A 57,671-nucleotide genomic window follows, 5' to 3' on the forward strand; every position below is an offset into this window, starting at 1 on the left:
CCGCCCTCGGCCTCGAATAACGCGCCTGGATAGACATCGGTCACTACGTGCTCTCTCAAGGCCTCGCCTTCCAGCCACTCCAAGGCTGTGTAGCCGTAGCGTTCAGCCATTCCGGCCTGGAAAGCCTTGAGCTCATGAACATGACGCGGTTTGACCGCGGCATGCAGATAGCCCCAGGCAAGATCACAGGGAATCGCGTGCCGTTCGACCAACGACGCAGTCAGACGCACTGACTCGCGACTCATCTCCCAAACCTCTCGCGCACGCTCCAGTCCGAGGGCTTTCTCGACCGTGGCGATGTCGGTGCCCAACCCGGGCAGGATCTGGCCGCCACTGCGCCCCGACGCCCCATGACCGATTTCCCCGGCCTCCAACAACATCACCGAGTAGCCGCGTTCGGCAAGATGCAATGCCGTGGAACAACCAGTAACCCCGCCACCTATCACACAGACATCGACACGCGCCTCTCCTTGAAGAGGCGGGCATTCGGAAAGCGTGACCGCAATGCTGTCACGGTAGTAGGAAACGGGTCTCTGAAGGGCAGAAGCAAGGGGCATGTGCGGTTTCCTTGCAATGGGCAGCACCGGTAGGAAAACACTGAATAATTGCCTGCACGGGTGAATCGCTGCGTTACGCGGTGCTCGGAAGCCTCACATATACCCCATATGCTCCGGTTCCTGCGCTCCGGGCGCCTTGCGCTTCACGCCGTTCGCCGATTTATTCAGCGCTTCCCTAGGTCCTGCCGCTTGTTGTTGTTGAATTCTTTCACCACGGCAGATGGCGAAAAGGCCATGACATCGACCTTTCTTGCCATTCAGTCTGCCACCACACCACCTCACCATGTCAAGTATTCAATAACGATTTTTTTATCAATGCCCATCACAACAGCGTCAGCGCGGAACTACTCATAGCACTTCAGAGCGGCTAGAAAAGCTTCCAGCACACGATGCGGGCGACGATCACGACGCGTAATGACCACGAAAGGCGTCAAATAATGACCATCATCGACAGGAAGTGTCCTGAGCCGACCAGCCGCCCCCCATGGCTCGGCGAGATGGTCAGGCAGATAGCCGATATAACGGCCGGCAAGAATCAGAAACGCAGCACCTTCGCGATCCGAGGCCGTCGCCGTGCCTGTGAGCCTGGCATGCGGCTCGCACGCGGCCTCGGATGGACTACCCTGCCTGTCAGCGAGCGCTGCAGACCGGGCAGGCCGGGTCGCGGGGCACCCGGAAATGGCGCCATTCGCCACGCAGGCCATCGAAAGTCGACAACCCGCGATGCACTTGGCCAGCCCCGCTGAGCAGCTTGACCGCCTCCAGTGCCTGAAAGCTGCCGATCAGTCCCACTAACGGCGCCACCACGCCATTCTCGGCACAACGCAGTTCGTCATCGTCTCTCCCGGATTCACCAGGGGGATAGAGACAGGCATAGCAGGGACTGTCAGGGTCACGGGGATCGAAGACCGCCAACTGCCCGGAAAAACGGATCGCTGCCCCGGAGACCAACGGTTTGCCGGCCTTGTGACAGGCACTGTTGATGGCATAGCGGCTGGAGAAGCGGTCGGTGCAGTCGAGAACCAGATCGCACTCCGCCACCACCGCGTCGAGTCGCGCGCCTTCCAGGTGATGCGTCAAGGCGCGGATCTCGCAGCCCGGGTTGAGCGCCCTGGCCGCTTCCTCAGCGGATTCGGCCTTGTTGCGGCCCAAGTCCGCTTGGGTGTGGGCAACTTGTCGCTGCAGGTTGGAGAGCTCAACGTCATCGGCATCGGCCAAGGTCAGACGCCCTACCCCAGCGGCCGCTAGATACAAGGCCACCGGTGAACCCAGCCCACCGGCACCGATCACCAGCGCATGGCTGCTCAATAGCCGTTCCTGGCCCTCGATATCGATGGCGTCGAGCATGATCTGGCGGCTATAACGCAACAGCGCTTCGTTATTCATTGCCACGCGACGGACTCCTGCTCATTTATCTATCGTCGAACTGGTCGATGTCGGGAATATGCAGGGCGAATTCCTCCTTGACCTCTTCCATGACCACATAGCTCTTGGACTCCTTGACCCCGGGCAGTGTCAGCACCACGTCGCCGAGAAGCTGACGATAGGCGGACATCTCAGGAATCCTGCACTTGAGGATGTAATCGAATTGCCCAGACACCAAGTGACATTCCTGAATCTGCGGCAGCTTGCTGACCGCCCGGCGGAACTCATCGAACACCGCCGGCGACTGGGTTTCCAGGCTGATCTCGACGAATACCAGAAGATTGGCCTTCAGGGCCTTGGGATCGAGTACGGCCTTGTAACCGCGAATGATACCGGCGCGCTCGAGTCGCTTGACCCGCTCCAGGCAAGGAGTGGTGGACAGACCAACCTGGGCGGCCAGGTCGACATAGGAAATGCGCGCGTTCTCCTGCAGACAACGCAGGATCTTCAGATCGATTCGGTCCAGCGAACGAGTCTTGGCTTTCATTGTAATGTGCAGTCCGAGCCAATGGCTGTTGAAGACGAGAGGCTGGCAATATCATCTGCTAAACATAGTCAATGTAGTTATATGTAGCGCCATGCAAGCATATGCCAGTCATAGATAACTGGTTTGCGTACCATCACCTTTAGTATTACCACATCGGGCAGGCCGGGCTCCAGCGCCTTCCTTTCCTTGGCTTCAACGCAGCGGCGCATGCCCCAGGCTGACTCGCTCTCGCCCCCCCAGGTCCTCGAGCGTGGCCACCTCACGATACCCCCGGCCATGCAAGGCACGGCGCACGTCTTCCCCCTGGGTCAAACCATGCTCGAGTAGCAACCAACCCGAAGGGGCCAGATATGATGCGGCCTTCCGCACCAAAGCGTGAAGGTCGGCCAACCCGGCCTCGCCGGCCACCAGCGCCGAGCGCGGCTCGAAGCGTACGTCCCCCTGCCCCAGGTGAGGGTCGTCGTCGGCAATATAAGGTGGATTGGAGACGATCAAGTCGAAGCGTTCTTCCACCAGCTCATTGAACCAGTCGCCGACGCGAAAGCGGGCATTGGCAATTCCGTGACGAGCGGCATTGTCCGTGGCAAGGGCGACCGCGGCCGGCTCCCGGTCGACGCCCAGCACCTCCCAGCCTGGACGTTCGATGGCAAAGGCCAGGGCGATGGCTCCGGTACCTGTACCGAGGTCGAGCAGCCGACCCGAGCCACTAGTCGCTTTTTCCAGAGCCGCTGCCACTAGGGTTTCGGTATCCGGACGTGGAATCAAGGTCGCCGGCGTGGTGGCCAAGCGCAATCCCCAGAACTCTCTCTCGCCCACCAGGTAAGCAACTGGCTGGCCCTCCGCCCGTGCCGCTACCAAAGCTTCGAATCGTGCCCAGGAGAAGCTCTCGGCATGGCGATCGCCCCACGTATAGAGCCAGCTTCTCTCGACGCCGAGCACATGACACAACAGCACCTCGGCGTCCAGTCGGGGACTCGGCGAGCCTGCCTGTTCGAGGCGCCCAGCAGCTCGCTTCAGCAAGGTATCGAGTCGCATCAGGTGCTTTGCAACGCGGCCAATTGCTCGGCCTGGTATTCGTGGATCAAGGGCTCGACCACTTCGTCGAGCTCGCCGGTCATGACCTCGCCGAGCTTGTAGAGAGTCAGATTGATCCGATGGTCGGTGATCCGCCCTTGGGGAAAGTTGTAGGTGCGGATACGTTCGCTGCGATCGCCGGAACCGACCAGCGAGCGCCGTGCGTCGGCCTGTTGCTGACGCTGGCTATCCACGGCACTCTGCTTGAGACGCGCGGCCAGCAGCGACATCGCCTTGGCACGGTTCTTGTGCTGACTGCGCTCTTCCTGGCACTCCACTACCACTCCGGTCGGCAAGTGGGTGATGCGAATTGCCGAGTCGGTAGTGTTGACGTGCTGCCCACCAGCACCGCTGGAACGGAAGGTATCCACCCGCAGGTCGTTGGAATTGATCTCGATGTCGCCGACCTCGTCGGCCTCGGGCATTACCGCCACGGTGCAAGCCGAGGTATGGATGCGCCCCTGGGACTCGGTAGCCGGCACCCTTTGCACGCGATGCGCTCCCGACTCGAACTTGAGACGCGCGTAGACACCTTCGCCCTTGACCCGCGAAATGATCTCCTTGTAGCCCCCCTGCTCACCATGGCTGGCGCTGATCACCTCGACCTTCCAGCCTTGCTTCTCGGCATAACGGGAATACATGCGGAACAGGTCACCAGCGAACAGCGCCGCCTCGTCACCGCCGGTGCCGGCGCGAATCTCGAGAAAGACATTGCGCCTATCGTCGGGATCCTTGGGCACCAACAGGCGCTTGAGCTCCTCTTCAAGCGCAGCAAGCCGTTCGCGCCCCTCGGCCAGTTCCATCTCGGCGAGTTCACGCATTTCGGCGTCGCTGTCGCCAGCAAGCTGCTCGGCCGTCTCGATATCGCCCTCTACCTCACGATAACGACGCCACGCGGCCACCAAGGCCTCGAGGTCGGCATATTCGCGGGAGTAGTCGCGAAACGTGACCTGATCGGCGATCACATCGGGCTCGGCGAGTAGTGCGGCAAGTTCTTCGAAACGTTCGTGGAAGGAGTCCAGACGCTGGCGCAATGTCGCTTTCATGAAGGGTCCTGTCGGTTGATGGCCGCGGTCACGGGTCCTGGGAAGGTGTCGCCGGATCGAGCAGCAAGGCCTCGGCCGCGGCGATGATGTCATGGCGCTCGGCCCCGGATGCTTCGCGCAGTCGCGTCGTCGGACCGTGCATCAGCTTGTTGGAGAGCTGGCGTGACAGGCGGCCCACGACCTTCTGCGGATCGTCGCCCTTGGCCAACTGCGCGAGGGCCTGGGCTTCGGCCGCGGCTCGCATTGTTTCGCCCTGCTCGCGGTAGCGCCGGATCAGATCGCCGGCACCTCGCACCCGTCGTTCATGCTGCCAGTTCCCCACCCCATGCTCGATCAGCACTTCGGCCTGGTCGGCGGCCACCTGGCGGTAACGTCGATTTTCTTCGATCACTTCCTGCAGGTCATCGACGGTATAAAGGAAGACATCGCTCAACTCTCCGACCTGGGGTTCGATATCCCGAGGCACGGCGATGTCGACCATGAAAACCGGTCGATGACGACGCTTCCTGATGGCCCGTTCGACCATGCCCTTGCCGAGGATCGGCAACGGCGCGGCAGTCGAGGAAATCACGATATCGGCGCGTTCCAGCGCATGCGGGATCTCGTTGAGCGTGATCGCCTGGCCGGCGAACTCGCCGGCCAGGCGCTCGGCCCGCTCGCGCGTCCGGTTGGCGACGATCAACTCACGGATGCCAGCCTCGCGAAGATGCCGCGCCACCAGTTCAATGGTCTCACCGGCCCCGATCAACAACGCCCGCTGGCACGAAAAATCATCGAAGATACGACTGGCCATGCTGACCGCGGCATAAGCCACCGACACGGGGTTCTCGCCAATCCCGGTTTCGGTACGTACCTGCTTGGCCACGGCGAAGGTATGCTGGAACAGCCGTTCGAGTTCGCCCCCCAGCCCCTGGTGCAGGCGAGCCGTCTGGTAGGCCTCCTTGAGCTGGCCGAGGATCTGCGGCTCACCAAGCACCATGGAATCGAGTCCTACCGCCACACGCATCAGATGCCGGGCGGCCTCATCATCCAGATAGTGATAGGCGCACTGCGCCAACTGCTCGACCCCCAGGTTGTGAAAGCGGCCCAGCCACTCGAGAATCGCTTGTTCGCCCTTCGCGGAGGTCACGCAATAGAGCTCGGTGCGATTGCAGGTCGACAGCACCGCCGCCTCTTGCACCTCAGGCAGTGCACGCAGCTCGGCAAGCGCCACCTCGAGCTGGGTCGGCGCAAAGGCAACCTGCTCGCGCACCTCGACGGCAGCGGTCTTATGATTGATTCCCAGAGCGAGAAGCGTCATTCGGTCAGAATCTTGGCATCAGGAGTATTCAAGCGAGTCACACGGTCGTATGTCTTGCGAGGCGTCACATTCTACCACAGCCTCGAATAAGGATGGCGCCTCCCAATGTCGTTGACCACCTCCGCCAAGCCGTTATGCTGAACGCTTGGCACAGTGAACGAGGCGAACATGCGCGCACGCTTGATCCAGGCAGCTCTAGCGGTACCGGTAGCGATCCTTCTGAATGGCTGCCAGGGCATGTCGCCCTCTCCTGTCGCCGAGCTCGACGACCCACTTGCCCATGCTCCCCCGGTCGCTTACGGTCTGGACGCGGAAGGGCTGCGGACGCTGCTGATGGCGGAGTTCGCAGGCCAGCGCGGTGATTATCGCGAAGCCAGCCGCGGCTATCTCGAAGCGGCCGAGCGCTATGAGTCGCTGCCCTTGGCCGAACGCGCAACCCTGGCTGCGCGCTTCGCCAACGACCCCGAATTGCTCGAGCAAAGTGCCAGACGCTGGCAAGCCCTGTCACCGGATGCTGAAGCACCGTCCCGCTTGCTGGCCAGCCTGGCCTTGCAGCGTGGCGACTGGCTGGCCAGCCTCGAACAGCGTCTGATGCTGAGCAAACGCGGCATTCACGGCGAACTGGCGACCTTTACCGAACAGGCCATCGACCGGGGAGCCGATATCCCGCCGCTGCTGGAACGGCTGCGCGAGCACCTGTCGCAGAACGGCTTGAGCGACCAACCGCACCACTACGATGCTATTCTCGCCACCGCTCTGCTGGAAGCCGCCAATGGCGAGTTCGAGCGCGCCGAATCGCGCCTGGATACCCTGAGCCGCAGCCATCCGGAATTGCCGGCACTATGGCTGACTCAGACCCATATCGCACTGGAACGCGGCAATATCGTTGCCGCCCGCGATGCCGCCCGCCGGGGTCTCGAGATCTCGCCCGACGATGGGCGCTTCATTCTGCTGGTGGCGCAAACCGAACTCCGCCTGGATAATGTCGAGGCCGCCGAGGCTCAGGTCGACACCCTGCTCGAACGCCATAGCGGCGAAGATGAGTTGCGCCTGGCACTGGCCCACCTGTATCTGGAAGAAGGCTATCCATCCCCCGCTCGACGTTTGCTACTGCCCTTGGTCAGCACTGACGACACGCCGCCCATGGCCTTTATTCTGCTCGGTAGCATTGCCGAGGAAGAAGGGGAGATCGACAATGCCTTGCTTTACTATCGCCAGGTGCCGCCAGGCGACAACTTTCTTCAAGCGCGCCAACTCGCCGCGCAGATGCTGATCGATGACGACAGGCTGATGGATGCCCGCAACTTCCTGCGCATCGAACGCCTGCGACACGAAGACCAGGCCAACGCATTGATCACACTCGAGGTGCAACTGCTCGACCAGCAAGGACTCGGCGACGATGCCAGCGCCCTGATCCAACGCCAACTCGCGCATGAACCCGACAACCATGAACTGCGCTACCTGCGTGCCATGCGCGCCTTCGGCAACGGTGACTTGGAGGCTATGGAGCGCGATCTACGATACATCATAGAGCAGGATCCAAACCATGCCATGGCACTCAATGCCTTGGGCTACACCTTGACCGACATGACCGGCCGTCACGAGGAGGCTCGCGAGCTGATCGAAAGGGCCTACCAGCTGGCACCGGATAACGCCGCCATCCTCGACAGCATGGGTTGGGTCCACTACAAACAAGGCGACTATGAAAGTGCTCTCACCTATCTGGAGCGTGCCTACGCCACCATGCCCGACCAGGAAATCGCTGCGCATATCGCCGAGGTACTGTGGGCACTGGGCCGTGAGGAAGAAGCCCGTGCCATGATTGCCGAGAGCCTCGAGCGTTACGAGGAGCGCCCCGTCGTCGACGAATTGCTGAAACGCATTCCCGAGTTGGCCCCCTGAACCGATCTTTCCCCGGAACCAGAGACAGGACCATGATACGCCCCCTGATCGTTGCCTTGCTGACCCTCGCCCTGCTGGCCGGTTGCGCAACCCGGCCACTGGACACGGAAGCCCCCCACGAACGAGTTCCCTGGCGGGATCAGGCACAACGCCTGGAGCGACTCGAGCACTGGACACTGGCTGGCAAGGTCGGTTTACGAACGCCCCAGGACTCGACCAGTGCCAACCTCGACTGGACCCAGTATCCCGGCTACTACCGTATGTTGATCAGCGGTCCCTTTGGCAGTGGACGCAATCTGCTTGAGGGACGTCAAGGGCGGGTATCACTCAGCACCAGCGAAGGGCGCTTCGAGGCGGACAGCCCCGAAGCACTGATGGAGCAGCAGCTCGGTTGGTCGCTGCCTATCTCGGCCCTCGATCACTGGGTACGCGGTCTGCCCGCCCCGGGCAGCCATTACGAACGCGAAGCGGATGAACTGGGTTATCCCAAGCAGTTGCAGCAAGCCGGTTGGGAGATCGATTACCGCGATTGGCGCCAGGCCGATGGCCTGTGGCTGCCCCAGCGCATGGTCATGACCTACGACGAGCTTCGCGCCACGCTGGTGATCAACGATTGGCAACCAGGTGAGCCGCGATGAACAGGCCGCGAGCCATGCTGACCCTGCCCGCCCCCGCCAAGCTCAACCGCATGCTGCACATCACCGGGCGACGCGACGACGGCTATCACACGCTACAGACGCTATTCCAATTCCTCGACGTCGGCGACACCCTGCACTTCTCGCTCCGCGACGACGGTGAAATACGTCTGACGCCCGCACTTCCGGGTGTTGCGACCGAAGCCAATCTGATCGTACGCGCGGCACGCATGCTCCAGGCGGAGAACAGCTGCCATCTGGGGGCGGACATTCGACTCGACAAACGCCTTCCCATGGGCGGCGGCCTGGGAGGTGGCAGTTCCAACGCCGCCACTACCCTGCTGGCTCTGAACAGACTATGGAAGCTGGCACTCAGCGAAGATCGGCTCGCCGCCCTGGGTCTGCAACTCGGCGCCGATGTGCCAGTCTTCGTGCGCGGTCACGCCGCCTGGGCCGAGGGCATCGGCGAGCGCCTCACGCCAGTGGAGCTCGACACCCCCTGGTTCGTGGTCCTGCATCCCGGCGTCACGGTGGCAACGGCCAGTGTATTCAATGCCCCGCAATTGACACGAGACACCCCCCCCATTACTATGGCGCGCGCACTGCAGGGGGGGGCTCCCGCATGGCGCAACGACTGCCAGACAACGGTATGCGAACGTTACCCGGAGGTCTCGAAGGCCTTCGACTGGCTATCCGGCTTTGCACCGACCATGCTTACAGGCACCGGTGCCTGCCTGTTTGCGCGTTTGACGGACGAGCGCCAGGCCGATAGCATTTTGCAGCGTGTCGGTTCCGGCTGGCATGCCTTTAAGGCGAAGGGCTGCAATCTTTCTCCCCTCCATGCGGCTCTGGGATGTCGCGCCGTGTCGGCCAAGGGCCGGGCTAAAGCGCTATGACAACTCCGTCGCAGCCCAGGAAGGCTGCGACTCGGGACCGAGATATCAGACTGGTGGGGTATAGCCAAGTGGTAAGGCAGCGGTTTCTGGTACCGCCATTCGCAGGTTCGAATCCTGCTACCCCAGCCATGCCCCGACACCGGTTGAGTTGTCACCATCCCTCACAGAGATCCCAACACTCCAAAGGTGGCTGCGCGTGTCTAAATTGATGGTTTTCGCCGGGAATGCCAATCCCGAACTCGCCCGTAAGATCGCCGAAGGGTTGGACAATCGGCTCGGCCATGCCACGGTCGGTCAGTTCAGCGATGGGGAAATCGCGGTCGAGATCAACGAGAACGTGCGCGGCAAGGACGTCTTCATTCTGCAGTCCACCTGTGCGCCGACCAACGACAATCTGATGGAACTGATCCTGATGACCGATGCCCTGCGCCGGGCATCCGCCGCCCGAATCACCGCCGTGGTGCCCTATTTCGGCTATGCCCGTCAGGACCGTCGCGTACGCTCGGCCCGTGTACCGATTTCCGCCAAGGTCGTGGCCGACATGATGGTCAAGGCCGGTGTCGACCGGGTCATGACCATGGACCTGCATGCCGACCAGATTCAGGGATTCTTCGACGTGCCGGTGGACAACGTCTATGGTTCTCCGATCCTGCTCGACGACATCGAGCGGCAGAATTATGACGATCTGGTAGTCGTTTCCCCGGACGTCGGCGGCGTGGTGCGCGCTCGGGCCATTGCCAAGCAGCTCAACGCCGACCTCGCCATCATCGACAAGCGTCGACCGCAGGCCAACCAGGCCCAGGTGATGCACATCATCGGCGAGATCGAGGGGCGCACCTGCGTCGTAGTCGACGATATGGTCGACACAGCCGGCACCTTGTGCAAGGCCGCCGAGGCGCTCAAGGATCATGGCGCCCGTCGCGTAGTGGCCTATGCCACCCATCCGATCCTGTCCGGGCCGGCTGTCGACAACATCACTGGTTCGGTGCTCGACGAACTGGTCGTGGCCGATACCATTCCGCTGTCCGAACCGGCACGCCGCAGCGGCAAGATCCGCCAACTTTCCGTGGCCGGGCTGATCGCCGAAGCGATCCGCCGGGTCAGCAACGAGGAGTCCGTCAGCGCGATGTTCCACTAAGGCCTTGCCGACAGAGAGACATCGTGCTTGGATACGCAGCCCATCAGGGCCCCGGAAACGCTATCGCTTGGTCGCGGGCGGTAGCGCTTTCCTTTATTGACCAATGAGGTTACCAATGTCCGATTACCAACTTACCGCCAACGTTCGCAAGGAGCTGGGGAAAGGTGCGAGCCGCCGCCTGCGCCGCGCGAACCAACAGGTCGCCGCCATCATCTACGGTGGCGAGAAGGCACCGCAGCCGATTACCATCGACAAGGCTGCCTTCTACAAGGCCATCGAGGACGAAGCTTTTTTCTCCTCGATCATCAATATCGATGTCGACGGCAGCAACGAACAAGTCATCGTTCGTGATCTGCAGCGTCACCCGTACAAGGCGCTGGTCACCCATGCCGACTTCATGCGGATTGACGCTACCCACGAAATGACCCTGCACGTACCGCTCCACGTCGTGGGCGAAGAACGCTGCAAAGGCATCAAGGAACAGGGCGGCGTATTGCACGTACTGGCCAACGATATCGAAGTCAGCTGCTTGCCCAAGGACCTTCCCGAGTACCTGGAAATCGACATCACCGACCTGGGGCTCGGCGGAACCCTGCACCTATCCGACCTCAAGCTACCGGAAGGCGTGACTTCTGTGGCGCTGTCGCATGGCGAGGAGTATGACACCGGTATCGTGAACATTACGCATCCGACTCGCGGCATCGCTGAAGAGGGTGAAGAAGAAGCCGAGGCGGAAGCCAAGCCTGAAGCCGCGCCCGAGAGCGAGGCCAAGGAGCAGGAAGACCAGGAAGCCGACCAGGGCGAAGGCGAAGACAAGGCCGAATAAGCCAGCCTTCTTCCCGTCACGACCACCAGGACGTCAGCATGAGCCACGTGAAAGCGATCATCGGTCTCGGCAACCCAGGACCGGAATACGACGACACTCGGCACAATGCTGGCGCCTGGCTGGTCGAGACCATCGCGCGCGACAGCCATGCCCCTCTACGGCCCGAACGCAAGTTCCTGGGGCATTATGCCAAGGTGAACTTCGCTGGCGAGGATCTGCATTTGCTGCTTCCGCAGACCTTCATGAACCGTAGTGGCGGCGCTGTCGCCGCGCTTTGTCAATTCTTCAAGCTAGCCCCCGGCGAACTGCTCGTCGCTCACGATGACCTCGATATTGCCCCAGGCACGGCTCGCTACAAGCAAGGCGGCGGTCACGGCGGTCACAATGGTCTGCGCGATATCATCCGCGCTCTCGGCAACGATAACTCCTTCCATCGCCTACGCATTGGCATCGGCCATCCTGGCGATTCCCGACAAGTCACCAATTACGTGCTTGGACGTCCTGGCAAAGCGGAACGCGCCGCCATCGATGCTGCCTTCGCTGAGATCGAAGCCACGCTGCAGGACGCCGTTCGTGGCGACTGGGCCAAGGCGATGAATCGGCTGCACAGCTTTTCAGCCGAAGGCTGAAAAGCACAGCTATAAGAGACGGAAGACGGAAGACGGAAGACGGAAGACGGAAGACGGAAGACGGAAGACGGAAGACGGAAGACGGAAGACGGAAGACGGAAGACGGAAGACGGAAGACGGAAGACGGAAGACAAGCAAAACTTCTTTTTCTTGCCCTTTCAAGATACGAAGTACCGATCTTCAACCTTCCTTCTTCAAGTCGCGAAGCGACGAACTTCTGGCTTATCGCTTTTTCCCGTAAAATACCGGCCAATCGCCAACTTCGAACACGCTTTCCAGGAAAGATCCCATGGGTTTCAACTGCGGTATCGTCGGCCTGCCCAATGTCGGCAAGTCCACCTTGTTCAATGCACTGACCAAGTCCGGCATCGACGCCGAGAACTTTCCGTTCTGCACCATCGAGCCCAATGTCGGCATCGTGCCGATGCCTGACCCCCGTCTCGACAAGCTGGCCGAGATCGTCAAGCCACAAAAGGTGATCCCGACGACCATGGAGTTCGTGGATATCGCCGGACTGGTGGCCGGCGCCTCCAAAGGCGAAGGGCTGGGCAACCAGTTTCTGGCCAATATCCGCGAGACCGATGCCATCGCCCATGTAGTGCGCTGCTTCGACAACGACAACGTCATTCATGTCGCTAACCAGATCGACCCAAGCATCGATATCGAAACCATCAACATGGAACTGGCCCTGGCCGATCTTGACACGGTCGAGCGTGCCATCCAGCGCCTGACCCGCGTGGTCAAGAGCGGCGACAAGGAGGCCATCGCCACCAAGGCGGTGCTCGACCGAATCCAGCCGCACCTGGCCGAGGGCCTTCCCCTGCGCAGCTTCGGCCTCTCAGACGACGAGAAGCGCCAGGTCAAGAGTTACGGCTTCCTGACCCTGAAGCCCACCATGTACATCGCCAACGTCAACGACGACGGCTTCAATGACAATCCTTATCTGGATACCGTACGCGAGATCGCCGAGCAGGAAGGCGCCGTGGTCGTCCCGGTTTGCAATCAGATCGAAGCCGAGATCGCCGAACTCGACGACGACGAGCGCGCCATGTTCCTCGAAGAACTGGGCATGGAGGAGCCGGGGCTCGATCGCGTGATCCGTGCCGGCTACAAGTTGCTTGGTTTGCAGACCTACTTCACCGCCGGGGTCAAGGAAGTGCGTGCCTGGACGGTCAAGGTAGGTGCCACGGCGCCGGAAGCCGCGGGCGTGATTCATACCGATTTCCAGAAGGGATTCATTCGCGCCGAGGTGATCGGCTATGAGGATTTCGTCACTCTGGGTGGCGAGCAGGGTGCCAAGGACGCCGGCAAGTGGCGCCTGGAAGGAAAGGACTACGTCGTCCAGGACGGCGACGTGATCCATTTCCGCTTCAATGTCTAAGCATCGCCACGCCAACATTGAGTTGACCTTTCATGCCCTTATGGGTATGATTTGCCCCCGTTGGACGGCTACGTAGCTCAGTTGGTTAGAGCACATCACTCATAATGATGGGGTCCCCTGTTCGAGTCAGGGCGTAGCCACCAGAGAATGCCGAACCCCGCAGGTCTGCCTGCGGGGTTTTTGCGTTTCGGGCTTCGGGCTTCGGGCTTCGGGCTTCGGGCTTCGGGCTTCGGGCTTCGGGCTTCGGGCTTCGGGCTTCGGGCTTCGGGCTTCGGGCAGGATTGCCGTTGGCCCCTAGCCATCTGCAACCGCTCGTCGCTCGAAGCCCGTAGCTCGCAGCTTCAAACCAACTCCGTCCGATTGACGAAAGCCGTCAACGCCCGCGTCAGATAGGCGACATCCTGGCTGCCGGCGGTCTCGCGGATCGAGTGCATGCCCCACTGGGCGATCCCCACGTCCAGTGTCGGCACCCCGAGCTCGGTGGCCGTGATCGGCCCGATGGTGCTGCCACAGGCCATATCGGCACGGGTGACGAAAGTCTGCACCGGCACACCCGCTTCGCGGCACACATCGCGGAACATTGCAGAGGTGGCGCTGTTGGTGGCATAGCGCTGATTGGCGTTGACCTTGATCACAGGTCCGCCATTGATCGCCGGGCCATGGCCAGCATCGTGCTTATCGGCAAAATTCGGGTGCAGGGCATGGGCGTTGTCGCAAGAGATCAGGCGCGAGGCCTGGATCAAACGGATGAAACTCTCCTCCCCTTCCCCACCGAGCAAAGCATTGACACGCCGCAGCACATCGCCCAGGAATGGTCCCTGGGCCCCACAAGCACTGGCACTGCCGACTTCTTCGTGATCGTTGGCCACTAGCACTGCCCCCTGACGACCGTCGCTCGCCAGCAGGGCTTCCAGACCAACGAAGCACGACAACAGGTTGTCCAGCCGCGCGCTGGCGATCAGTTCGCCCTCGACGCCGACTCGCGCCGGAGGCTGGGTGTCATAGAGGGCCAGCTCGAAGTCCAGAATGTCGGCCTTCTCGATATTGTGCTGCTCGTAGAGCCAGCGCTGCAGCAGTCGTTCGATATCGCCCTTTTCTCCACCCTGCAGCAGAACCGGTGCCATCTGGGTCTGGGGGTTGATGGCACGCCCATCATTGGCTTCGCGGTCGAGGTGAATGGCGAGGCTGGGCACGATGGCAACCGGGCGCGCGACATTGAGCAGCACACCTTGCAAGCGGCCATCCTCACGGCGCAGGTGAACGCGCCCGGCCATCCCCAGATCGCGGTCGAACCAAGGCGCCAACAGTGAGCCACCATAGACTTCAACTCCAAGCTGCAGCCAGCCGCTGTTCACTTGCGCGGCGTTGGGCTTGAGCCGCAGTCCAGGGCTGTCGGTATGCGCACCGATCATGCGCAGCGCCTGCAGTCGATCATCAGGCAATTGCACGGCGACCAGTGACGAATCATTACGGGTCACATAAACTCGCTCTCCCGGCGCAAGCTTCCAGGATTGGGTCTCGTCCAAGCGACGGAATCCGGCTTGCTCGAGACGCTTGCTCATATTGGCCACAGCATGCCAGGGAGTAGGCGAGTCATGTAAAAAGCTCAGTAATCGTTCCAAAGTAGGGTCGTGGGGCATGATGATCCTCATCGAAGGGTCTGTGTCTGGCGACACAGGCTGCTACAATGCCATCTCGGCAGACGCAACTCACTCGCCGAGCATGAGTCTCTAGGGAAGAAGTGTACATGAAACCGGGAGTGCTTCATTGATGAGCCTGATTGCCGCCCTTCGGCGTGTGAGTGCCATCGCGCTGATCGCATCTTTCAGTGCAATAGCTCTTGCGCAACCGCAACCCTCCGACGCTCACCGCCAAGCCGCGGCCGAAGTCGCCGAGTCGCTGCGTTATGGGCATTACGCGGACGTCAGCCTCGACGAAGAGTGGTCACGGCAGGCATTCGATCGTTATCTGAATGTCCTGGATTCCCAGCGCGCCTATCTGCTGCGTCGTGACGTGGACAGTTTCCGCGACTTGGAAACCACTATGGACGATGCTCTCCAGGATGGCGAACTGGAACGTGTCTATGCGCTGTATCAGCGCTATCACGAACGTCTCGAATCACGCCTCGAGTGGATTATCGACAAGATCGACAATGGGCTGAACTACCGCTTCGACACCGACGACCGACTCGAGATCGATCGCGAGGGGGCTCCTTGGGCCAATAGCGAGAGCGAGCTGGACGAGCTCTGGAACAAGCGGCTGAAGAATGCCGCCTTGACCATGTCGATCAGCGGTCAGGATGACGAACAAGTACGCGAAAACCTGGTCCAGCGTTATGAAGGCCAGCTTTCGCGCGTCCGCCAGACCAATGGCGAAGATGTCTTCGGCCTGTTCATGGCGGCGGTGACCGGTACCATCGACCCACACACCGAATACCTGTCTCCGCGACAGGGGGAATCCTTCGATATCCAGATGCGCTTGTCGCTGGAAGGTATCGGTGCCCTGCTGCAGACCGAAGGGGAATACGTCAAGGTTTCGAGCCTGGTACCCGGTGGCCCCGCTGACAAGGCCGGCGTCCTCCAACCCGCCGACCGGATCATCGCCGTGGGCCAGGAGGATGGTGAGATGGTCAACGTGGTCGGCATGCGCCTGGACGAAGTGGTCGACCTGATCCGTGGCCCCAAGGGTTCGGTGGTCAGATTGGACGTGGTCCCTGCCCAAGCCATCGACATGACCCGCTCGCGCACCGTCGAAATCACCCGCGATACCGTCACGCTCGAGGACCAAGCAGCCAGCGGCGAAGTCATCGAAATCAAGAGAGAGGACGGCACCCACCGTATCGGAGTGATCACGATTCCGACCTTCTATGTCGATTTCGATGCCTGGCAGGCCGGTGAGGACGAATATCGCAGTACCACGCGAGACGTAGCCCGTGAAATCGAGCGGCTCAAACAGGAAGACATCGAGGGGATCGTACTGGACCTGCGCAACAATGGCGGTGGCGCCTTGCAGGAAGCCAACTCCCTGATCGGCCTGTTCATCGACCGCGGTCCGACCGTTCAGGTACGCGATGCCCGCGGGCGCATCAGTCTGTATGGCGATACCGAAAGCGGTACTCTCTACGATGGCCCATTGGAGGTGCTGGTCAACCGGCTGTCGGCTTCGGCATCGGAAATCTTTGCCGGCGCCATCCAGGATTACGGGCGTGGCCTGGTCGTGGGCTCGCAGACCTTCGGCAAAGGCACCGTGCAAACGCTCAACGACCTGACCCATGGCCAGATCAAGCTGACCCGGGCCAAGTTCTACCGTATCTCCGGCGAAAGCACCCAACATAGGGGCGTGGAACCCGACATCCTCTTCCCAAGCCTAGTGGACCCGGAGCAGATCGGTGAAAGCAGCCTGGATAATGCCCTGCCCTGGGATACCGTGCGCGCTGTTCAATATCGGCTTTACGGCGAACCCTGGCGCTATATCGAGACGCTCACTTCGCGGCATCGCGAACGGGTCGCTGGCCACCCCAACTTCGTATACCTCGAGCGCCAGGCCGAGCTTGCACGCAAACTGCGTGAGCAGCACACCACCATCAGCCTGAATCGCGAGCAGCGCCAACGCGAGATGGAGGCTCAAGAAGCCGAGCAGCTCTCGCTGGAGAACCAACGGCGACGCGCCTTGGGGCTCGCCCCCCTGGAAGACTGGGTGGATGCTCGAGGTGAAGAGACCGAGGAAGAGGAGCTCCCCGCGGACAGGGCCCAAGTCATCGAAGGCGCGGAAATCCTGCTCGACTATGCCCAGTTGAGCCGTCAAGCCTAAGTGGCGACCACACCAACGCCCCACTCGCGGGGCGTTGGTGTAAAAGCATGGCCTTATGGAATGAGGCCATTATCAACGCAGGGAGGCAATATGCAACGTCATACCTTCGGGGTCCCCCGCCCCATTCTCTTCTCGTGTGTACTGCTTGCGCATCTGGGTTTGCCGCTAGCCCAGGCCGACGAATGCCCCGACTGGGCACCCGCGCAGGCTGATCGCGCCATGCAGACGCTGCAAGCCCGGATAGCCGAATGGAATGACGCCTATTACCGACGCGGCGAACGCCTGGTGGAAGACAGCGTCTACGACCAGGCTCGCGCCAGGCTGACCGCATGGCAGGACTGCGTCGAAGCATCGTCATCCTCTACCCTTCCCATCGTCGACAGCGGGCCGGTCCTTCACCCCGTCCCACACACCGGACTGGCCAAGCTCGACGATCGACAGGCCTTGACCACCTGGATCGAACGCCGGCGCCACGACGAGTTGTGGATCCAGCCCAAGGTCGACGGTGTGGCGGTAACATTGGTCTACGAAGATGGCCGACTCACAGCCGCCATCAGCCGTGGAGACGGCCGGGCCGGACAGAACTGGCTATCTCATGCCCAGCGGATCGCCGCCATTCCTCGAAAACTGCCCACGGAGTCACCGGAACGGGTCATCCTGCAAGGCGAGCTCTACCACCGTCGTCCCGGCCATATTCAGGCCGAGCATGGCAGCGACGGCGCACGTAACGCGATCATCGGCCTGATGGCACGACACGAACTCGACGCCGATGGTGCCGACGAAATCGGCCTATTCGTATGGGACTGGCCCAATGGGCCAGAGCCAATGCACGAGAGACTTGCCACCCTCGAAAGGTGGGGATTCACGACCACCGCCCGCCTTACTCGGCCGGTGGCCGACTTGGATGATGTCACCCGCTGGCGCCAGCGTTGGTATCGTCATGCCTTGCCATTCGCCACCGATGGCGTCGTGCTTCGCCAAAACACTCGCCCCGCTGCCCGCGACTGGCAACCCGAGCCGCCCGACTGGGCCGTGGCCTGGAAGCATCCCGCCCAGCGCAGCCTGGCCGTGGTGCGCGATGTCGACTTCCGTATTGGACGTACCGGCAATATCACCCCCGTACTGCAACTCTACCCGACCCAGCTCGACGACCGGACCGTTCGTCGCGTCAGCCTCGGGTCCTTGAGCCAATGGCAGGAATGGGACGTACGCCCTGGCGATCAGGTGATGATTCGCCTGGCGGGCCTGACGATCCCTCAGCTCGACGACGTACTGATACGTGCCGAGCCACGGCCGGAACTGGATGCGCCGCCTCCCGAGCGTTACCACCGGCTGAGCTGCCTGCACCTTAATGACGGCTGTGAAATGCAATTTCTCGCGCGCCTGGCATGGCTATCGGGCCCCCAGGGGCTGGATATCCCGGGAGTCGGTGAAGGTACTTGGCAACGCCTGATCGCCGGCGGTTTGGTCGAGGACTTGCTCGACTGGCAAAGGCTGACGCCGAAGCAACTCGAAGCATTGCCGGGGGTGGGTGAGGCACGTGCCGCCCAGTGGTACGCCAGCTTTCAGGCCAGCCGCCAACGGCCATGGGCACGCTGGTTCTCGGCCCTGGGCATGCCACCGGTCGACGAGCGCGCTCTGGCAGGTCCCGATGGACGGGTCGACCTCGCCGAGCTGCGCGCCCGGAGTCGACATGACTGGATGCAACATTCCGGTATCGGCACCACGACTGCCAATCACCTGGTAGCCTTCTTCGCCCATCCAGACATCGGTAGGCAGTTGGATCGCATCATGCTCCACATTGTCCCTCGGTAAATCGGCAATTCCGCATCGTCAGCTACAGTGGCGTTCCTTTATCCCTGGCCATGGCATAGTGTTGAAAGGCCTGCTTGATATCCAGACGAAGCTGCTCGTCATTCCAGGGCTTGGTGAGAAACTTGTAGATCGCTCCCTCGTTGATAGCCTCAGTCACGGATTGGAGGTCCGTATAACCGGACAGCACGATGCGGATGGTATCGGGATAAAGATCCTTGACCCGGCTGAAGAATGCGGTGCCATTCATTTCCGGCATCCGCTGATCGGAAAGTATGACCTGGACTTCATGCTTGGCCAGCAGCTCAAACGCATCATGAGCACGGCTGGCGGTAAGGATCCGATACCCTTCACGGCGTAACACGCGTGACAGTGCGCGAAGAATGTTCTCTTCGTCATCGAGCAGCAACAGAGTCTGGATGGACTCGTCACCGTCACGCCGCGGTAGCTTGACGCTCGGCGTTTCCTGATGCTGCTGGAGGTAATCCCTGAGCTTCTCCAAGGGTAATGGCTTGCTGAAGTAGTAGCCTTGATATGCATCGCACTGGCTTTTCCTTAGAAACGCAAACTGTGGCTCGGTCTCGACTCCCTCGGCAACGACTTGGAGCCCCAGATGGTGCACCATGGAAATGATGCCTTGAGTAATTGCCGCATCATGCTGATCACGAATGATTTCCTTGATAAAAGTACGGTCGATCTTGATTTTATCGATGGGCAGCCTTTTCAAATATCCGAGACTGGAAAAGCCTGTACCGAAGTCATCGATAGCCAGGCGGACACCAAGATTTTTCAACTCATGAAGCGTCTGTACGGCACGCTCTGCATTATCGAGAAGAATGGTTTCCGTAAGCTCTAACTCAAGGAATTTGGCTTCGAGCTGAGTTCTTTCAAGGACTTGACGTACCAGATCGACGAAGTGGTCCCTTTGGAATTGCAGTGGAGAAATGTTGACGGCAACAGGAATATCCACTAACCCTTGGTCGTAAAGTGACTTGATGTAGCGACAGGCAGTTTCCATCACCCAACGATTGAGCGAGAAAATCTGCCCAGTATCTTCTGCAATCGAGATGACACTGGCAGGTGAGATGAAACCAAGCTCGCTATGATGCCAGCGAAGTAGAGCTTCCATTCCTACCAAGTTCTGCCCATTAGCATCTACTTGAGGTTGAAAGTAAATTTCAAACCCACCGCATTCAATAGCTTTCTGCAACTCATTGCGAAGAGTGACTCGTTCACTGACTTGTTGGTTCAGGTCATTAGTGTACCATTGGAAGTTATTCCTCCCCCGCTTCTTGGCCTTATACATTGCCAAGTCGGCTTGTTGAACCAAACCCAAGGGATTTTTCTCCTCACCATCACTAACGACAATACCAGCACTCGCCGTGATTCGAAGCTCGGCATCACCGATCTGATAAGGGAGAGCGATATTCGAAAGCAACCTTTCAGTAACTTGCAGTGCATCCTCCTGGCGGAACAAATCAGGTAGTAAAACGACAAACTCATCTCCTCCTAGACGAGCCGCAGTATCACCAGGTCGAATCTGCTGTTTGAGCCGGTTAGCGACCTCGACGAGCACTTGATCTCCTGCCGCATGTCCCATGGAATCGTTGATGGGCTTGAATCCATCGAGATCCAACAAAATAACCGCCAGGCTTCGCTGATAGCGCTTCGCAAATTGACAACCCTGCACCAAACGGTCTTCAATGAGAGAGCGATTCGGAAGGCCCGTCAGAACATCATGACTGATATGGAAAGCAAGCTCCGCCTCAAAGCGTTTTTTCTCAGAGATATCGTTCAGCACACTAACATAATGAGAAACGACATCATCTTCGTCACGTACAGGCGTGATGTAAAGTTCATTCCAGAATGGAGATCCATCCTTGCGAAAATTTCGCAAGACCGTATAAATCTCTCTCTGCTCGTTCAGTCCCAGGCGGATCTGCTCTACACCAGGTTGGTGACGATCACCAGATTGAAGAAAGCGGCAGTTCAATCCAACCACGTCTTCCGCCACATAACCAGTAATCCGTTCAAATGCGGGATTGACATAGATGAGAGGTATATCAGGTGCCAACGCATCGGCGATTGCTATCCCGTTATAGCTGGACTCGATGCTTCGCTTCAATAGGTGAAGCTGCTTTTCCGCTTCCTTCCTTTGACGGATGTCACGCAGTGAGAAAAGGAACATGGTTTCCCCATCCCATTCGGTCTGCGAGCGTTGGACCTCAACGATGACATGCCCTTCACCCTCCACGAAAACAGTCCACTCAAAAAGACTATCATTGACTACAGGGAGCTCGAAGCACCTCTGCATCAACCTCTCTGTGGTAGACCAGAAGAGTGACACGGCTGCAGGGTTGGCATAACGTACCAAACCTTCCGAGTCGATCACTAACAATGCATCACGGCCGTCACTAAGCAACTGATGGAAAGCTCTTTCCCGGCGTTTAGCCTCATTACTGGCTTTGATTTGTTCGGTAATATCATTCGCAAGTATCAAGCGAGCCGGTTGCTCATTGAAAACATAATCATGAGCAGTAATTTCTGCACTGACTTCACTTCCATCTTTGCACTTGAGTACCCACACGCCCACTTTTGGCGTGGCGGAAGCACTGTCTATTTCTTGATAATGGACATGAAAACGCTGCTGCTCAGCAGGAGTGAGAAGGTCGGGAACCCGCATTCCCATGATCTCGTTGTAAGAATAACCCAGCAAGTTCAAGACGGCTCGATTTACCGCCAAGACAGCCAACGTCTCGCGGTGATGAATGTACATGGGCTCTGGATTGGCTTCAAACAACAAGCGGTAGCGCTTTTCACTCTCGGCCAACACTTCAATGGAATGAGATCGCTCGACTGCATAACGTATGCTACGGGCCAAAATCGAGTTGGTCATCTCTCTCTTGACCAAATAGTCTGCGGCACCGAGCTCGATGGCATTGATGTCGAGTTCATCTTCTTCCTGACCAGTCAGCAGAATCAAGGGAGTACGTATACCCGCCCTTGAGGCATAATGGACTAGCTCGAGCCCAGACTCTCCCCCAAGTCGATAGCCTATCAGTACCAGATCATATTTCTCGCTACCAATAGCGGCTTTACCTTCTTCGTACGTACCAAGCCAATCAAGCTGACAAGAAAGATGATTGGCCTCGCGAAGTAGGTTCCGAATAATCAGAAAATCGTCTTCGTCGTCTTCGATCAGCAGGATACGCAGCAAGTGGTTCTGTATACTCATCTATTTCCCGTTCCTGTTGGAAGCCCCACGATTTCCAACCATTGCCTTTACCACATCATCGAGCCTTACGGGCCTAATGAAAGAGTTCACGTCAATAACATGGTTCATGCATGATGGCCTCCTCAGAGAAAAGGCCAACATTCTTTCAATCCAGCCGAAAGCACAGGGTCACACATGTCCCCTGCCCAGGATGGCTTCTCAAAAGAACCGATCCGCGGTGGGCAGTCAGAATATCCCTTGCCACACTCAGCCCAAGACCTGTCCCAGCGCCGACGCTACGCGTTGTGAAGAAAGGTTCGAAAACACGTGCCATGACCTCTTCAGGCATTCCGCAGCCATTATCTTCGATATTGATCTCCCACACGCCATCACGAAAACGACTTTCGACATTAATGACGCCTTCTCCATCGATAGCTTTGGCGGCATTGTCGAGAACATTGTAAAAAGCTTGAGACAATTTCGCTGGATGACCTTCAAGCTCTGGCAGTTCACTTAGATGCGATTTGATGGATAGTGTCTGATGGTGCTCCGCCTGAAGGAGGTGGCAAGCAGTCGTTAGTAATGCATTCAGGTCGCATGAGGTAAATTCGGCCTGATCAATATTGGAAAAGGTTCTCAGGTCCAACACAATACCCGCGATTCGCTGCGCACCGCTTCTCGACTCCCCAAGCAACGCACGAAAATCTTCGAACACGATTGCCAAGTCGTCGTCAAGGGATAGTTTGGCTTCTATCTCATCGAGATAATCCCCTGCCACTGCAAGATTGCTGCCGATATAGCCAAGCGGTGTATTGACTTCATGAGCCACCCCTGCAGCCAATTGGCCGACAGCCCGCAACCTGGCACTCTCATAGAGTTGCTGCTGGGCTTTTTCGATCACCTTGACCTGCTCTTCGACCTGCTGCTGCAGTTGCTCGGATAATTTCTTGTAGCGTGCCTCCGAGGCCTGAAGCGCGGCATTCCGCTGTTGCAATTCAACGTAACTTGCTTCAGTAACATCAAGGTGCAAATTGGCCGCAAGGCGGTATTTCCCCGCATACAAGAGAAACAGCTCGAATAGCTGTATCGCTGCCCGATGCCGTTCTTTGGGAAGCGTCGTTTTCAACCATCCCAGAGTATCCAGGTTGAACTCAAGGGGTGAGACTGACTCGTCAGGATCCTCGACCAGCTCCACATCGGCCCCACTCAACGTACTAAGCAATTGTACGAGACGCGCCCTATGGCTCGGTGCCAGGAGGTCATCCAGACTCGGATCGTCTTCCAAATTACTCATCAGGAATTCCACTGTCAGCACTCAGTTGATGCACGAACTCTCGAGAATCGATGGCATGAGTAACTGCTAGGGAATATTCCTCATCCACAGCAGTGTAAAGACGCTCCAGCAATTGCCTAAAGCTCTCTACGATCCCTCTTCCATGAAGGGCGCTCGCCAGGATCAATGGCGCCCAAGGAGTTTCGGACCAACGTGCATGTAGCAAGGCTTCATCTATGACACCTTCATGATCGCGCTTGTTGTATTGTATGGTCATGGGGAATTTCTCGATATCCACCCCCTCTTTCGTCAAGTGGCTCGCTAGATTATCGAATGCAATGGCATTATTATCCTGTTGGCCGAGCTGGGAATCAGCAACGAAAATCACACCATCCGCTCGTGAAAGCAATGCCTTACGAGTACTATCATGCTGAACCTGACCGGGCACGGTATAAAGCTTCAGCCGCAAGTCAAGTCCAGTTGCACTGCGTAGACCGATAGGTAGCATATCGAAGAACAAGGTACGGTCGTCGCGTGTCTCCAACACCATGAGCTCCCCTTTTCGCTGGGGCCTAAGGAGCGTATGCAACTGTATCAAGTTGGTCGTCTTCCCGCTCATCGCGGGACCATAATAGACGATCTTGATGACCAGTTTGTTCTCGCTTTCAGTGTAGTTAGCCATGTTCGACACACCCTACTCATCGTTTCTGCGAGCGCTATCCAACTGCTCTCTTCTTACCTGCCAACTCTCTGGAATGAGAGAAGGAACTCTTCGTCTTCATGACCAACGATTGCATATCACCATATCCATTATTGTATTGTTTTTTCCTGAGACTTACGCACATAGAGGGTATAGCTTGCGTCTTCCGAGTCCTCGAACTTGATCAATCTCAGGATTAACCAATCATCCAACTCTTTTCCTTCGTTGAGCAGCAACGTACCATTCTCGGCGTACAGGTCCCGCACCAGGATCATACCGGGCTCCAAGCGACGCGTATCCAACTTCAGGATTGTGTCATCGGTCATGACGGTGTCGAGATCCAGCTCCTGACACAGGCTGACGAAGCGCTCGCACAATTGAGGGTCATACAGCCTTCCGGAATACTTCTGAAGCAACGACAGCGCTTCGTCTCGCTCCAATTTACGTTCCAGTACCATCCCTTGTTGAAGCTCAACAAAATCTACGGCCAGCCTTAACAGGCGGGCACCAAGAGGAATCTGGTTCTCCTTCAAGTGATCCGGAAATCCACTTCCATTCCATCGTTCCTGATGATGACGTATCAGCTTGGCAGCGTCCCGCAGAGGTTCCAGCGTCATCAACAAGCCTTCGCCAAGCTCGGGATAGCGGCGGTACTGTTCGAGTTCGTTCTTGTAAAGCAGATCCGACGGCTTATTGAACAAGCTATCTTCCCACGTCAGCTTGCCGAGGTTGTAAAGCGCGGCCGCCATGGAGAGATTACGACCAAGGGCCTCATCCAATTGATAATGCTGGGCATAGGCCTTGACCAACTCGACCACCCGACTATTGGTCTGGCGATCACGTGGTAAACGCAGATTGAGCAACGACGAGAACACCTCGGTAGCAGTGACATAGCTGTGCTTCAATTCTGCATAAGCAAGATCGAGCATATCAGCAACTTGTTGAATCTCCGCCGTTCTTGCTTTTACTCGATTTTCGAGATCGGCATTCAATTCTTGCAATTGCCGATTCTGCGACAAGGTGAGTTGCTCCAGGCGTTGACGCTCACGCTCGGTAAACTGATAGGCGAGCGCTTGCCGTATGATCAGTCGCAGCTCATCGTCATCCCATGGTTTACTGATATATCGATAAATATGACCTTCATTGATGGCACGCACGGTCGTGCTGATATCGGCATAGCCGGTGAGCAGGATACGCAGACAGTTCGGCCACTTCTGCTGGATATTGGCCAGTAGTGTGGCACCATCCATGCCGGGCATTCGAGCATCGGATATCACAAGATCAACATCCTTCTCCTCCATCAGCCCAAGTGCTTTTTCACCACTCGTGGCCATCAATAGAGTGTAAGGCTCGTTTCTCAGCACGCGCCTAAGGCTATTGAGCATATTCTCTTCATCATCCACCAACAACAGCGTTGCGGTGGCTGTTTCCGGGCATTGCTCACTCATTCATTCATCTCGTTATCTGTCATGGAATTCAACTTGACTGGTTGCCTTATCGGCAACCAGATACAAAATCTCGTGCCTTTTCCTACCTCGCTGAATACCTTGATCCTACCATGATGCTTTTGAACGATATTGTAGGAAAGCGCCAGACCAAGCCCTGTTCCCTTACCGACAGGTTTGGTGGTAAAGAAAGGTTCGTATATTCGATTGAGAAGCTTCGGATCTATTCCCTTTCCAGTATCCTCTATCTCGAACCATACCCATTCGCCCTCGTTTCCAGTCCGTAGGTTGATAGTGCCAAACTCCTCGATAGAATGCGCGGCATTTATCAGAAGATTCATGACCACTTGGTTGATTTGAGAGAGGATACACTCCACCTCTGGAAGCTCACCGTATTCCTTGACAATATCAGCCTTGTACTTGAGCTCGCTCTGTACCACATTAAGTGTGGTGTCGATGCCGTGATGAAGGTCGGCGAAGCGGAATTCTTCTTCATCGATATGTGAAAAATCCTTGAGTGCCGTGATGATCTTCTTCACACGTTCGAGTCCATCCTCGGACTCATTGATCAGCGATTTGATATCGCCACGAATGTAATCGTATTCCAAGGCACGTTTGAGCTGTTGCAACGCTTCGATGTCTGCCGCTTCGTCCACGGCATCGATGATACGCAAAAGGTCCTGCACATAGCCGGCCAGTGTCTTCAGGTTGGAAGACACGTAGCCTATGGGATTGTTGATTTCGTGAGCGACGCCAGCGGCGAGCTGCCCGATGGCCGCCAGCTTTTCCGACTGCGCGAGTTGATTGTTGGCCTTTTCCAGTTTTTCGATCAATCGATCCTGATCGACTAGTTCGTCCCTTTCGCCAGCGGACTGAATGTCCCAAACCATGTCGGTATCGTACCGGTTGCAGGCATCATCGAGCACGAGAGCGAAAAGCCCGAAATGGTCCGCGTGGAACACGGGGAATAACCGCCAGTTCAACGCTCGCACACCCTTCCCTTCCGCAGTGCCCAGAGGCATTTGGATCAGGTCGTGGGCATCGTCTTGTGCCCCAAACATGGTATTCCCTCCGAGGCAGGTCCGTTCGACCCTCTCACGCAGACCCACCACATCCGTATGGGGGAAAACATCGGCGAGAAATTGACCTTTGGCCTGCGACAAACACATGCCACTACATCGAGCGACGAAGCCATTCCAATACTCTATGCGTAACTCCTGATCGATCAGCAGCAAGCCGAGACCGACGCGGTCGGCCAACGCGGTCACGAGAGAAGGATGGAATCTATCCAAGGAACACCCCCCATGGAAATGCAACGAAGCGTGTGGATGTCAGTGACCTTGTGCTCATGTCTTGCTATCACTCGGGGCCGAATGGACGAAGACCGGCGGGGGCAGGCCGAGACTTGCGGCAAACCACTGGAGGCGTTCGGGTACGATCAAAGCGGTTGACTGTCACCCCCGGCGCATACGTTGGATACCTTATAGGGACTATCGGCCGCCCCCCTGGAACCTTGAGGGAAAAATCAGACTCGTCGGCCTGCGCACGCTTATTCGCCTGGGGGGCATCAATTCAGGTCTGGAACCAGCCACGCTCACAACCACTTACCAAGTACCATGATCCAGGCCAGCAAGGCGCCAAACGGTGATACGCATCCGGCATCAGGGGTCGCCTCCAGGAGAGACACAAGGCCCATGCAGTCGTCGAGGCAGCCTTCTTCCTTCTACGTTACCATTGGCTTCGAAACCAAGGGAGCCTTTATGCGTATCAAAGGATTTGTGGTAATGCTGCTTGCCTTCTCGGTAGCGAGTTGCAGTGATGGACAGCCCGACTGGATGAAGGCGGCACTGGATGACGATGTGGATCAGACGCGTTGGGAAGCGTCGTCACTGGAGGCGAAGGTGGCGACGGCAGGCCTATGGTTGCAGCGCTTGAACGATGACGGATACCTTTCACTTGATAAGCCGGAAGTCGAGATGGAGCCTGAGGCAAGCGCACTGACCGCCTGTATCGACTCGTCGCTAGAAGACGCAACTGCCGAATCGGCAACTGGCGTACGCCTGGCAGCGGCGGATTGTGTTCATGAATTGGGGTATGCGAAGCGAGCAGACGAGCTCGTGGATTGACACACTACGGCGTGTTTGATCATTTGCCAGGCAGTGGCAAGCCGCTGCAGTTGGATGATGACAGCATGGTTCCTGAGCAACTGCGGGCCGGTTACCGGCTGCTGAAAATTGCCGGCTATATGCCTCCGAAGTTAGAGTTGGTACACGAAATCCGCGAGGTGGAAAGTCTGATTGCTCGTCTGGATCAGGGCGAGGAGCGGGAACAGGCCTGCGCCCGTCTCAATCTGTTACGTGCCCGTTTACAGGCACAGGGGCATGACCTGAGCCTATCGCGGGAGCGAGGCGAATATCGAGCAAAGCTGATTCAACGACGGCCATCTACCACGATCTAGCCATTCTTGCGCTACGCACGATGACTATTTACTCGACCCATACGAACTTTCCAGCATCCAGTTCGGCCTCGCCATCCCAGCGGTAGGCACATAACTTACCATCGCTATCACCATGCGCATGTCCGGCAGCAATGCTGTAATCCAGGCACGCAATATGCGGCGTGAGAGGTTCCGGGATGCCGGTAAGCCAGTAGTGACCGACGAACAGCGGTTTGTCCCCCTCATAACCGGGCAGCACATCCTCGGGAATCGGCACGTGTGGGATCTCCTCGATGGCTTCCGCCGGTACCATTGCCAGGTCACGATAGGTGATACCTTCCAATTCCCACCAGCGAGTTCGGATAAGCCGGCGGGGGTTGCCGTCCTTGTCGTTGAACTCGATACCGGTAGGCAATGGGACTTCCAGCCCCTTGAGCAGGGTTTCCAACGCATCGTAGGCAGGGGTTCGCTCACGTGTCAGCGTCCGCCAGGCGACGGGCAGGATCCGCTGGCGGTCATCGAGGTAGTCGGCCAGCTGGTCGAGGGAAGGCCGATGCCAACAGGCATGCACCACGCGCAGACCCTCCAGGTCAAGATACAGCGGCAATGTCTTGAACCAGTCGATGTGGTCGCGATGCAACGCGCTGCCTTCCCCCACCTGCTCCAGGTAAAGCTGGTGCTGACGACGGTGCTTGTCATTGTGCCGACGCAGGTGCTCGCCAGGGATGTCAGGATCTTCGCTGGCCCAGGCCACAGCATTGAACTCATGGTTACCCATGACCGCCAAAGCCTGGCCATTTTCGACCATGGTCTGGGCAACATGCACGGTTTCCACTTGCTCGGGGCCGCGATCGACGAAATCGCCGAGGTATATCACCCGGCGTTCAGGGTGTGACCAAACGCCTTGCCGTTCCTGATAACCGAGCTTAACGAGAAGGCGCTTGAGAGGTGTGGCGTAACCGTGGATGTCGCCGATGAGATCGAACATACGGTCTCCTGTCCTTGTAAGAGGTGCGGCAGTCGGATGCGCCGGCGCGGGAGATTCTCCGCTCCTCGATTCCGTGGAAGGAAAACGAGTGTGCAGCTGGCATCCAGGCTTGGGCGGTCACGTCACAGAGAGGGTTGAGCTGGCGACCTACCGGCTGGCGCTACCGAGGCCAGAGGTGGCTCCCCGAGCAGGACTCGAACCTGCGACCCAGTGATTAACAGTCACTTGCTCTACCGACTGAGCTATCGGGGAATGACACAAAGGCTAGCAGCACAGGCGGCGAAGAGTGGCTCCCCGAGCAGGACTCGAACCTGCGACCCAATGATTAACAGTCATTTGCTCTACCAACTGAGCTATCGGGGAATCGCCTGTCACGGTGTTCGCGAGGCCGAATTCGGCGATGTCGTATTGGCTCCCCGAGCAGGACTCGAACCTGCGACCCAATGATTAACAGTCATTTGCTCTACCAACTGAGCTATCGGGGAACGACCCGGAACACGCGACGTAGTATACGGATCACCTCGTGAACGTCAAGCCGACATTGCGATTGACGACCACAAGTCATTATCCCAAGGGGAAAAAGCGCCTGTAAACGCAACGCGCCCGCCTAGTGAAACCAGGCGGGCGCGTCGGATTCGGCTGGTGGCTACGCCCTGATTCGAACAGGGGACCCCATCATTATGAGTGATGTGCTCTAACCGGCTGAGCTACGTAGCCAATCGGCGGCGGAAACTCTCCGGATGTCCGGGGAGGGCCGGCAACGGGTGCGCATTATGCACGCGGCCCTGCCCCATGGCAAGCCCGACTTATGCCCACTCAGCCCTCGATGTCCAGCGCTACCTTGACCGCCTCGAGGCCATTCTTGCCATCTACGGTGGCGACACCATCAAGCCACTCGGCAAGCACCTCGGGGTTGTCTTGCAGGTAGGCTCGCGCCGCATCACGCGGATCCTCGCCCTCGTCCATGATCGCGCTCATCAGCTGGTTTTCCATTTCCAGTGTGAACTCCAGATTCTCGAGCAGCGCCCCTACGTTGGCGCACTCGTCGACATAACCGGCACGCGTGTTGGTATAGACTGTCGCGCCCCCCAAGTCAGGCCCGAAGTAATCATCAGCGCCTTCCAGATAAGCCATGTCGAAGTTGGTGTTCATCGGATGAGGCTCCCAACCGAGAAACACCATCCACTCCTCGCTCTGCATCTTGGAGCGCAGTTCGGCCAGCATGCCAGCCTCGCTGGAATCGATCAGACGCCAGTCGCTGAGGCCAAAGGCATCGTCATCGATCATATCCTGGATGATCATGTTGCCGTCATTACCAGCCTCGATACCATATAGGCGGCGGTCGAAACGCTCGGCATGCTCAGCCAGGTCTTCCACCGAGGTCACGCCGGCGTCATACACGTACTGCGGCACGGCCAAAGTGTACTTGGCGCCATGCAGGTTGGCGGCAACCCGATCGACATCCCCCTGTTCGATATAGGGATCGCTGATCGATGCCATCGAAGGCATCCAATTACCCAGGAAGATATCAAAGTCCTGATTACGCAGTCCCGAATAGGCGATGGGCACAGAGACCGTATCGGTCCGGGTATCATAGCCAAGCGCCTCGAGCACTTCGCTGGTTAGCGCAGTGGTCGCCGTGATATCGGTCCAGCCCACTTCGGCGAAACGGACCGACTGACAACTCTCGGGCTCCTGCGCCATCAGCGGCGCCGCGCCAAGCGCCATGGCTCCCGCACCCAGCAGCGATATGGACATTTTCAGTGTCTTACTCATCGGTTCCTCTCTCTTGTTGAACATCCCTCGAGACAGGCCATCACACCTGACAGCAGCCTCACTGATAGCCCCAATTTATATATGATCCACCATCTCATAGGATGGCGTAGTGTTTTTATTGATTGAACGTTCAATAAAAAAGATCCATACTATTCACCATAGATGATCTCGTGGCGTCTGGCCAGGCTTGCACCATGACCAACGTACATGCCCACGGCCAAGCACGCCACTTGTAGAGGAGACAGGACCGGTGCCCAAGCTCGGAATGGAACCCATTCGCCGCCGCCAGTTGATCAAGGCGACCATGGAGGCCATCGACGACGTCGGCCTGGCCGATGCCACCGTGATTCGCATCGCTCGTCGCGCCGGCGTATCCGCAGGCATCATCAGCCATTACTTCGGGGGCAAGGATGGGCTGCTGGAAGCCACCATGCGCCAAATCCTCAGTGATCTCGGCCAAGCGGTGGCCCGCCGCCGTCAGGCGCTGCCGACCGATGAGCCACGCGAACATCTGCGAGCCATCATCGACGGCAACTTCGACCGCAGCCAGGTCAGCCAGTCGGTAATGAAGACCTGGCTGGCATTCTGGGCCAGCAGCATGCACAAGCTCAATCTCCAGCGCCTGCAGCACGTCAATGACAGAAGGCTGTACTCCAATCTATGCCATCAGTTCCGGCATTGCCTGCCCAAGGAAGAGGCACGGCGGGCGGCCCGCGGTCTGGCGGCCATGATCGACGGCCTTTGGTTGCGTGGTGCCCTGGCGCCGGAAGGCCTGGATGTCGACCGCGCGCGCCTGCTCGCCTACGACTACCTCGACGAACAACTGGCTCGCGCGAACTGAAGCGCGACTCCTTTCATCTTCTTCAACAACCGGCTACGCCCAGGAGGACGCTATGGCGACGCTCGAACTCCAGCAACTCTATATCGGTGGCCGTCGTGTGGATGCCACCTCCGGTGAAACCTTCCAGGTCATCAATCCCACCGACGGCACCCTACTGGCCGAGGTCCAGCAAGCCTCGCAAGCCGATGTCGACCGCGCCGTGGCCTCGGCTCGTGAAGGCCAGAAGGTTTGGGCCGCCATGACCGGCATGGAGCGCTCGCGCATTCTCAATCGCGCGGTGAGCCTGCTTCGCGAGCGCAATGACGAGCTGGCAGAACTGGAAACCCTGAATACCGGCAAGCCGATCAGTGAAACCGCAGCGGTGGACATCGTCACCGGTGCCGATGCCATCGAATATTTCGCTGGTCTGGCTCCAGCCATCGAGGGCACGCAAATTCCGCTACGCGAGTCCTCCTTCGTCTATACCCGTCGCGAGCCATTGGGCGTGGTCGGCTCCATCGGCGCCTGGAACTACCCGATCCAGATCGCCTGCTGGAAGTCCGCACCGGCACTGGCCGCGGGCAATGCCGTAGTCTTCAAGCCCAGCGAGGTCACCCCTCTGACCACCATGAAGCTGGCAGGGATCTTCACCGAGGCCGGTTTGCCCGACGGAGTGTTCAACGTGGTGCACGGCGAGGGTCGCGTCGGGCAGATGCTCACCGCCCATGAAGGCCTCGACAAGATTAGTTTCACCGGCGAGGTGGGCACCGGCAAGAAGGTGATGTCGGCTGCCGCAGGCTCGACGCTGAAGGATGTGACCATGGAGCTCGGTGGCAAGTCACCGCTGATCGTGTTCGACGACGCCGAACTGGATCGCGCCGCCGACGCCGCGATGATGGCCAACTTCTACTCCAGTGGCCAGGTCTGCACCAACGGTACCCGAGTGTTCGTGCATCGTTCGGTCAAGGATGCCTTCGAAGCCAGGATCCAGGAGCGCGTGGCACGCATCAAGGCCGGCAACCCCCTGGATCCCGAGGTCAATTTCGGCCCCCTGGTGAGCTTCGAACATCAGCGCAAGGTGCTGTCCTATATCGAGCTCGGCAAGCAGGAAGGCGCCCGGGTCCTGGCCGGCGGCGAGCCGATGGCCGAAGGTGACTTCGCTCATGGCGCCTGGGCAGCCCCGACGGTATTCACCGACTGCACCGACGATATGCGCATCGTGCGCGAAGAGATATTCGGCCCAGTGATGTCGGTGCTGGTCTTCGACGACGAGGATGAAGTGATCGCTCGCGCCAACGATACCTACTATGGTCTGGCCGCCGGCGTCTTCACCGAGAGCCTGGCCCGCGCACACCGCACCATCCATCGTCTGGAAGCCGGCATCTGCTGGATCAACACCTGGGGCGAGTCGCCGGCGGAGATGCCGGTGGGCGGCTACAAGCAGTCCGGTGTGGGCCGCGAGAACGGCATCTCGACGCTCGACCATTACACCCAGATCAAGTCGATCCAGGTGGAAATGGGACCGTTCCAAGCGGTGTTCTAACGAGTTGCTCCCAACATACCGGGAGGCATGACGCGAAGACGCTATGAACCCATCCCTGGGCGCTCGGCATTTTCTTCCCTGAAAATGACGCTTCGCTTTCATGCCTCCCGGTACGGATATCCCCTCTCCGGCAGATTTCTTCAGGAGGCATCATGTCTCAGACCCATGAATACGACTACATCATCATCGGCGCCGGCTCGGCCGGCAACGTGCTGGCCACGCGCCTCACCGAAGACGCCGATGTCAGCGTGCTGCTGCTCGAAGCCGGCGGCCCGGACCATCGTTTCGATTTCCGCACCCAGATGCCCGCCGCGCTGGCCTATCCCCTACAGGGCAAGCGCTACAACTGGGCGTTCGAGACCGACCCGGAACCCCATATGGACAACCGCCGCATGGAGTGCGGCCGCGGCAAAGGACTGGGCGGATCTTCGCTGATCAACGGCATGTGCTACATCCGCGGCAATGCCTTGGACTACGACAACTGGGCCAAGGCATCCGGTCTCGAGGACTGGACCTACGCCGACTGCCTGCCCTATTTCAAGAAGGCTGAAACGCGTGACATCGGCCCCAACGACTATCATGGCGGTGATGGGCCGGTCAGCGTGACCACTCCCAAGCCCGGCAACAACCCCCTCTACCATGCCTTCATCGAGGCTGGGGTACAGGCCGGTTACCCAAAGACCGAAGACGTCAACGGTTACCAGCAGGAAGGCTTCGGTCCCATGGACCGCTTCGTCACGCCCAACGGGCGTCGCGCTTCCACCGCCCGGGGCTATCTGGATCAAGCCAGGCAGCGGCCCAACCTGACCATCGTCACCCGTGCCACCACCGATCGCATCCTGTTCGAAAACAAGCGTGCCGTGGGGGTGAGCTATCTGCACAAGCGCCAGCCGGTGGAAGCCCGCGCTCGCCGCGAGGTGCTGCTGTGTAGCGGTGCCATCGCCTCTCCACAGATCCTGCTGCGTTCGGGCATCGGCAACCCCGAACATCTCAAGGAGTTCGGCATTCCGGTAGTGCATGACTTGAAAGGCGTCGGCGAAAATCTCCAGGACCACTTGGAGATGTACATCCAGTACGAATGCAAGCAGCCGATCTCGCTGTATCCGGCGCTGAAGTGGTACAACCAGCCAAAGATCGGTGCCGAGTGGCTGTTCCTCGGTACCGGCATCGGCGCCAGTAACCAATTCGAGGCGGCCGGATTCATCCGTACCCGCGACGAGGAGGAGTGGCCCAATCTGCAGTACCACTTCCTGCCTATCGCCATCAGCTACAATGGCAAGAGTGCGGTGCAGGCTCATGGTTTCCAGGCCCACGTCGGTTCGATGCGCTCCGAAAGCCGCGGACGTATCCGCCTCACCTCGCTCGACCCGCGCCAAGCCCCCAGCATCCTGTTCAACTACATGTCCAAGGACAAGGACTGGCAGGAATTCCGTGATGCCATTCGCCTGACCCGCGAGATCATGCAGCAGCCCGCCATGGCCCCCTACCGTGGCCGCGAGATCTCCCCCGGCCCTGACGTGCAGTCCGACGCCGAGCTGGACGCCTTCGTACGTGCTCATGCCGAAACCGCCTACCACCCCTGCGGTAGCTGCAAGATGGGCTACGACGACATGGCGGTGGTCGACGGCGAGGGGCGCGTGCACGGCATGCACGGCCTCCGGGTGGTGGATGCCTCGCTGTTCCCGGTCATCCCTACCGGCAACCTCAACGCCCCGACCATCATGCTGGCCGAAAAGATCGCCGACAGGATTCGCGGCCGCGAACCGTTGCCGCGCTCGCAGGCCCCCTACTACGTCGCCAACGGTGCCCCAGCCCGCACTGCCCCCCAGGTCGGGTCCCAAGCGGGATAGCGATATCCGTGTCAGTACATCTCATGGGTGCATACCCACTTCACCCCACCCCCGGTGGGGTGTTTTTTATCCCATGCTTGTAAGCTCACTGGCGATGGATTCGCCCCCAACTCGACTGCCGAAAATGGCCAGTAACGCGTTGGTGCTTCAATGTAATCTTGAGAGCACCCAATCAGGAAAGGGGCATTCCATGCCGCTGGATTCCACGCTTCGCCTGTTGCTGCTCTCTGCGCTGTGGGGCGCGAGTTTTCTGTTCATGCGCATCGTTGCGCCGGAGTTGGGCGCCTTTTCCACTGCTTTTCTCCGGGTATTGCTGGGCGCCCTGGGTTTGATCGTGATTCTTGCGACCATACGGGTGCGTTGGAATTTTCAAGGAAAGGGGCTGACCGCGCTGCTGATCGGCATGATCAATTCCGGCATTCCTTTCGCCATGTTCTGCATCGCAGCGCAGTATTTGCCTGCAGGTTATTCAGCCATATTCAACGCCACCACGCCGCTGCTGGGTGTGATGATTGGCGCCGGCTTCTTTCATGAAGCGATGACGCGGGATCGGTTGATTGGCGTGTCACTGGGATTGATCGGCGTTGCGGTACTGGTACAGACCGGACCGGTCGCCATGGATCACCAGTTGCTGATTGGCGCCCTGGCCTGCTTGATCGCTGCCGGTTGCTATGGACTCGCGGGCTTTCTGGTGCGACGCTGGGTCACCCAGCGAGGGGGACTGGACTCACGCCTTCTGGCGGTAGGTTCACAGATAGGGGCGACGCTGCTGCTGACACCACTGATGCTACTCGAAGCGGGGTCCAGGCCAACGCTGGCAGCGTGGTGGAATGCCGATATCTGGTGGGCCATGCTGGCCTTGGGGCTAGCCTGCACCTCGCTGGCCTACCTGCTGTATTTCCGCTTGCTGCAGGATCTCGGACCGGTGAAGCCCTTGACGGTCACCATGCTGGTACCGCCTTTCGGGGTACTGTGGGGTGCCCTGTTTCTTGGCGAACAGGTAACGTCGGCCCATGTAAGCGGCGGGCTACTGATCGCACTCGCACTATGGGTCATCCTGTTCAAGGCTCCCCACCCACTCTTACGTTGATCTGCCCAGACCCTTTGCCGAAGCGACGATAAACCGCCTCTGGCCACTATCGGTCAAATGGACTAGGCTTGAACAATTCAAACGCTTGTTAGAATATCGTAGCACCCCTGCTCACTGATGGAGGTCTCGCATGCTCCAACTCGCTCTCGTTGCCCTGGCCGTGGCCGGTTTATTGATCGTGATGCGCCGTGAGGCCGGCGCTCCGGCCGCGCTCGGTGTTCTGATCGTGCTTGGTATCGCCGGCATACTGTTCGGCGCCCCCCTGCTTGGCCTCGTGCTGTTGGTCGGAGCAGCCGTGATCGCCGCCTGTGGCCTGCCAACCCTACGTCGCCGCTGGCTGTCGCCGAAGATCTTCGCAATGTTCCAGAAGGTTGCGCCGAAGGTCTCAGACACCGAGCGAGTGGCCCTGGAAGCCGGCACCGTTGGCTGGGATGGCGAACTGTTCACCGGCCGACCGGCATGGGACAAGCTGCTCGCCTATCGCGATGATGGCCTGACCGAGGAGGAGCGTGCCTTCGTCGACAGGCAATGCACGGTGGCCGCCGGCATGTGCAACGCCTGGGAGATCACCCGCGAGCGCGCCGACCTGCCGGCGGAGTTGTGGGATTACCTGAAGAAGGAAGGCTTCTTCGGCATGATCATCCCCAAGGAATATGGCGGCTTGGGCTTCTCGGCCAAGGCCCAGTCGGCGGTACTGCAGAAGCTTGCTGTCAACGAGACGCTGATGGTCACCGTAGGCGTGCCCAATTCGCTGGGGCCGGGCGAACTGCTACTCAAGTACGGCACCCAGCAGCAGAAGGACTATTACCTGCCACGGCTTGCTGACGGCCGCGAAATCCCCTGCTTCGGCCTCACCGGCCCACGGGCCGGCAGCGACGCCACCTCGCTGCCCGACACCGGTGTGGTCTGCAAACAGGTCGTCGACGGCGAGGAAGTCCTCGGCCTGCGCCTGAATTTCGAGAAACGCTGGATCACCTTGGCCCCCATCGCTACCGTGATCGGCCTGGCCTTCCGCATGTTCGACCCGGATCACCTGCTAGGTAAGGAAGAGGATCTCGGCATCACCTGCGCGCTGATTCGCCGCAATACCGAGGGACTGGAGATTGGCCGTCGCCACCACCCGATCGGCAGTCCATTCATGAACGGGCCGATCAAGGGCAAGGACGTGTTCGTCCCCCTGGATACCATCATCGGCGGCCCCGAGATGGCCGGCCAGGGCTGGCGCATGCTCGTCGAGTGCCTATCGGTGGGTCGCTGCATCACCCTGCCCTCCGGCGCCACCGGCACTTCCCGCTATGCACTTGGCTGGACCGGTGGTTTCGCCCGCATTCGTCGCCAATTCAACCTGCCGGTGGCGGAAATGGAAGGCGTCCAGGAACCATTGGCACGAATGGCTTCGCTCACCTACATTTCTCAAGCTGCGGTGATGCAGACCGCCAATCTGATCGATCACGGCGAAAAACCCGCGGTACCCTCGGCGATCCTCAAGAGCCAGCTCACCGAATTCCAGCGTAACGTGCTGGCCGATGCCATGGACATTCACGGTGGCAAGGCCGTGACCTTGGGACCGCGCAATTACATCGGCATCGGCTACAGCGCCAACCCAGTGGCGATCACCGTGGAAGGTGCCAATATCATGACCCGCAACCTGATGATCTTCGGCCAGGGGGCGATCCGCTGCCATCCCTACGTGCTGGAAGAACTGGCCGCCCAGGAAGCCAATGACCCACAGGCGTTCGACAAAGCCTTCTTCGCTCATGCTGGCTTGATCTTCGGCAACGCCGCCCGTGCCTTCACCCAACGGCTGGGATTGGGCAAGGCCGCCACCCCCTTCGACGAGGTCGCCGCGCCTTACGCCCAGGATGTCGCGCGGCTTGCGGCTGGCTTCGGGCTATGCGCCGATGCCGCCATGGCCAGCCTTGGCGCGGACCTCAAATCGCGCGAGATGCTCTCGGCGCGTCTTGGCGACGTACTCTCCAACCTCTACCTGACGTCAATGGTGCTGAAACACTGGCATGAATCGGACAAGGTCGAAGGTGAAGCGACGCTACTTCACTATAGTTGCCAGACGCTGCTGTACCGTGCCGAGCAAGCGCTGGTCGAACTGTTCGATAACCTACCCAACCGGGCGCTGGGCAAGTTGCTCTCGGTCGTGGTGATGCCGCTGGGGCGCCGCTGGCATAAACCCAAGGACGACCTGACTCGCGAGATCGCCCAGAGCGTCTCCCACCATACCAGCCTGCGCAGCAAGTTGATCGACTACACCTGGGACCAGCAGGACGGTCAGCGGGAAAACCCCTTGGCTCGCTACAATGCCCTGCTTGCGGACTACCCCAAGGCCGAGCCCATCTACCGCAAGGTCAACAAGGCTTATGCCAAGGGCGAGCTGCCGGTGGAAGCCCTGCACCCGGAACAGCGTGTCGAAGCGGCGCTGGAAGCCGGTATCCTCAGCGAGGAAGAGGCACACTTCATGCGCGAGTTCGAGGCCGAGGTCCTGGATATGCTCAGTGTCGACGACTTCGCCTTCGACGCCTTCGCCCAGCAGCAGGATAAGGTGGTCTGGCACAACGCCGCTTAGGGAAGGCTGAAAACGTTCCAAGCAGTTTGTGGGAACGCAATTCATTGCGCGATCCGGCCGCTAGGCTGGCTGAGATGGCATAACCATCGCGCCCACGGGTGCTCCTACACAAGGTGCATAGCCCAGCGCTTGCCTTTGGCACTGGGCTCTTGTAGGAGCCGCCGTGGCGGCGATCCGGCCGCCAGGCCGGCTGAGGTGGCATAACCATCGCGCCCACGGGCGCTCCTACACAAGGTGCGTTGCCCAGCGCTTGCCTTTGGCACTGGGGCTCTTGTAGGAGCCGCCGTGGCGGCGATCCGGCCGCCAGGCCGGCTGAGGTGGCATAACCCATAACCATCGCGCCCACGGGCGCTCCTACAGAAGGTGCGTTGGCACAACGCCGATTAAGGTCGAAGCATTAGGGAAACCCTACAAAGGCCAGACCACCAATATCATCGGAATCGCCACCACCAACACCAACAACGACATCGGCAGGCCGAGCTTCCAGTAGTCACCGAAACGGTAGCCGGCCGGCCCCATTACCAGGGTGTTGGACTGATGGCCGATAGGCGTCAAGAAGGCGCATGAAGCGCTTACCGCCACCACCATCAGGAATGGATCCAGCGAGAGGTCGAAGCCCCGGGCCAGACTGGCGGCGATGGGCGCCATCAGCAGCGCCGCGGCAGCGTTGTTGATCACATTGGACAACAGCATCGAGATCACGAACAGGCCTACCAGTGTGGCCACGGGAGGCCATTGTCCGCCGAAAGCCAGCAAGGACTCGGCGATCAGCGCCGCGCCACCGCTGGTCTCCAGCGCCTGGCCCACGGGTATCATCGCCCCCAATAGCACGATCACCGGCCCATCGACGGCTTGGTAGGCATCGCGCAGCGGCAGAATCCCTGCCATTAGCGATATCGCCGCAGCCGACGACAGGGCCACCGCAGCCGGCAACAGGTCCAGCAGCATGGCGAGGATCGCCGCGACGAAGATGCCCACCGACAGCAGCAGCATGCGCGGTTGCCCCAGGGTCAGGTTGCGACTGGCCAGCGGCAGGCAACCCAACGTGGCCAGACTCTCGCCCAGCTCCCCCTCGTCGCCCTGCAACAGCAACACATCGCCGGGTTGGAAGCGGATGTCGCGCAGCCGTTGCTTAAGGCGCTCCCCATCACGGGCCACCGCTACCAGATGCAGCCCGTGCTGGTTGAGCAAACGCAACTGGCCCACGGTGCGATTGACCATCATCGAGTCGTTGCGCACCACGGCCTCGACCAACTGCAATGACTCGGTGTCGACCTGGCGCGCATTCTCGCTGTCCTCCCGCTCGTCGGACGCCACTGCCTCGGCCGTCTCATCGCCATCCTCATGACTGCCCAGCGTCAATCCGGCCTTGTTCTCGAGCAGCTTCATCTGCTCGGGATCGGCTTCCACCAGCAGCACATCACCTTCGCCCAACACCCCCATGAAGGCATGGCCGGCATGGCGTCGTTCCTCGCGCATCACCGCCAGCACCGGGATCATCTCGCCGCACGCCTGATGCAGCTCGCGCAAGGTCCAGCCACGCGCCTTGGAGTCCTCGGTCACGCGCAGTTCGCTGAGATAATGGGCGGTGTCGAAGAGCTCCTCGGCCGAGGACTGCCCCTCGCGTCGCGGGGTCAGGCGCCAGCCCAGCAGGACGATGAACAGCAACCCCGCCAGGGCGACCGCCGCTCCGACCGGCGTGAAGGAGAACATGCCGAAGTTGTCCCCGGTCTGAGCGCCTCGGTAGCTGGCGATGATGATATTGGGCGGCGTGCCGATCAGCGTCATCAAGCCACCCAGTAGGGAGCCAAAGGCCAGTGGCATCAGCAGCAATGACGGAGGACTATCGTGCTCGCGCGCCATGCGAATCGCCACCGGCAACATCAGCGCCAACGCGCCGACATTGTTCATCACCGCCGAGAGCACCAACACGGTACCGGTCAGCACCAGCAATTGCAGCAACAGGCGGTCGCCTACCTTCAGCGCCTGCTCGGCGATCACGTCGACCACGCCCGAGCGCTCGAAGCCCTTGCTCAGCACCAGCACCGCCGCGACGGTGATCACAGCGGGATGCCCAAAGCCCAGAAAGGCCTCGCTCGTTGGTACCAACCCCAGCACGACACTGGCCAGCAGCGCCGTCAGCGCCACCAGATCGTAGCGAATCCGTCCCCAGACGAACGCCGCCAGGATCGCCCCCAGCACGATGAACACCAGCGTGGTATCCGACATTCGCCATCACCTCCCTGTGCCTCTCCGCCCCGCAGTCCAGCATACCGTGCCGGACGCTACGATGCTCACCGTCGGTTCACAATAAAATGCCCCGGCTGTCTCCAGCCGGGGCACCGTATGCAAGACGACATCACGATGACTTGTTCATCCGCTCCAGCATCCGGTTCACCGCCTCGAGATGCTCTGGCTCGTTATGGCACAAGCCCTGGAAGCAGGCACATAGATCGAGGAAATCCTTGAGCTCAATGCGTTGGCCCATCTTCATCAGCCGCTTGGTCAGGCGCGTGGCCTTGGGCGGCTGCGCGGCGATATGCCGGGCGAGTTCATGAACTCGCGGCATGAGCTCGTCATGCTCAGTCACGTCGAGTACGATGCCCAGGTCCTTGGCTTCCCGGGCATCGATCACACGGCCGCTCAAGGTCAGCTCAAAGGCCCGCTGGTAGCCGATCAGGCGCTGCAGGAACCAGGCCCCGCCGTCACCGGGGATGATTCCCAGGTTGAGGAAGGTCTCGCCGAACTTGGCCTTTTCCGATGCAATACGGATATCGGCCATGTTGGCCAGATCGAAGCCCGCGCCAATGGCTGGGCCATTGACCGCGGCGATCACCGGCACTTCCACCTCCTGCAACGCCAATGGAATCCGCTGGATTCCGCGCCGATAGCGCGCAGCGACTTCGGCCACATCACCGGCAAAATCGCCGCCGCGCTCGGCCATGTCCTTGACATTGCCACCGGCGGAAAAGGCCGATCCCGCACCGGTGATCACTAGCACCGACACCTCCTCGCACTGGTTGACCCATTCCGCCGTGGTCACGATTGCCTCGGTCAGGGCAGTACCGGTCAAGGCATTGCGCACGTCATGGCGATCCAGAGTCAGGGTCGCGACGCGGTTCTCGACCTCCAGCCGCGCATCTTTCACCTCGGGTACGATAAACGTCACTGCTCGACCTCCACATCAGCCTTGCCGGAATTCACGATAACCCGCGCGTCCACCACCGCATAGCCGTCCGAGTAGGCGATCACCGGATTCAAGTCCAACTCCCCGAGCTCGGGGTAGGCCTCCACCAGGCTCGAGATCTTGAGCAGCAGATCGACGAGGGCATCCTGATCGATCGCGGCTTCGCCGCGGACCCCTGAGAGGATCTTCCTGGCCTTGATCTGGGCCACCATCGAGCGGGCGTCATGGCGACTCAACGGAATGGCACGGAAGGCCACATCCTCCAGTACCTCGACGAAAATCCCGCCCAGACCGAACATCAGCACCGGGCCGAAGATCGGATCGCGGCTGACACCTACGATCACCTCCACACCCTTCCTGGCCATGGGAGTGACCAGTACGCCCTCGATCTCGGCATCCGGCACATGGGTGCGGCATGACTCCATGATCGCCGTATAGGCCTCGATCAGGGCCGGCTCGCCGCGCAAGTTGAGCTTGACGCCACCGGCATCGGACTTGTGCAGGATGTCTTTCGAGACCACCTTCATGGCTAGTGCCTGGTCGCCGAACTTGGCGGCGATCCCGGCCAGGTCGGCGGGGCTTCGCACCAGCGTTTCGGCCGGTACCTGGATGCCGTGGGTACGCAGCAGCGCCTTGGCCTCAGGCTCCAGCAGGTCGCGCTGCTGTAAGCGTGCCTGCTCGAACACCGCCTGAATCCCGGTATCCGGCGTCACCGCCGGGGGGATCTCATGGTCGGCACAGGCGCTCAGGTAGTGCCCGCGCTCGCCCAGTGCCGCCAATACCCGCACCGCATGCTCGATGGAGTAGTAGACCGGCAGCCCAGCCTCGTGAAGACGGCGCAGTGCCGGCGGCTTGATGGGCGTGTACAGGCTGTAGATCACCAGCGGCTTATCGGTACGCCGGCTGAGTTCGATCATCGACTCGGCACCGCGCATTTCGTCGCCGAGCAGTTCTTCGGCGAAGCGGATGCTATAGCCACCGAACATGCCAACCAGGAACACGCTGTCGACATTGTCGTCTTCGGTGAGGATCGCCATGCACTCGGCCAGCAACGAGGGCTTGGTGTCGCTGCTGCCAGCCACATCCACCGGGTTGGCCAGCGAGGCTTGCGGCAACAGGATCTCGGCGAGTCTCTCCCGAGTCGTGTCACTCAACTCAGCTAGCTCCAAGCCGGCCTCGGCCAGTCGGTCGGAAGCGATGGTCGCCTGACCGCCGCCGTCGGCGAGCACCGCCACCCGCTTGCCGCGTGCCTGCTGTAGTAGCCCCAGGCCCTCGGCAACCGGCAGGATCTCGTCGGAATACTGCACCACACTGACTCCCGCCTGGCGCAGCAGATCGACAGTCATGGCATAGCTACCGGCAAGCGCCCCGGTGTGCGAGCTGGCCGCCTTCTGCCCCATCTCGGTAGCGCCAGACTTGTAAACCACCACCGGCTTGACCGCGGTCACGTCTCGCGCCACCTCGAGAAAGCGGCGACCGTCGCGAAAGCCCTCGACATACAGCGTGGCGACGCGGGTGTGTTCGTCCTCGCCCAAGTAGCGCAGGTAGTCGTCGAAACCGATATCGGTCTGGTTGCCCGGCCCGACATAGGTACTGAAGCCCACCTGGCCATTGTGCTGGGCCTCGAGTGCCAGCGACAGCAGCATGTTGCCGGACTGCGAGACGATACCGATGTCACCGGGCTTGACCTTGTCCAGTGCCAGCAGATTGACCTTCTTGTGCAGGTTGAACATCCCCGAGGTATTGGGCCCCACAACCCGTACCCCGGCTTCGCGTGCCGCCATCAGCAGTTCCTGCTCCAGCCGCGCTCCATCGGGGCCGGTTTCGCCGAAGCCGCTGGCTAGGATCACCGCCCCCTTGACGCCCGCCTTGCCGCACTCGCGCAGCAACTCGGGGACGCTGGGTGCCGGCGTACAGATCAGCGCCAGATCCACCGGACCGGGCAGTTCGGCAAGCGAGGCATAGGCCTTGACGCCGAGGATCTGATCAGCCTTGGGGTTGATGGGATAGATGGCGCCTTGATAGCCATCCTTGACCAGCCCCACCATGGCCTTGTAGCCACGCTTGGTCGGATCCTGGGAGGCACCGACCACGGCGATGGCGTCGGGCGCAAGAAAGTCGTGCAGCGCGCTGCGCGCCGCGGAAGAAGTGACAATGCCCATGATCAGCAACCCTTGAAGCTTGGTGTACGTTTCTCGGCGAAGGCATCGACGCCTTCCTGCCAGTCCTCGGTGGTGGAACAGGTGAATACCGCATCCAGCTCCTGCTGCAACTGGGCGTCGAAATCAGTGCTGCTACCCAGGTTGACCAGCCGCTTCAACATGGCGATGGATACCGGTGCCTGTCTGGCCAACTCATTCGCCAGGCGATGGGCCCCGGTCATCAGGCTGTCGGCTTTCCAGCTCGCCGTGGCCAGCCCGATGCGAGCGGCTTCCTCGCCATCGATGCGACGACCGGTGTAAAGCAGTTGCCGCGCCATATTGAGGCCTACCAGTTGCGGCAGGATCTTGGAAACACCACCACCGATGCAGGTGCCGATGCTGGTTTCGGGAAAACCGATCCGGGCATCGTCGGCCATCAACAGGAAGTCGCAAGCCACCGCCATCTCGGCGCCGGCACCTAGGGCATAGCCGTTGACCGCCGCGATCACCGGCTTCTTGAGTCGATAGATGGCTTCGCAGACATCGTTGCCTAGCTGCAGGTATTGGCGACGCTGATACAAGCTGCGCGTGGCACTACCATGTTCCTTCATGTCGGCACCCACGCAGAAGGCGCGACCTTCGCCGGTCAGCACCACGGCGCGCACCTCGGGATCGCTATCGGCGGCGGCCAGCGCCACAAGCAACTCGCGGTAAAGGGGCTCCACCACGGCGTTCAAGCGATGGGGACGGTTGAAACGAATCTCGACGACCGGACCTTGTGTCTCGATCAGCAGGGTTTCGTTGGGCGAAGGATTCATGCTGCTCCTTGGCGGTTCACGCCTGGATAGGAAGTCCGATGAAGCGACACATTAGTTTCCTTGTTACAGACGCAACGAAACGAATGTGTTATCGGCTATCCTAGAGAAGCGCTCGAACGCATGTCAATACGATCGTGTCAAAATATCTATCAAATTGATTCATGTGTTTCATGAAAAGTGCGAATCATCGCGTACAATGCCAACTTCATCCGTTTCAGGACGCTGGCTATCGAGGGCAATGACATGCAACACCAACACTTGCCGGAAGGCACCTCAGCAAGCCTGGATGCCGTCAACCAGGCACTTGCCGAGTGCTACCCCGACCTCAGTCGGCAGCTCAAGCTGGCGGCGCGCTATGTGCTGGACAACCCCATGGAGATCGCTTTCCAATCGATTCGCAAGTCCGCCCACGCTGCCAATGTCACACCCTCGACTCTGATGCGCCTGGCCAAGCGGCTGGGCTTCGACAGCTACGAGCAGTTTCGTGAGGTTTTCCAGTCGGCGGTTCAGGCCGGCCCCATCGAGTTGTCCGGGCGTGCCAACAACCTGAAGGCGATAGCCAGAACCACCGACGACCAGGTCTTCCTGGATGTCGGCGATGCCGCCTACGACAATATCGGCCGGCTGTTCACCGCCGACATGCAGCCACGCGTCCGCGATGCCGCCCTACGGTTGCTGCAAGCCGGCAAGGTCGCTGTGATCGGTTTCCGCGATACCTTCGCCTGCGCCTATCACTTCGCCTACGTGGGGCGCATCGCCATGCCCAACATTCAGCTCATTCGTGGCCAAGAGGGCGGCATGCTCACCGAGTTGGCTCCCTTCGGTGAAGGCGACGTGGTGGTAGCTTTCGGTTTCGATCCCTATTGCGCGGAGACGGTGCGCGCCCTGGAGATCGCCCGCGGCAACGGCGCCGACGCCATCGTGATCACCGATACCCTGCGTTCCCCGTTAGTGCCGGGGGCGGCGGTGACCTTCAATATCGCCACTTCCACCCCCCACTTTTTCCCCTCCATCCTCTCGGCGATTACCCTGATCGAGGTGATTCTGGCCGAGTGTGTGGCCTACGGCCCGGAGGAACTGGTCGACAACGTCACTCGCTTCGAGTCGCGGATGCGGGCGTTGGGGGCGTATGTCGATCTGGAATAGCGAGAGGCTGCGAGCCACGGGCTTCGAGCCGCGAGCAGATTGTAGCTCGTAGCTCGTAGCTCGTATCAGGGAATCAGGATGGTCGAACCGGTGGTCTTGCGGGCGGCCACGGCTTCCTGGGCCTTGGCGGCCTCCGCGAGTGAATAGCGATTGGCGATATCGACCTTGATCTTGCCGCTCTCCAGCATGCCGAACAGGTCGTTGCACATCGTTTCGAGACGTTCACGCGTATCGGCATAGCCATTGAGGCTCGGGCGCGTCACATAGAGCGAGCCCTTCTGGTTGAGGATGCCAATATTGACATTCTCCACGGCCCCGGAGGCGTTGCCGAAGCTGACCATCAAGCCGCGCTTTTTGAGACAGTCCAGCGAAGTCTCCCAGGTGTCCTTGCCCACCGAGTCGTAGACCACATCGCACATTTCGCCATTGGTCAGTTCTCGCACCCGCTCGACCACGTTCTCCTTGGTGTAGTCGATGGTCGCCCAGGCACCGTTCTTCTCGGCCAGCTCCGCCTTTTCCTTCGAACTCACCGTACCGATCAGCTTGACGCCCAGTTCGCGCGCCCACTGGCAGGCAATCGAGCCCACCCCCCCGGCGGCGGCATGGAAGAGGATCGTTTCGCCACCCTTGAGCGGGTAGGTCTGGCGCAGCAGGTACTGTACGGTCAACCCCTTGAGCATGCACCCCGCCGCGGTCTCGAACTCGATGCCATCCGGCAGCGTCACCACCTTGCCGGCCGGCAGCGTGTGGTATTCGGCATAGGCACCGAGCGGCCCTTGAGCATAGGCCACGCGATCGCCCTGTTTGAGGTGCGTCACACCCTCGCCCACGGCATCCACGAACCCCGCGCCTTCCGTGCCCAGACCGGAAGGCAAAGACGACACCGGGTACAAGCCGGTCCGGAAATAGATATCGATGAAATTCAGACCCACCGCTTGATTGCGAACTCGAACCTCGCCGGCGCCTGGCGCCTGGGACTCGACGTCGACATACTCGAGCACCTCAGGGCCGCCGGTACGGGAAAACTGGATACGCTTGGCCATCGGGATATTCCTTATTCAGCTAACGAACTCAGCTCACCATACAAGCGCTGCTGACAGGATAGGTCAAGCCAATTGTTTCTCCGAGCGAAGGCATTTCTGTTTCCCAAGTCCCGGAATCGGCCAATGGATCAATATCGTCCAAGACATAGCGACGCCATCGCCGACCGCTGGATCAGCGGTTTAGTTCCCGTTGCGGGAATGCCTGATCTACGCTTGGGCAGGTATCGCCACGAAAAATCCCGCACCAAGGAGCGTTGTATGAACTTATTTTCACTCGAAGGCCAAGTCGCCATGGTCACCGGGTGCAACAAGGGGCTCGGTCAGGCCCTGGCCGTGGCGCTGGCAGAGGCCGGCGCCGATATCGTCGGCGTCAGCCGCAGCTCAGCCGAAAAAACACGTGACCGCGTCGAAGCACTCGGTCGGAATTTCCATGGCGTCGAAGCCGAGCTGGGTCGAGATAAGGAAGACGCGATCGTCGAACGTGCCCTGGCCCAGGCGGGCAAGCTGGATATTCTGGTCAACAACGCCGGCACTATCCGTCGTGCGCCGGCACTGGAGTTCAGCGAGAACGACTGGGATGCGGTAATCGACGTTAACCTCAAGGCGGCATTCTTCCTGTCCCAGCAGGTCGCCCGTCATCTGGTCGAGCGCGGGGCGGGCGGCAAGATCGTCAACATCGCGTCGGTGCTCTCGTTCCAGGGAGGGGTCTGCGTGCCCTCCTACACCGCCAGCAAAAGCGGCATTCTTGGCCTGACCCGGCTACTGGCCAACGAGTGGGCGGCTTACGGCATCAACGTCAATGCCATTGCTCCTGGCTACATGGCCACCGACAACACCCAGGCCCTGCGCGAAGACGAGCAACGTAGTGCTGAAATCCTGGGGCGTATTCCCGCCGGGCGCTGGGGCAGTCCCGAAGACCTTGCCGGTGCGGTGGTCTTCCTGTGCTCGAACGCTGCGAATTATGTTCACGGCCATGCCCTGGCGGTGGATGGCGGCTGGCTGGCTCGTTGAGACAAGGGACGAAGACGCCATCGCAATTCCGGCAGGCTCGAGCAGTTGGTCAGACAGTAGTCCGCCCATGGAGAACGAGCCTCCCCGTCACCAGCAAGACTGCACATTCTTGCCGGCCAATGCGCCGGAAGCCAATCACGAGACGTCTTCGTGATTTTTTTCTTGTGCTGTCTGGTCCTCCATGATCGATGTGTCCTCCGCTGGCAGACTGCTAAGTGAGCTTTCACTGACTTCAGAAGAGCCAAACGCACCGGTCAATATCTGATTATCGGGATCCATATCGATACTGCCATGAAAGATGGCACCATCCTCCAGGACGAGACACGGTGAAATGATAGTGCCGGTGACCTGTGCACTGTGACGAATCGTGACCTTGTGGGCGGCGATCAAGCGACCTTCCACCTTCCCCGCGACGTAGAGAGTGTGGGCAAACACATCCCCCTGCACATCTCCTTCGTTACCGATGGTGATTGTGTTGTGCTTGAACTCGATAGTCCCGTTCACCTGGCCTTCGATCATCAGATTTTCTTCACCGACGATGTCACCATTGACACATGTCGTTGAACCTATTTTGGCGATACTCCGAGCAGAATTTCCCGCTTCGGACACCTCTTCATGGGAATGTGGCGGTATGTCCGTCAAGGGAGACGACACAACGTGATTGGTGGATGCACTCGTTTTTCTTGGCTTGCTGAACATGATGAAGCTTCCCTGGGTTTTACTGATAGTTGTATTCGGCGCCGCCGTACTTGGGGTTATGGAGGAAATGGCCGAAAGTTCAGGAACATTTCACAAAAGGCAAGGAATACATATTCCATAAGGTGTTAGCGAAGTATAATGCCAATCACAGTGACAGATAAGGGGGGCGCATGGAGCAAGGCGGATGGTTGATGCTGCTGGGGGTGGTGGCCATCCTGATCATTGTGTTGGACGGCAAATGGCGGGTGGCGAAACGCGCGAAACGACCTCTTCATGAGCCCCTTGGTCTACAGCAGCCGGTGGAATCGCCTGCCAATGATAGGGCATTTTCGGGGGGCGTCAGTAAGCCGCATCACAGCACTCATTTCTTTCCCTACACGCCTCAAGATGAGTCGCATCCTGTAGCCGGAATGACACCGCAGGGAAGTCGGGTTGGCCCCTCTATTCGGATCTCTGGCGAGATATTCGCGGAGGAATCGCTAATCATCATGGGAACTATCAGCGGGACAATCACGGCCAAACACCACGACGTGGTGATTGCCGAGCCCGGCACGGTAACCGACACCATCAAGGCGCATACCATCATTGTCGACGGCAGCATGACGGGCAGGCTGCACGCCGATGAAAGGGTGGAGCTGCTTTCGAATGCGCGCTTCAGCGGCACCATTGCCGCTGAGCGGATCAGTTGTGAAGCGGGGGCCAAGCTGCGGGGCGACATCACCGGCCGCCAGTAGTGGCCCAATAAAGTCGATCGCTATTGGCGGCTATAGCCGTTCGGGAAAGGCCGCCAAGCCCTCCACGAAGCGCTGTTTCTCTTCCTCGAAGCCCTTGGGGTCATGCTTGAGGTTGCGCAACACGGTCTGCTCGTCGAAACCGAGCGTATCGGTGAGTTCCTTGGCGCTACCCGCTGGGTGCTTCACCCCCAGGCCGATGCGCTTACCCTCTCGGCCCGCGAACCAGCGGGTGATGCCGCATCCCAGGTAAAAGGTCTCGGCATCCCGGTCCACGGCCTCGACACGCAGCGGAGCCTTGAACGCCAGTTCACCGATCAGGCGACGTTCGGGTTCGCGATCTCCCGACAACGAACAGGACAACACCAACGTCATGCCTGCACCGGCCTCGTCCAGCACCAGCAACGCCAGGGCGCTGGGTGTCCCCTCGTCATCCACCAAGGCCAAAAGGCGAGCGGCCTCCTGAGCGAATAGCACCCGCCGTGTGCCGGCAAAGCTCACCAATGGCATCAATCCGGCTTTCCGCCCATAAACCTCCGCACACAAACGTGCCAGGCAAGCATCACGTTCGTCAGCAGCTTTGACATGGATCACTCTCATGGGCACTCCCCCTCACATTGATCGTCATTCGGTGGGAAGGCCACCTTGGAAGCGCGCAGCCTAGCACAATTCAGGAAAGCTGCGGCATCGTCATGCCGGCGTCACATTTCCTTGTCATGCTTTTTGACAACAAATGCGGCATGCTGCCGTCATAGGGTTCCATAACGTCGATACGGGGCTTCACTATGCAAGACACTTCTCCCATCCTGAGTCCAGTGATAACCCCTCGCCCCTTGCCCTATACCGTCGCCCACCGCGGTCTCTCGGCACATGCGCCGGAGAACACCCTGGCTGCGGTCAAGGCCGCCCATCGCGTCGGCTGCCAATGGGTCGAGCTCGATGTTCAGTTACTGGGAGATGGTACACCGGTAATCTGGCACGACAACGGCGTCAGGCGTTGTTCGGATAGCCGTGGCAAGTTGGCCAAGCTCAACCTCGCCAAGGCCAAGGCCTTGGACGTAGGCACTTGGTTCAGTGCCGATTTTCAAGGCGAGCGCATGGCGACCCTGGCTGAGATGCTAGAACTGCTCAACGAACTGGACATGGGTCTTAACCTCGAACTCAAGGTCAACCGTGGTCGTGACGCCCAGGCGCTGGTAGACGCGGCGCTGCCCATGACACTGGGAGCCCTGCCCGCCGAACGTCTGATCGTATCGTCGTTCAATTCGCAGGCCCTGAAGGCGGCGCGCGGTCTAGAACCCGATGCCCAGCGCCTGCGCCTGGGAATCCTTTATGAAAAACCGACACGCCAATGGCATGAGGAGGCGGAGCGGCTCGAGGCTTACAGCCTGCACGTCGACTGGCGTCGCCTGAAGGAAAAACGCGCCCGTGAGATCAAGGATGCTGGCTATCGGTTGCTCTGCTATACCGCCAACGATCCCGTCGCCTTCGCACGCCTGTGGCCGTGGGGAGTCGATTCGGTGATCAGTGACGACCCTTCGCTGTTCGAACACCACCTTCCCGACAGCTCGCAACAACGGATTTGATCCAGATCAAGATGGCGGAATAACGTGTCCGACACGCCGCAAACCAGCGAGTCGAGTGGGTATGCACGAATCCTGAACCAAGGATAGATAGAGGTATCGTCAGGCAGGGATGCCAAGCAGACGACACACCCAGGCCATATCCAGATGCGCGTCCAGGGTATCGGCCAGACGATCCAGTTCGTGGAGCCGGTGTGCCTGGTAATCCACGGCCGCACCGGTGTCTTCCAGGCCGCAGCGCGCCAGTAATGCGTGGCACGCCTCGGGGCGATCGAACAGCCCATGCAGATAGGTGCCCATCACTTGGCCATCAGCACTGACCGCACCATCCGCTCGGCCGTCCAGCATGACGAGCGGATTCTCCAATGCCGCCCCCTCACTCACGCCGTTGTGAATCTCGTAGCCGGTCACAGCCACGCCCTCGGGATTCAGTACGCCTTGCACATTGCGCAACTGCTTGCCGGCTACCATACGGGTATGAAAGTCCAGCAGGCCGAGGCCCGGGGTGCCACCGGGTTCGCCTTCAAGGCCTTCGGGGTCATGCACGGCCCGGCCGAGCATCTGGAAACCGCCGCAGATGCCCAACAGCTTACCGCCATAACGCAGATGGCGCTGGATGGCGGTTTCCCAGCCTTGTGTGCGCAGCCATTCGAGATCGGCCCGGGTGCTCTTGCTGCCCGGCAAGATGATCAGGTCGGCAGGAGGAATCCTCTGATTCGGCCCAACGAAAGAAAGCGCGACCCTGGGATGCAAACGTAGCGGGTCGAAATCGTTATGATTGCTGATTCGCGGTAGGGCCGGTACCACAACGCGCAAGTCCGGCTCGCCCGTCACTCGGCCGCTCAGCCCCACGCTGTCCTCGGCATCCAGCAACAGCCCCTGCAGATAGGGCAAGGTCCCCAGCACTGGCTTGCCGGTACGTTCGGCGAGCCAGGCGAGCCCCGGCTCCAGCAGCGCAATGTCGCCGCGAAAGCGATTGATGATGAAGCCTTGGGTGCGCGCCCGCTCGGATTCGGAAAGCAGCTCCAGGGTACCCACCAATTGTGCGAAGACCCCCCCACGATCGATATCGCCCACCAACAACACCGGGCAGTCGACGGCCTCGGCAAAGCCCATGTTGGCAATGTCGCCCGCGCGCAGATTGATCTCCGCCGGGCTACCCGCGCCCTCGGCAACGATCACGTCGAAGCGGCTCGACAGTGCCTCCCAGGCCGCCACCACGCTGTGGCGCGCCTCGGCCTTGAAGGCATGATAATCCAAGGCATCCATGTTGCCGTGCACCCGGCCACGCAGGATCACCTGGGCACCTCGGTCGCTCTGCGGCTTGAGCAGCACCGGGTTCATGTCACTATGCGGGGCCAGGCCACAGGCCAGTGCCTGCAGCGCGGTGGAGCGTCCGATCTCGCCGCCATCCTCTGTCACCGCGCTGTTGAGCGCCATGTTCTGTGGCTTGAACGGTGCCACCGACACGCCACGTCGCGCCAGCCATCGGCACAGCGCCGCCACCAAGGTGCTCTTGCCGGCATCCGAGGTGGTGCCCTGGATCATCAGGGTACGACTCACAACTCGACCCCTTTCTGGGCCTTGATTCCTTGGTCCTTGAAGGCATGCTTGACCACGCCCATCTCGGTCACCGTATCGGCGATATCGATCAGCGCCTGAGGCGCGTAACGACCGGTGACCACTACATGCTGCATCTCCGGGCGAGCCTCGAGGTCATCGAGTACCTGGTCGAGATCCAGATACTCGTAGCGCAGGGCGATGTTCAACTCGTCGAGCAGCACTAGGTCGTAGGTGTCGTCACCGAGCATGCGCCGGGCTTCTTTCCAGGCGGCCTCGGCGGCCTCGATGTCACGTTCGCGGTCCTGGGTGTCCCAGGTATAGCCTTCGCCCATCACGTGGTAGTCCACTTCCGGAAGGCGACGGAAGAAAGCTTCCTCGCCGGTGCGGAACTTGCCCTTGATGAACTGCACCACGCCCACTTTCATGTCATGCCCCAAGGCTCGGGCCAGCATGCCGAAACCGGAACTGCTCTTGCCCTTACCGGGGCCGGTGAGAACCAGCAGCACCCCCTGATCCTTCTGGGCTCGGGACATACGTTCATGCATGACCTTCTGTTTACGTGCCATACGTTGGGCATGGCGTTGGGGATCCTTGGCATTATCGCGCATCCTTTACTCTCTCCTGTCGTCAGTTTGACGGAACAAAAACCCGAGCGCCGTTCACCTCGGCAACCATCAAGGGCTGGTCGTACAGACGCTCCAGCGCCTCGGGCACCAGCATATCTTTCGCTGCCCCCCAACAAGCCTCACCGTCGGGATAGAGCAGCAACAGGTGGTCGCACCAACGTGCCGCAAGATTGAGGTCATGCACGCACAGCAGCACACCACGGCCGTTACGTGCCTGTTCGGCGAGCAAGCTCATCACCGCCACCTGATGGCGCAGATCGAGATGGTTGGTGGGTTCGTCGGCAAGCCACAGCCTCGGCGCCTGAGTCAAGGTGGTGGCGATCGCCACCCGCTGGCGCTCGCCACCGGAAAGCTGACTCACCAGCCGTTCCGACAGGTCATTGAGCTCGAGCCGGGTCAGGGCCGCCTCAGTCAAACGAAGGTCTTCGGCGCCTTCCTGCTGCCAGGGGGAAAGAAAGGGATGACGGCCGATCAACACGGTTTCACGCACCGTGGCCGGGAACCCGTCCTGCCGCTCCTGGAAGATCACACCCAGCGCTTGCGCCAGATGGCGACGTCGCAGCCGCGCGATCGACTCGCCATCCAGCAGCACCTGTCCCTGGCGCGGCGCTCGAAGCCCGGCCAGGGTATGCAGCAGCGTGGTCTTGCCGGCACCGTTAGGGCCCAGCACACCCCACAACTGTCCCGGCTCGATGGCGAAGTCGAGTGGCCGGCCATCCTTGCGCCCCGGCACATCGATCACCAGCCCGCTGGCCTCGAGCACACTCATCAGCGACTCCGATAAAGCAGATAGAGGAAGGTCGGCACTCCCAGCAACGCAGTGATCACGCCCACCGGTAACTGCTCCGGCGCGATCAGAATCCGCGCCAAGGTATCGGCCAGGGTCAGCAGGGTACCGCCGGCGAGGATCGAAGCCGGCAGGATCACACGTTGGTCGTTGCCCAGCACCAGGCGCAGCATGTGCGGCACCACCAGGCCCACGAAGCCAATGCTGCCAGCGGTGGTCACCGCCACCGCCGTCAACAAGCTGGCCATGACGTATACCGCTCCTTCCAGCGGCTGCACCGCCACCCCCAAGGCCGCGGCTTGCAAGGGGCCACGCGCCAGCACGTTGAGGCTGCGAGCGAGCGGCACCAACGCCAGCCAGATGATCACCAGCAGGCCAAGTGCCGGCCAGGGACCACGCGAATAGGCCAGATCGCCCATCAGCCAGTAGAGCATGCCGGGCAATTTCTCGGTCGGCCCCACCGAGAGCATAAAGGTGATCATCGCTCCCCAGCCAGCGGCGACCACCACCCCGGTCAACAATAAGCGGGTCGGCGTCCAGCTACCCGTGCCATGGGCCAGTCCGAAGACCAGCAGGGTCGAGGCCAGCGCACCGACGAAGGCCGAACCGGACACTGCGACGCCGCCGAGCCCGGCCAGCATGGCCGCCAATGCCGCCACGGCCGCCCCACCCGAGACCCCCAGTACATAAGGATCTGCCAGCGGATTGCGCAGCAGTACCTGCATCAGCGCCCCGGCCACGGCCAGCAAGCCACCGGTACCGAAGGCCGCCAGGGCTCGCGGCAGGCGCAACTCGAAGATCAAGGTCCGATGCAGGGGGTCGCCCTGCCCCGTGAGCACCGCCCACAACGCCTGCGGGGAAATGGTCACGCTGCCCATCCCCACCGCCAGCAACAGCGATGCCAGCGCCACCATGACCAGCAGCGCCAGCGGCAAGCGTCGCATCCGACCGGCCGCTAGCCAGGTCGGCGACGTCGGGTCAGTGGCGGCCACGTGCCGTCTCCAGGTGATCGCAAAGAATTCGGGTACCTTCCAGCAGGCGGGGAGTAGGCCGCTGGATCAGCGACGGCGGCACGAAGAACAGGTTGTCCCGGCGTACCGCATTCAGTTCCTCGAAACGCTCCCAGTCATCCAGCCAATCACGGTTCTCCTCGCCCATGCCGCCGGCGACGATCGCCTCGGGGTCAGCAGCCAACACCGCCTCCTCGCCGATACGCGGTACCAATCGCGGCAACTCGCCAAACACATTCTTGCCACCGCAAAGTGATATGGCCTGGCTGATCAGGTGCTCGTCGTTGACCGTCATCAACGGCTCGTCCCAGACCTGGTAGAAGACCCGTACCGGTGATGCGTCGGCATATCGCTCGCGCAGCTCGCCCACACCGGCACGGAACTCATCGGCCGCAACCTGTCCGCGCTCGCGGGTACCGGCCAGTGTGGCCAAGCGTTCCAGCGAGGTAGCGACTTCCTCGAAACGACGCGGCTCACTGAGATACAGCGACATCCCCAGGCGCTGGAGTTTTTCGAGCTGCTCGTGGGGGTTGCCGGTCACCCACCCCACCAACAGGTCAGGCTCCAGCGACAGCACGGTTTCGAGATCCAGCCGCGTATGGCTGCCCACGCTCTGTCGCTGCTTTGCCTCAGGCGGGTAGTCGCTGAAACTGACCACGCCGACCACCTGATCGCCGGCACCCGCGGCAAAGACCAACTCCGTGGCCCCGGGCGATAGGGCCACGATGCGGCTTGCCGGCTGCGCCAGGCATACCTCACGATCGGCATCGTCGATGACGCAGGTCTCGGCCCATACCGGAGTCGCAGCGACACTAAACAACAACGCTACCCCCGCCCCCCACAAACGTCTTCCGATGCCCGCCTTCATTGTGCCTTTGCCCTTACTCTGGCCGTTCACTTGACCACACTGCTGGCTGTAGCCAGTATTGGCCACAGCACGCACATCAGGAACAGACAAATGCTACGCATTACTGGGCGCCAAAGCGAACGCTGACGAAGGCGGCGCGACCGGCGTTGATGAAGTCATTGCCTCTGAAGTCCCTGGCCGTGGCGTACTCCTTGTCCAGCACGTTCTCCACCGTCAACCGAGCCGACCACAGCGGCGCGAACTGCCAGCCGGCACGTAGGTTGACCAGCCCGAAGCCGGGCAGACGCTCCTCATTGTCGGCATCTTCGTAGCGATGATTCTGTACGATCCAGGAACCGCCCAGCGACCAGTCGCCGAGTTCGCGGTCGATGTCCAAACGCAGGCTCTGCGACGCGCGCCGCCGCAGACGCTTGCCGGTTTCACGATCTTCCGGGTCGGTGTAAGTCAGCGCCACCTGCAAGGTCCAGTCGTCGAGCTCAGTACCAGCAGAAAACTCGGCGCCACGAATGCGTGTTTCATCCACGTTAAAGGGAGCAAAGAGGCCATTGACGAATTCATTGGCGATCAGGTTCTCGGCATTGGTCTGGTAGGCCGCCAAATCCCAGAACAGGAGTCGGTACTGGCCACGCATACCCACTTCGAATGTCTCGGAAGTCTCGGCCTCGAGTTCCGGGTTGCCGAATCCGGGAAAGAAGAGCTGATTGAAGGTGGGCGCCTTGAAGGCTGTACCATAACTGGTGCGCAGGGTGTGATGATTATCCAGGTCATAACCCAGCGCCAGGCTACCGATCGTTTCTTCGCCAAACGCTTCATTGTCATCATGGCGTAGACTCAACTGAACCGCGAACGGACTGAAATCGAGCACCCCCTGGGCGAAGACGGCGGTATTGTCGCGACTATCCTGATCGTAGTCAGTGGTCCCGGAGACCTCATCCTTGCTGTATTCGGCACCAGCAATCAACTCGTGGGAACCAATATCGACAGTATTCTCCCAACGTGCGGTATGGGTTCGGGTATCGATGATGGAGTCGCCAAAGACATCGATGTTGTCACTCTCATCCCGCGCTTCGCTGAGTGTCAGGCGGCTACGCCAATTCCCGGTCACCGGCAGTTCCCCATAAACGCCAGCCACCTGCTGGACGAAATCGGTTTCCCCACCAACAAACCCGGTATTGCCTCGTGCCCGTAGCCCCAGCACACCGAGCTCGGCACCACCGTCGAAGGTATGTGACAGCCGCACGAAGCCAGTAGTGTTGTCATAGCCCTTGTCGCCCTCTTCACGCACGACCTCCGTGCCATCGGTGGAAAAACGACTGCCAGCGAAGCTGTAGCGGGTGCCGCCACTGCTGCCGGAAAGCGTGGCACTATAACGCTGGGAGTCGAAGGAACCGCCACCAACGGAAATGCTCGGGCTGGGTCCGCCCTCACCCTCGGGCGTGAATAGCTGCACCACGCCGCCCACCGCGTCGGCACCATACAAGCTTCCGCGCGGGCCGCGTACGATCTCGGCACGCTGGAACATGCGCGGATCGAGGAACTGCCAGGCAGGTGTTCCTAGCGTTACCGAACGCAACCGGATACCGTCGATCATCAGCACGGTGGAGTCACTATTGGTGCCACGCATGAAGACGCTACTGTTCTTGCCGAAGGAGCCGTTGGTGGATACATCCACCCCGGGCTGGCCGCGCAATATGTCGGTGATGCTGACGGGATCCTGGCGGCGCAGGGTTTCCTCATCGATAACGGTGACGGAAGCAAGGGATTCATTGGCGGTACGCGGCGCCAGGGTGGCGGTAACGACCAGTGGATTGAGATAAAGCGAAGCG

General features: G+C 60.0%; 48 protein-coding genes and 6 tRNA genes (2 of these 54 cut by a window edge). 22 read left to right on the forward strand and 32 right to left on the reverse strand.

The window, feature by feature from the left end; all coding sequences use genetic code 11:
* The 7 genes from IE093_RS03465 to hemA all read right to left on the reverse strand — a co-directional run.
* Positions 1 to 557, reverse strand: partial view of an NAD(P)/FAD-dependent oxidoreductase gene (locus IE093_RS03465; protein WP_189466242.1) — the start only. 736 nt of this gene lie to the left of the window's left edge; only the first 557 of its 1,293 coding nucleotides appear in the window; its start codon is at positions 555 to 557; its stop codon lies beyond the left edge, outside the window.
* A 344-nt stretch (positions 558 to 901) separates the two neighbouring features.
* Entirely contained in the window at positions 902 to 1,261 is a 360-nt protein-coding gene (locus tag IE093_RS03470) for a LysR substrate-binding domain-containing protein (RefSeq protein ID WP_189466244.1), read from the reverse strand.
* On the reverse strand, positions 1,188 to 1,943 hold the full coding sequence (locus IE093_RS03475; RefSeq protein ID WP_189466471.1) for a HesA/MoeB/ThiF family protein: 756 nt from the start codon (positions 1,941 to 1,943) through the stop codon (positions 1,188 to 1,190). The genes IE093_RS03470 and IE093_RS03475 overlap by 74 nt, the downstream gene beginning before the upstream one ends.
* Before the next feature lie 25 nt (positions 1,944 to 1,968).
* A complete protein-coding gene (locus IE093_RS03480) occupies positions 1,969 to 2,469 on the reverse strand; it encodes an Lrp/AsnC ligand binding domain-containing protein (RefSeq protein WP_189466246.1) in 501 nt (166 codons plus the stop codon).
* Positions 2,470 to 2,661: 192 nt separating this feature from the next.
* Positions 2,662 to 3,504, reverse strand: a complete 843-nt coding sequence (gene prmC, locus IE093_RS03485) for a peptide chain release factor N(5)-glutamine methyltransferase (protein WP_189466247.1) — start codon at positions 3,502 to 3,504, stop codon at positions 2,662 to 2,664.
* A complete protein-coding gene (gene prfA / locus IE093_RS03490) occupies positions 3,504 to 4,589 on the reverse strand; it encodes a peptide chain release factor 1 (protein ID WP_189466250.1) in 1,086 nt (361 codons plus the stop codon). The genes prmC and prfA overlap by 1 nt, the downstream gene beginning before the upstream one ends.
* Before the next feature lie 28 nt (positions 4,590 to 4,617).
* Entirely contained in the window at positions 4,618 to 5,889 is a 1,272-nt protein-coding gene (hemA, locus tag IE093_RS03495; protein WP_189466252.1) for a glutamyl-tRNA reductase, read from the reverse strand.
* Between the two features lie 168 nt (positions 5,890 to 6,057).
* Here hemA and IE093_RS03500 point away from each other — a divergent pair, with 168 nt between their 5' ends.
* The 9 genes from IE093_RS03500 (at position 6,058) to IE093_RS03540 (ending at position 13,439) form a co-directional block, all read left to right on the forward strand.
* On the forward strand, positions 6,058 to 7,791 hold the full coding sequence (locus IE093_RS03500; protein ID WP_189466254.1) for a tetratricopeptide repeat protein: 1,734 nt from the start codon (positions 6,058 to 6,060) through the stop codon (positions 7,789 to 7,791).
* A gap of 32 nt (positions 7,792 to 7,823) precedes the next feature.
* Positions 7,824 to 8,429 (forward strand): lipoprotein insertase outer membrane protein LolB, encoded by a 606-nt coding sequence (gene lolB, locus IE093_RS03505; protein WP_189466256.1) that lies wholly within the window; start codon positions 7,824 to 7,826, stop codon positions 8,427 to 8,429.
* A complete protein-coding gene (gene ispE, locus IE093_RS03510; protein WP_189466258.1) occupies positions 8,426 to 9,322 on the forward strand; it encodes a 4-(cytidine 5'-diphospho)-2-C-methyl-D-erythritol kinase in 897 nt (298 codons plus the stop codon). Before lolB ends, ispE begins: the two co-directional genes overlap by 4 nt.
* A gap of 54 nt (positions 9,323 to 9,376) precedes the next feature.
* Positions 9,377 to 9,451: transfer RNA gene (locus tag IE093_RS03515), tRNA-Gln, on the forward strand.
* Positions 9,452 to 9,518: 67 nt separating this feature from the next.
* A complete protein-coding gene (locus tag IE093_RS03520; RefSeq protein WP_189466260.1) occupies positions 9,519 to 10,460 on the forward strand; it encodes a ribose-phosphate pyrophosphokinase in 942 nt (313 codons plus the stop codon).
* 115 nt (positions 10,461 to 10,575) lie between these two features.
* Positions 10,576 to 11,286, forward strand: a complete 711-nt coding sequence (locus tag IE093_RS03525; protein WP_189466263.1) for a 50S ribosomal protein L25/general stress protein Ctc — start codon at positions 10,576 to 10,578, stop codon at positions 11,284 to 11,286.
* 38 nt (positions 11,287 to 11,324) lie between these two features.
* Positions 11,325 to 11,915 (forward strand): aminoacyl-tRNA hydrolase, encoded by a 591-nt coding sequence (gene pth / locus IE093_RS03530; protein ID WP_189466265.1) that lies wholly within the window; start codon positions 11,325 to 11,327, stop codon positions 11,913 to 11,915.
* Positions 11,916 to 12,204: 289 nt separating this feature from the next.
* Entirely contained in the window at positions 12,205 to 13,296 is a 1,092-nt protein-coding gene (gene ychF, locus IE093_RS03535; RefSeq protein WP_189466267.1) for a redox-regulated ATPase YchF, read from the forward strand.
* A gap of 66 nt (positions 13,297 to 13,362) precedes the next feature.
* Positions 13,363 to 13,439: transfer RNA gene (locus tag IE093_RS03540), tRNA-Met, on the forward strand.
* Between the two features lie 198 nt (positions 13,440 to 13,637).
* Here IE093_RS03540 and IE093_RS03545 read toward each other — a convergent pair.
* Positions 13,638 to 14,936, reverse strand: coding sequence for a M18 family aminopeptidase (locus tag IE093_RS03545; protein ID WP_189466269.1), 1,299 nt, complete (start codon positions 14,934 to 14,936; stop codon positions 13,638 to 13,640).
* Between the two features lie 130 nt (positions 14,937 to 15,066).
* On the opposite strand from IE093_RS03545, the gene IE093_RS03550 reads away from it, so the two are divergent.
* Together IE093_RS03550 and ligB are read left to right on the forward strand one after the other, a co-directional pair.
* A complete protein-coding gene (locus tag IE093_RS03550) occupies positions 15,067 to 17,106 on the forward strand; it encodes a carboxy terminal-processing peptidase (RefSeq protein ID WP_189466271.1) in 2,040 nt (679 codons plus the stop codon).
* Positions 17,107 to 17,196: 90 nt separating this feature from the next.
* Positions 17,197 to 18,921 (forward strand): NAD-dependent DNA ligase LigB, encoded by a 1,725-nt coding sequence (gene ligB / locus IE093_RS03555; protein ID WP_189466273.1) that lies wholly within the window; start codon positions 17,197 to 17,199, stop codon positions 18,919 to 18,921.
* 22 nt (positions 18,922 to 18,943) lie between these two features.
* Here ligB and IE093_RS03560 read toward each other — a convergent pair whose 3' ends face one another.
* The 5 genes from IE093_RS03560 to IE093_RS03580 form a co-directional block, all read right to left on the reverse strand.
* Positions 18,944 to 22,153 (reverse strand): EAL domain-containing protein, encoded by a 3,210-nt coding sequence (locus tag IE093_RS03560; RefSeq protein WP_189466275.1) that lies wholly within the window; start codon positions 22,151 to 22,153, stop codon positions 18,944 to 18,946.
* Positions 22,154 to 22,298: 145 nt separating this feature from the next.
* On the reverse strand, positions 22,299 to 23,426 hold the full coding sequence (locus tag IE093_RS03565; protein WP_189466277.1) for a sensor histidine kinase: 1,128 nt from the start codon (positions 23,424 to 23,426) through the stop codon (positions 22,299 to 22,301).
* Positions 23,419 to 24,087, reverse strand: a complete 669-nt coding sequence (locus tag IE093_RS03570; protein ID WP_189466279.1) for a GTP-binding protein — start codon at positions 24,085 to 24,087, stop codon at positions 23,419 to 23,421. The genes IE093_RS03565 and IE093_RS03570 overlap by 8 nt, the downstream gene beginning before the upstream one ends.
* A 128-nt stretch (positions 24,088 to 24,215) precedes the next feature.
* Positions 24,216 to 25,553, reverse strand: a complete 1,338-nt coding sequence (gene nosR, locus IE093_RS03575; RefSeq protein WP_189466281.1) for a response regulator c-di-GMP phosphodiesterase, NosR family — start codon at positions 25,551 to 25,553, stop codon at positions 24,216 to 24,218.
* Complete coding sequence (locus IE093_RS03580) at positions 25,550 to 26,842, reverse strand: ATP-binding protein (protein ID WP_229803209.1); 1,293 nt, start codon at positions 26,840 to 26,842, stop codon at positions 25,550 to 25,552. Before IE093_RS03580 ends, nosR begins: the two co-directional genes overlap by 4 nt.
* Positions 26,843 to 27,244: 402 nt before the next feature.
* Between IE093_RS03580 and IE093_RS03585 the strand changes: the two genes are divergently transcribed.
* Positions 27,245 to 27,676, forward strand: a complete 432-nt coding sequence (locus IE093_RS03585) for a hypothetical protein (protein WP_189466283.1) — start codon at positions 27,245 to 27,247, stop codon at positions 27,674 to 27,676.
* Positions 27,673 to 28,008, forward strand: coding sequence for a DnaJ family domain-containing protein (locus IE093_RS03590; RefSeq protein ID WP_229803210.1), 336 nt, complete (start codon positions 27,673 to 27,675; stop codon positions 28,006 to 28,008). The genes IE093_RS03585 and IE093_RS03590 overlap by 4 nt, the downstream gene beginning before the upstream one ends.
* 28 nt (positions 28,009 to 28,036) lie before the next feature.
* On the opposite strand, the gene IE093_RS03595 is transcribed toward IE093_RS03590, so the two are convergent.
* The 6 genes from IE093_RS03595 to IE093_RS03620 form a co-directional block, all read right to left on the reverse strand.
* Positions 28,037 to 28,975 carry a metallophosphoesterase gene (locus IE093_RS03595; RefSeq protein WP_189466285.1) on the reverse strand — a complete coding sequence of 313 codons (939 nt, stop codon included), beginning with the start codon at positions 28,973 to 28,975 and terminating at the stop codon, positions 28,037 to 28,039.
* Positions 28,976 to 29,151: 176 nt separating this feature from the next.
* Positions 29,152 to 29,227, reverse strand: a tRNA-Asn gene (locus IE093_RS03600).
* Positions 29,228 to 29,262: 35 nt separating this feature from the next.
* A tRNA-Asn gene (locus IE093_RS03605) sits at positions 29,263 to 29,338 on the reverse strand.
* 46 nt (positions 29,339 to 29,384) lie between these two features.
* Positions 29,385 to 29,460: transfer RNA gene (locus tag IE093_RS03610), tRNA-Asn, on the reverse strand.
* Between the two features lie 155 nt (positions 29,461 to 29,615).
* A tRNA-Met gene (locus IE093_RS03615) sits at positions 29,616 to 29,692 on the reverse strand.
* 99 nt (positions 29,693 to 29,791) lie between these two features.
* Positions 29,792 to 30,751, reverse strand: a complete 960-nt coding sequence (locus IE093_RS03620) for a choline ABC transporter substrate-binding protein (protein ID WP_189466287.1) — start codon at positions 30,749 to 30,751, stop codon at positions 29,792 to 29,794.
* A gap of 250 nt (positions 30,752 to 31,001) precedes the next feature.
* Between IE093_RS03620 and betI the strand changes: the two genes are divergently transcribed.
* The 5 genes from betI (at position 31,002) to IE093_RS03645 (ending at position 38,632) form a co-directional block, all read left to right on the forward strand.
* Positions 31,002 to 31,592, forward strand: coding sequence for a transcriptional regulator BetI (betI, locus tag IE093_RS03625; protein WP_189466289.1), 591 nt, complete (start codon positions 31,002 to 31,004; stop codon positions 31,590 to 31,592).
* Between the two features lie 52 nt (positions 31,593 to 31,644).
* Positions 31,645 to 33,114 (forward strand): betaine-aldehyde dehydrogenase, encoded by a 1,470-nt coding sequence (betB, locus tag IE093_RS03630; RefSeq protein WP_189466291.1) that lies wholly within the window; start codon positions 31,645 to 31,647, stop codon positions 33,112 to 33,114.
* A gap of 152 nt (positions 33,115 to 33,266) precedes the next feature.
* Positions 33,267 to 34,964: a choline dehydrogenase gene (betA, locus tag IE093_RS03635; RefSeq protein WP_189466292.1), complete on the forward strand. Its 1,698-nt coding sequence runs from the start codon at positions 33,267 to 33,269 to the stop codon at positions 34,962 to 34,964.
* 190 nt (positions 34,965 to 35,154) lie between these two features.
* A complete protein-coding gene (locus IE093_RS03640; RefSeq protein WP_189466294.1) occupies positions 35,155 to 36,054 on the forward strand; it encodes a DMT family transporter in 900 nt (299 codons plus the stop codon).
* 130 nt (positions 36,055 to 36,184) lie between these two features.
* A complete protein-coding gene (locus IE093_RS03645; protein ID WP_189466296.1) occupies positions 36,185 to 38,632 on the forward strand; it encodes an acyl-CoA dehydrogenase in 2,448 nt (815 codons plus the stop codon).
* 408 nt (positions 38,633 to 39,040) lie between these two features.
* Here the strand turns inward: IE093_RS03645 and IE093_RS03650 are convergent, their stop codons facing one another.
* The 4 genes from IE093_RS03650 to IE093_RS03665 form a co-directional block, all read right to left on the reverse strand.
* Positions 39,041 to 40,861, reverse strand: a complete 1,821-nt coding sequence (locus tag IE093_RS03650; protein WP_189466298.1) for an SLC13 family permease — start codon at positions 40,859 to 40,861, stop codon at positions 39,041 to 39,043.
* 130 nt (positions 40,862 to 40,991) lie between these two features.
* Complete coding sequence (locus IE093_RS03655) at positions 40,992 to 41,801, reverse strand: enoyl-CoA hydratase-related protein (RefSeq protein WP_189466300.1); 810 nt, start codon at positions 41,799 to 41,801, stop codon at positions 40,992 to 40,994.
* Entirely contained in the window at positions 41,798 to 43,981 is a 2,184-nt protein-coding gene (locus tag IE093_RS03660) for an acetate--CoA ligase family protein (protein WP_189466302.1), read from the reverse strand. The genes IE093_RS03655 and IE093_RS03660 overlap by 4 nt, the downstream gene beginning before the upstream one ends.
* A 2-nt stretch (positions 43,982 to 43,983) precedes the next feature.
* Complete coding sequence (locus IE093_RS03665; RefSeq protein ID WP_189466304.1) at positions 43,984 to 44,778, reverse strand: enoyl-CoA hydratase/isomerase family protein; 795 nt, start codon at positions 44,776 to 44,778, stop codon at positions 43,984 to 43,986.
* 243 nt (positions 44,779 to 45,021) lie between these two features.
* Here IE093_RS03665 and IE093_RS03670 point away from each other — a divergent pair, with 243 nt between their 5' ends.
* Positions 45,022 to 45,924, forward strand: coding sequence for a MurR/RpiR family transcriptional regulator (locus IE093_RS03670; protein ID WP_189466306.1), 903 nt, complete (start codon positions 45,022 to 45,024; stop codon positions 45,922 to 45,924).
* A 65-nt stretch (positions 45,925 to 45,989) separates the two neighbouring features.
* On the opposite strand, the gene IE093_RS03675 is transcribed toward IE093_RS03670, so the two are convergent.
* Positions 45,990 to 46,967, reverse strand: a complete 978-nt coding sequence (locus IE093_RS03675; protein WP_189466308.1) for an NADPH:quinone reductase — start codon at positions 46,965 to 46,967, stop codon at positions 45,990 to 45,992.
* 258 nt (positions 46,968 to 47,225) lie between these two features.
* On the opposite strand from IE093_RS03675, the gene kduD reads away from it, so the two are divergent.
* Entirely contained in the window at positions 47,226 to 47,978 is a 753-nt protein-coding gene (kduD, locus tag IE093_RS03680; RefSeq protein ID WP_189466310.1) for a 2-dehydro-3-deoxy-D-gluconate 5-dehydrogenase KduD, read from the forward strand.
* Positions 47,979 to 48,113: 135 nt separating this feature from the next.
* On the opposite strand, the gene IE093_RS03685 is transcribed toward kduD, so the two are convergent.
* On the reverse strand, positions 48,114 to 48,677 hold the full coding sequence (locus IE093_RS03685) for a bactofilin family protein (protein ID WP_189466312.1): 564 nt from the start codon (positions 48,675 to 48,677) through the stop codon (positions 48,114 to 48,116).
* A gap of 170 nt (positions 48,678 to 48,847) precedes the next feature.
* Here IE093_RS03685 and IE093_RS03690 point away from each other — a divergent pair, with 170 nt between their 5' ends.
* A complete protein-coding gene (locus tag IE093_RS03690; RefSeq protein ID WP_189466314.1) occupies positions 48,848 to 49,411 on the forward strand; it encodes a polymer-forming cytoskeletal protein in 564 nt (187 codons plus the stop codon).
* Positions 49,412 to 49,441: 30 nt separating this feature from the next.
* Here the strand turns inward: IE093_RS03690 and IE093_RS03695 are convergent, their stop codons facing one another.
* Positions 49,442 to 50,008 (reverse strand): hypothetical protein, encoded by a 567-nt coding sequence (locus IE093_RS03695; RefSeq protein WP_189466316.1) that lies wholly within the window; start codon positions 50,006 to 50,008, stop codon positions 49,442 to 49,444.
* 185 nt (positions 50,009 to 50,193) lie between these two features.
* On the opposite strand from IE093_RS03695, the gene IE093_RS03700 reads away from it, so the two are divergent.
* Entirely contained in the window at positions 50,194 to 50,994 is an 801-nt protein-coding gene (locus IE093_RS03700) for a glycerophosphoryl diester phosphodiesterase (protein WP_189466318.1), read from the forward strand.
* Positions 50,995 to 51,093: 99 nt separating this feature from the next.
* On the opposite strand, the gene IE093_RS03705 is transcribed toward IE093_RS03700, so the two are convergent.
* The 6 genes from IE093_RS03705 to IE093_RS03730 form a co-directional block, all read right to left on the reverse strand.
* Entirely contained in the window at positions 51,094 to 52,539 is a 1,446-nt protein-coding gene (locus IE093_RS03705) for a cobyric acid synthase (protein WP_189466474.1), read from the reverse strand.
* Positions 52,540 to 52,550: 11 nt separating this feature from the next.
* A complete protein-coding gene (gene cobO / locus IE093_RS03710) occupies positions 52,551 to 53,162 on the reverse strand; it encodes a cob(I)yrinic acid a,c-diamide adenosyltransferase (RefSeq protein WP_189466320.1) in 612 nt (203 codons plus the stop codon).
* A gap of 19 nt (positions 53,163 to 53,181) precedes the next feature.
* Positions 53,182 to 53,949, reverse strand: a complete 768-nt coding sequence (locus IE093_RS03715) for an ABC transporter ATP-binding protein (protein WP_189466323.1) — start codon at positions 53,947 to 53,949, stop codon at positions 53,182 to 53,184.
* On the reverse strand, positions 53,949 to 54,911 hold the full coding sequence (locus IE093_RS03720) for a FecCD family ABC transporter permease (RefSeq protein ID WP_189466476.1): 963 nt from the start codon (positions 54,909 to 54,911) through the stop codon (positions 53,949 to 53,951). The genes IE093_RS03715 and IE093_RS03720 overlap by 1 nt, the downstream gene beginning before the upstream one ends.
* Before the next feature lie 34 nt (positions 54,912 to 54,945).
* Positions 54,946 to 55,845, reverse strand: coding sequence for a cobalamin-binding protein (locus IE093_RS03725; RefSeq protein WP_189466324.1), 900 nt, complete (start codon positions 55,843 to 55,845; stop codon positions 54,946 to 54,948).
* Between the two features lie 100 nt (positions 55,846 to 55,945).
* A protein-coding gene (locus IE093_RS03730; protein ID WP_189466325.1) for a TonB-dependent receptor domain-containing protein crosses the window boundary here: on the reverse strand, positions 55,946 to 57,671 show its 3' portion. Its footprint extends 104 nt past the window's final position; the window shows 1,726 of its 1,830 coding nt (coding positions 105-1,830); its start codon lies beyond the right edge, outside the window; it ends in the stop codon at positions 55,946 to 55,948.

Origin of the sequence: Litchfieldella qijiaojingensis (genome assembly GCF_014651875.1) — a bacterium.
Lineage (GTDB): Bacteria > Pseudomonadota > Gammaproteobacteria > Pseudomonadales > Halomonadaceae > Litchfieldella > Litchfieldella qijiaojingensis.

Coding starts and splice junctions, on each gene's coding strand:
- nosR (WP_189466281.1), bottom strand. CDS start 25,553: ATGAGTGAGCAATGCCCGGAAACAGCCACCGCAACGCTGTTGTTGGTG.
- IE093_RS03470 (WP_189466244.1), bottom strand. CDS start 1,261: ATGGCCTGCGTGGCGAATGGCGCCATTTCCGGGTGCCCCGCGACCCGG.
- IE093_RS03545 (WP_189466269.1), bottom strand. CDS start 14,936: ATGCCCCACGACCCTACTTTGGAACGATTACTGAGCTTTTTACATGAC.
- IE093_RS03670 (WP_189466306.1), top strand. CDS start 45,022: ATGCAACACCAACACTTGCCGGAAGGCACCTCAGCAAGCCTGGATGCC.
- betA (WP_189466292.1), top strand. CDS start 33,267: ATGTCTCAGACCCATGAATACGACTACATCATCATCGGCGCCGGCTCG.
- pth (WP_189466265.1), top strand. CDS start 11,325: ATGAGCCACGTGAAAGCGATCATCGGTCTCGGCAACCCAGGACCGGAA.
- ispE (WP_189466258.1), top strand. CDS start 8,426: ATGAACAGGCCGCGAGCCATGCTGACCCTGCCCGCCCCCGCCAAGCTC.
- IE093_RS03560 (WP_189466275.1), bottom strand. CDS start 22,153: ATGAGTATACAGAACCACTTGCTGCGTATCCTGCTGATCGAAGACGAC.
- IE093_RS03685 (WP_189466312.1), bottom strand. CDS start 48,677: ATGTTCAGCAAGCCAAGAAAAACGAGTGCATCCACCAATCACGTTGTG.
- ligB (WP_189466273.1), top strand. CDS start 17,197: ATGCAACGTCATACCTTCGGGGTCCCCCGCCCCATTCTCTTCTCGTGT.
- IE093_RS03480 (WP_189466246.1), bottom strand. CDS start 2,469: ATGAAAGCCAAGACTCGTTCGCTGGACCGAATCGATCTGAAGATCCTG.
- IE093_RS03585 (WP_189466283.1), top strand. CDS start 27,245: ATGCAGTCGTCGAGGCAGCCTTCTTCCTTCTACGTTACCATTGGCTTC.
- lolB (WP_189466256.1), top strand. CDS start 7,824: ATGATACGCCCCCTGATCGTTGCCTTGCTGACCCTCGCCCTGCTGGCC.
- betB (WP_189466291.1), top strand. CDS start 31,645: ATGGCGACGCTCGAACTCCAGCAACTCTATATCGGTGGCCGTCGTGTG.
- IE093_RS03525 (WP_189466263.1), top strand. CDS start 10,576: ATGTCCGATTACCAACTTACCGCCAACGTTCGCAAGGAGCTGGGGAAA.
- IE093_RS03725 (WP_189466324.1), bottom strand. CDS start 55,845: ATGAAGGCGGGCATCGGAAGACGTTTGTGGGGGGCGGGGGTAGCGTTG.
- IE093_RS03675 (WP_189466308.1), bottom strand. CDS start 46,967: ATGGCCAAGCGTATCCAGTTTTCCCGTACCGGCGGCCCTGAGGTGCTC.
- IE093_RS03570 (WP_189466279.1), bottom strand. CDS start 24,087: ATGGCTAACTACACTGAAAGCGAGAACAAACTGGTCATCAAGATCGTC.
- IE093_RS03475 (WP_189466471.1), bottom strand. CDS start 1,943: ATGAATAACGAAGCGCTGTTGCGTTATAGCCGCCAGATCATGCTCGAC.
- IE093_RS03705 (WP_189466474.1), bottom strand. CDS start 52,539: ATGATCCAGGGCACCACCTCGGATGCCGGCAAGAGCACCTTGGTGGCG.
- cobO (WP_189466320.1), bottom strand. CDS start 53,162: ATGCGCGATAATGCCAAGGATCCCCAACGCCATGCCCAACGTATGGCA.
- IE093_RS03700 (WP_189466318.1), top strand. CDS start 50,194: ATGCAAGACACTTCTCCCATCCTGAGTCCAGTGATAACCCCTCGCCCC.
- IE093_RS03645 (WP_189466296.1), top strand. CDS start 36,185: ATGCTCCAACTCGCTCTCGTTGCCCTGGCCGTGGCCGGTTTATTGATC.
- IE093_RS03715 (WP_189466323.1), bottom strand. CDS start 53,949: ATGAGTGTGCTCGAGGCCAGCGGGCTGGTGATCGATGTGCCGGGGCGC.
- IE093_RS03500 (WP_189466254.1), top strand. CDS start 6,058: ATGCGCGCACGCTTGATCCAGGCAGCTCTAGCGGTACCGGTAGCGATC.
- IE093_RS03660 (WP_189466302.1), bottom strand. CDS start 43,981: ATGGGCATTGTCACTTCTTCCGCGGCGCGCAGCGCGCTGCACGACTTT.
- prfA (WP_189466250.1), bottom strand. CDS start 4,589: ATGAAAGCGACATTGCGCCAGCGTCTGGACTCCTTCCACGAACGTTTC.
- IE093_RS03550 (WP_189466271.1), top strand. CDS start 15,067: ATGAGCCTGATTGCCGCCCTTCGGCGTGTGAGTGCCATCGCGCTGATC.
- IE093_RS03690 (WP_189466314.1), top strand. CDS start 48,848: ATGGAGCAAGGCGGATGGTTGATGCTGCTGGGGGTGGTGGCCATCCTG.
- IE093_RS03695 (WP_189466316.1), bottom strand. CDS start 50,008: ATGAGAGTGATCCATGTCAAAGCTGCTGACGAACGTGATGCTTGCCTG.
- IE093_RS03620 (WP_189466287.1), bottom strand. CDS start 30,751: ATGAGTAAGACACTGAAAATGTCCATATCGCTGCTGGGTGCGGGAGCC.
- prmC (WP_189466247.1), bottom strand. CDS start 3,504: ATGCGACTCGATACCTTGCTGAAGCGAGCTGCTGGGCGCCTCGAACAG.
- IE093_RS03640 (WP_189466294.1), top strand. CDS start 35,155: ATGCCGCTGGATTCCACGCTTCGCCTGTTGCTGCTCTCTGCGCTGTGG.
- ychF (WP_189466267.1), top strand. CDS start 12,205: ATGGGTTTCAACTGCGGTATCGTCGGCCTGCCCAATGTCGGCAAGTCC.
- IE093_RS03565 (WP_189466277.1), bottom strand. CDS start 23,426: ATGAGTAATTTGGAAGACGATCCGAGTCTGGATGACCTCCTGGCACCG.
- kduD (WP_189466310.1), top strand. CDS start 47,226: ATGAACTTATTTTCACTCGAAGGCCAAGTCGCCATGGTCACCGGGTGC.
- IE093_RS03595 (WP_189466285.1), bottom strand. CDS start 28,975: ATGTTCGATCTCATCGGCGACATCCACGGTTACGCCACACCTCTCAAG.
- IE093_RS03650 (WP_189466298.1), bottom strand. CDS start 40,861: ATGTCGGATACCACGCTGGTGTTCATCGTGCTGGGGGCGATCCTGGCG.
- hemA (WP_189466252.1), bottom strand. CDS start 5,889: ATGACGCTTCTCGCTCTGGGAATCAATCATAAGACCGCTGCCGTCGAG.
- IE093_RS03720 (WP_189466476.1), bottom strand. CDS start 54,911: ATGCGACGCTTGCCGCTGGCGCTGCTGGTCATGGTGGCGCTGGCATCG.
- IE093_RS03665 (WP_189466304.1), bottom strand. CDS start 44,778: ATGAATCCTTCGCCCAACGAAACCCTGCTGATCGAGACACAAGGTCCG.